General features: G+C 38.6%; 45 protein-coding genes (2 of these 45 only partly in view). 10 read left to right on the forward strand and 35 right to left on the reverse strand.

The genetic code is table 11. The features are described from left to right. Positions 1 to 1,942: the 5' portion of an alkaline phosphatase family protein gene (locus J0A69_RS18505; RefSeq protein WP_206588112.1), read on the reverse strand. It extends 212 nt beyond the left edge of the window; only the first 1,942 of its 2,154 coding nucleotides appear in the window; the start codon lies at positions 1,940 to 1,942; the stop codon falls past the left edge of the window. Positions 1,943 to 2,256: 314 nt separating this feature from the next. On the opposite strand from J0A69_RS18505, the gene J0A69_RS18510 reads away from it, so the two are divergent. The 8 genes from J0A69_RS18510 to J0A69_RS18545 all read left to right on the forward strand — a co-directional run bounded on the left by J0A69_RS18510 (position 2,257) and on the right by J0A69_RS18545 (position 14,906). Further along, the gene (locus J0A69_RS18510; protein ID WP_206588113.1) at positions 2,257 to 3,042 is read left to right on the forward strand and encodes a gamma-glutamylcyclotransferase family protein; all 786 of its coding nucleotides are present in this window, start codon (positions 2,257 to 2,259) and stop codon (positions 3,040 to 3,042) included. A 78-nt stretch (positions 3,043 to 3,120) separates the two neighbouring features. Continuing rightward, positions 3,121 to 3,837 carry a hypothetical protein gene (locus tag J0A69_RS18515; RefSeq protein ID WP_206588114.1) on the forward strand — a complete coding sequence of 239 codons (717 nt, stop codon included), beginning with the start codon at positions 3,121 to 3,123 and terminating at the stop codon, positions 3,835 to 3,837. A 2-nt stretch (positions 3,838 to 3,839) separates the two neighbouring features. After that, positions 3,840 to 9,248 carry an AAA family ATPase gene (locus tag J0A69_RS18520; RefSeq protein ID WP_206588115.1) on the forward strand — a complete coding sequence of 1,803 codons (5,409 nt, stop codon included), beginning with the start codon at positions 3,840 to 3,842 and terminating at the stop codon, positions 9,246 to 9,248. An 88-nt stretch (positions 9,249 to 9,336) separates the two neighbouring features. After that, the gene (gene gshB / locus J0A69_RS18525; RefSeq protein ID WP_206588116.1) at positions 9,337 to 10,326 is read left to right on the forward strand and encodes a glutathione synthase; all 990 of its coding nucleotides are present in this window, start codon (positions 9,337 to 9,339) and stop codon (positions 10,324 to 10,326) included. Then, the gene (locus J0A69_RS18530) at positions 10,310 to 11,380 is read left to right on the forward strand and encodes a deoxyribonuclease II family protein (protein ID WP_206588117.1); all 1,071 of its coding nucleotides are present in this window, start codon (positions 10,310 to 10,312) and stop codon (positions 11,378 to 11,380) included. The genes gshB and J0A69_RS18530 overlap by 17 nt, the downstream gene beginning before the upstream one ends. A 21-nt stretch (positions 11,381 to 11,401) precedes the next feature. After that, on the forward strand, positions 11,402 to 12,745 hold the full coding sequence (locus J0A69_RS18535) for a glutamate-cysteine ligase family protein (protein WP_206588118.1): 1,344 nt from the start codon (positions 11,402 to 11,404) through the stop codon (positions 12,743 to 12,745). 65 nt (positions 12,746 to 12,810) lie between these two features. Further along, positions 12,811 to 13,578, forward strand: a complete 768-nt coding sequence (locus J0A69_RS18540) for a hypothetical protein (RefSeq protein ID WP_206588119.1) — start codon at positions 12,811 to 12,813, stop codon at positions 13,576 to 13,578. After that, complete coding sequence (locus J0A69_RS18545) at positions 13,578 to 14,906, forward strand: hypothetical protein (RefSeq protein ID WP_206588120.1); 1,329 nt, start codon at positions 13,578 to 13,580, stop codon at positions 14,904 to 14,906. Before J0A69_RS18540 ends, J0A69_RS18545 begins: the two co-directional genes overlap by 1 nt. Before the next feature lie 90 nt (positions 14,907 to 14,996). Here the strand turns inward: J0A69_RS18545 and J0A69_RS18550 are convergent, their stop codons facing one another. The 34 genes from J0A69_RS18550 to J0A69_RS18715 form a co-directional block, all read right to left on the reverse strand. Further along, positions 14,997 to 16,901 (reverse strand): c-type cytochrome, encoded by a 1,905-nt coding sequence (locus J0A69_RS18550; RefSeq protein ID WP_206588164.1) that lies wholly within the window; start codon positions 16,899 to 16,901, stop codon positions 14,997 to 14,999. A gap of 25 nt (positions 16,902 to 16,926) precedes the next feature. Then, positions 16,927 to 18,720 (reverse strand): 3-keto-disaccharide hydrolase, encoded by a 1,794-nt coding sequence (locus J0A69_RS18555; protein WP_206588121.1) that lies wholly within the window; start codon positions 18,718 to 18,720, stop codon positions 16,927 to 16,929. A gap of 78 nt (positions 18,721 to 18,798) precedes the next feature. After that, entirely contained in the window at positions 18,799 to 20,418 is a 1,620-nt protein-coding gene (locus tag J0A69_RS18560) for a RagB/SusD family nutrient uptake outer membrane protein (RefSeq protein WP_206588122.1), read from the reverse strand. A 12-nt stretch (positions 20,419 to 20,430) separates the two neighbouring features. Beyond that, positions 20,431 to 23,712, reverse strand: coding sequence for a SusC/RagA family TonB-linked outer membrane protein (locus tag J0A69_RS18565; RefSeq protein WP_236032997.1), 3,282 nt, complete (start codon positions 23,710 to 23,712; stop codon positions 20,431 to 20,433). 154 nt (positions 23,713 to 23,866) lie between these two features. Next, positions 23,867 to 24,958: a FecR family protein gene (locus J0A69_RS18570; RefSeq protein ID WP_206588123.1), complete on the reverse strand. Its 1,092-nt coding sequence runs from the start codon at positions 24,956 to 24,958 to the stop codon at positions 23,867 to 23,869. A gap of 130 nt (positions 24,959 to 25,088) precedes the next feature. Next, the gene (locus tag J0A69_RS18575; RefSeq protein WP_206588124.1) at positions 25,089 to 25,655 is read right to left on the reverse strand and encodes an RNA polymerase sigma factor; all 567 of its coding nucleotides are present in this window, start codon (positions 25,653 to 25,655) and stop codon (positions 25,089 to 25,091) included. 530 nt (positions 25,656 to 26,185) lie between these two features. Beyond that, entirely contained in the window at positions 26,186 to 26,290 is a 105-nt protein-coding gene (locus tag J0A69_RS18580) for a hypothetical protein (protein ID WP_206588125.1), read from the reverse strand. 437 nt (positions 26,291 to 26,727) lie between these two features. Beyond that, positions 26,728 to 28,128 (reverse strand): hypothetical protein, encoded by a 1,401-nt coding sequence (locus J0A69_RS18585; protein ID WP_206588126.1) that lies wholly within the window; start codon positions 28,126 to 28,128, stop codon positions 26,728 to 26,730. A 4-nt stretch (positions 28,129 to 28,132) separates the two neighbouring features. Beyond that, positions 28,133 to 28,744, reverse strand: a complete 612-nt coding sequence (locus J0A69_RS18590; RefSeq protein WP_206588127.1) for a hypothetical protein — start codon at positions 28,742 to 28,744, stop codon at positions 28,133 to 28,135. Positions 28,745 to 28,782: 38 nt separating this feature from the next. Next, complete coding sequence (locus tag J0A69_RS18595) at positions 28,783 to 29,139, reverse strand: hypothetical protein (RefSeq protein WP_206588128.1); 357 nt, start codon at positions 29,137 to 29,139, stop codon at positions 28,783 to 28,785. Further along, positions 29,132 to 29,446, reverse strand: coding sequence for a DUF1493 family protein (locus J0A69_RS18600; RefSeq protein ID WP_206588129.1), 315 nt, complete (start codon positions 29,444 to 29,446; stop codon positions 29,132 to 29,134). The genes J0A69_RS18595 and J0A69_RS18600 overlap by 8 nt, the downstream gene beginning before the upstream one ends. Before the next feature lie 148 nt (positions 29,447 to 29,594). Beyond that, positions 29,595 to 29,957: a hypothetical protein gene (locus J0A69_RS18605; RefSeq protein WP_206588130.1), complete on the reverse strand. Its 363-nt coding sequence runs from the start codon at positions 29,955 to 29,957 to the stop codon at positions 29,595 to 29,597. Between the two features lie 14 nt (positions 29,958 to 29,971). Further along, entirely contained in the window at positions 29,972 to 30,679 is a 708-nt protein-coding gene (locus J0A69_RS18610; protein WP_206588131.1) for a hypothetical protein, read from the reverse strand. 479 nt (positions 30,680 to 31,158) lie between these two features. Next, on the reverse strand, positions 31,159 to 35,796 hold the full coding sequence (locus J0A69_RS18615) for a DUF6443 domain-containing protein (RefSeq protein WP_206588132.1): 4,638 nt from the start codon (positions 35,794 to 35,796) through the stop codon (positions 31,159 to 31,161). 8 nt (positions 35,797 to 35,804) lie between these two features. Beyond that, positions 35,805 to 36,245 (reverse strand): hypothetical protein, encoded by a 441-nt coding sequence (locus tag J0A69_RS18620; protein WP_206588133.1) that lies wholly within the window; start codon positions 36,243 to 36,245, stop codon positions 35,805 to 35,807. Between the two features lie 11 nt (positions 36,246 to 36,256). Further along, positions 36,257 to 39,274 (reverse strand): hypothetical protein, encoded by a 3,018-nt coding sequence (locus J0A69_RS18625; RefSeq protein WP_206588134.1) that lies wholly within the window; start codon positions 39,272 to 39,274, stop codon positions 36,257 to 36,259. A gap of 1 nt (position 39,275) precedes the next feature. Further along, entirely contained in the window at positions 39,276 to 40,001 is a 726-nt protein-coding gene (locus tag J0A69_RS18630) for a hypothetical protein (RefSeq protein ID WP_206588135.1), read from the reverse strand. A 29-nt stretch (positions 40,002 to 40,030) separates the two neighbouring features. Next, positions 40,031 to 40,921, reverse strand: coding sequence for a hypothetical protein (locus J0A69_RS18635; protein WP_206588136.1), 891 nt, complete (start codon positions 40,919 to 40,921; stop codon positions 40,031 to 40,033). A 247-nt stretch (positions 40,922 to 41,168) separates the two neighbouring features. Further along, positions 41,169 to 41,639 (reverse strand): JAB domain-containing protein, encoded by a 471-nt coding sequence (locus J0A69_RS18640; RefSeq protein ID WP_206588137.1) that lies wholly within the window; start codon positions 41,637 to 41,639, stop codon positions 41,169 to 41,171. Between the two features lie 292 nt (positions 41,640 to 41,931). Continuing rightward, positions 41,932 to 43,026: a DUF932 domain-containing protein gene (locus J0A69_RS18645; protein ID WP_206588138.1), complete on the reverse strand. Its 1,095-nt coding sequence runs from the start codon at positions 43,024 to 43,026 to the stop codon at positions 41,932 to 41,934. Between the two features lie 454 nt (positions 43,027 to 43,480). Continuing rightward, positions 43,481 to 44,209 (reverse strand): hypothetical protein, encoded by a 729-nt coding sequence (locus J0A69_RS18650; protein WP_206588139.1) that lies wholly within the window; start codon positions 44,207 to 44,209, stop codon positions 43,481 to 43,483. A gap of 7 nt (positions 44,210 to 44,216) precedes the next feature. Then, positions 44,217 to 45,056: a DUF4138 domain-containing protein gene (locus J0A69_RS18655; RefSeq protein ID WP_206588140.1), complete on the reverse strand. Its 840-nt coding sequence runs from the start codon at positions 45,054 to 45,056 to the stop codon at positions 44,217 to 44,219. A gap of 16 nt (positions 45,057 to 45,072) precedes the next feature. Next, entirely contained in the window at positions 45,073 to 46,278 is a 1,206-nt protein-coding gene (gene traM, locus J0A69_RS18660; protein ID WP_206588141.1) for a conjugative transposon protein TraM, read from the reverse strand. 226 nt (positions 46,279 to 46,504) lie between these two features. Continuing rightward, positions 46,505 to 47,122 carry a conjugative transposon protein TraK gene (traK, locus tag J0A69_RS18665; protein ID WP_206588142.1) on the reverse strand — a complete coding sequence of 206 codons (618 nt, stop codon included), beginning with the start codon at positions 47,120 to 47,122 and terminating at the stop codon, positions 46,505 to 46,507. A gap of 11 nt (positions 47,123 to 47,133) precedes the next feature. Then, positions 47,134 to 48,114 carry a conjugative transposon protein TraJ gene (gene traJ / locus J0A69_RS18670; protein WP_206588143.1) on the reverse strand — a complete coding sequence of 327 codons (981 nt, stop codon included), beginning with the start codon at positions 48,112 to 48,114 and terminating at the stop codon, positions 47,134 to 47,136. Next, entirely contained in the window at positions 48,107 to 48,757 is a 651-nt protein-coding gene (locus tag J0A69_RS18675; RefSeq protein ID WP_206588144.1) for a TerB family tellurite resistance protein, read from the reverse strand. Before J0A69_RS18675 ends, traJ begins: the two co-directional genes overlap by 8 nt. After that, on the reverse strand, positions 48,750 to 49,400 hold the full coding sequence (locus tag J0A69_RS18680) for a hypothetical protein (protein WP_206588145.1): 651 nt from the start codon (positions 49,398 to 49,400) through the stop codon (positions 48,750 to 48,752). Before J0A69_RS18680 ends, J0A69_RS18675 begins: the two co-directional genes overlap by 8 nt. Further along, complete coding sequence (locus J0A69_RS18685; protein WP_206588146.1) at positions 49,384 to 50,073, reverse strand: conjugal transfer protein TraI; 690 nt, start codon at positions 50,071 to 50,073, stop codon at positions 49,384 to 49,386. Before J0A69_RS18685 ends, J0A69_RS18680 begins: the two co-directional genes overlap by 17 nt. Then, positions 50,070 to 52,514, reverse strand: a complete 2,445-nt coding sequence (locus J0A69_RS18690; protein WP_206588147.1) for a TraG family conjugative transposon ATPase — start codon at positions 52,512 to 52,514, stop codon at positions 50,070 to 50,072. Before J0A69_RS18690 ends, J0A69_RS18685 begins: the two co-directional genes overlap by 4 nt. After that, positions 52,505 to 52,834: a DUF4133 domain-containing protein gene (locus J0A69_RS18695; RefSeq protein WP_206588148.1), complete on the reverse strand. Its 330-nt coding sequence runs from the start codon at positions 52,832 to 52,834 to the stop codon at positions 52,505 to 52,507. Before J0A69_RS18695 ends, J0A69_RS18690 begins: the two co-directional genes overlap by 10 nt. A 20-nt stretch (positions 52,835 to 52,854) precedes the next feature. Next, positions 52,855 to 53,307, reverse strand: a complete 453-nt coding sequence (locus J0A69_RS18700; protein ID WP_206588149.1) for a hypothetical protein — start codon at positions 53,305 to 53,307, stop codon at positions 52,855 to 52,857. Positions 53,308 to 53,318: 11 nt separating this feature from the next. Next, on the reverse strand, positions 53,319 to 53,621 hold the full coding sequence (locus tag J0A69_RS18705) for a DUF4134 domain-containing protein (RefSeq protein ID WP_205639951.1): 303 nt from the start codon (positions 53,619 to 53,621) through the stop codon (positions 53,319 to 53,321). A gap of 13 nt (positions 53,622 to 53,634) precedes the next feature. Next, a complete protein-coding gene (locus tag J0A69_RS18710) occupies positions 53,635 to 54,060 on the reverse strand; it encodes a hypothetical protein (protein WP_206588150.1) in 426 nt (141 codons plus the stop codon). A gap of 147 nt (positions 54,061 to 54,207) precedes the next feature. Further along, positions 54,208 to 55,041, reverse strand: coding sequence for an RteC domain-containing protein (locus J0A69_RS18715; RefSeq protein ID WP_206588151.1), 834 nt, complete (start codon positions 55,039 to 55,041; stop codon positions 54,208 to 54,210). A 278-nt stretch (positions 55,042 to 55,319) separates the two neighbouring features. Between J0A69_RS18715 and J0A69_RS18720 the strand changes: the two genes are divergently transcribed. Continuing rightward, complete coding sequence (locus J0A69_RS18720) at positions 55,320 to 56,126, forward strand: LytTR family transcriptional regulator DNA-binding domain-containing protein (RefSeq protein WP_205639954.1); 807 nt, start codon at positions 55,320 to 55,322, stop codon at positions 56,124 to 56,126. 286 nt (positions 56,127 to 56,412) lie between these two features. Continuing rightward, on the forward strand, positions 56,413 to 57,671 hold the start of the coding sequence (locus tag J0A69_RS18725) for a thiopeptide-type bacteriocin biosynthesis protein (protein WP_206588152.1). It continues 1,312 nt past the right edge of the window; the window shows 1,259 of its 2,571 coding nt (coding positions 1-1,259); the start codon lies at positions 56,413 to 56,415; the stop codon falls past the right edge of the window.

Here is a 57,671-nt window from a genome sequence, read left to right on the forward strand (position 1 = left end):
CTGATCTGATAACCGTGTTTTTCTTGATCCAAGGAGAGACAAAAATGGTTGGTACTCTTGGACCCATCAAATCAAATTTAAATCCATCCACATTATCATTTGGCCATGGTTTCGCAGCATAAGGTGGTTTCACATGATCATATATTCCTCCATTTTTAGAGAAAGTAATCACAAATAAGGTTTCTTCCCATTGAGGCCCATCTTTAATGGCGTTGTAAATATCCCGAAGGGCTAATTCAGCTGGAACCATATCTCCACCGGGATGGTAGGAAGTCGTACCGATAGGAGCAATCCAAATAGGCTCTAGAAAACTAAAAGTTGGTAAAATTCCTTGTCTCGCCTGAAGCTTAAAAGTTTCAAGACTATTGATGTAAGGAGCTGGCTTTGCGTCAATGCTTGGAACCTGTCCTTGCAGATACAAGTGATAGGTAAAAGGATAACCTAACCAATCAATGACATTGTAGATTTTCCAATCCTTGAAACCATTGTTATATAAAACTTTCCAGAGAGATTGGCGGTGAGGAAAGTTAGGCCAGTATTCATAAATACTACCTCCCTCCCAGGTATCCAATCGGTTCATTCCTGAACCCGTGACTGAAAATGCACGATTGATATCGGTTCCACCTGGTACTGAACAAAACCATTCATCGCTGATTGCAAAATTTTCCGCTAGTCCATTCAAAACAGGAAGTTGCTCTGGAGTTAAGCTGAGCATCACATCGGTATTGGAATTGTTTCTTACAAAACCTCCCATATCCGGGGTGGCATGTCCTTTATATCCGGGGTGGGTTTCATAAAACATCTGTTGCAAACCGTCAGAATTATCATGAAAAGGATCCTGACCTTGATCAGACAGATCATAATCTTCGCTGAGTTTCCCGTCTTTAAATTTGCTGGCATAGACCTTCTTCCCTTCTTGGAGATTGTAATTCTCTGTGCTTGCACCGTCGAAAGGCCTATCTGATCCAATGAAATTGATCGAAGATTGGTTGTTTTCATACAACCAGCCACAGACATTGTCAAAGGATCTACTTTCCAACATGTAATAGACTACACGCTTGATTTTAGTTCGCATAAAGTCAATAGTGCCAGGTTCCGTTGATGCACCAACATTCACTTTTTCTAAAGTTTGGATTCCTAGTATTGAACCTACTCCACTAAAATCACTAGGCAAATCACCATCACAAATCAGATTACGGAAAGGATGTTTTGCGGCAGGATCAAAAGCCCAAAGACTAAATTTCAGTTCACCTGGAACCCAGGTTAATATCTGCTCACCAACAACCACTATTTGATGCTTGGCTTCTATCCCCTCAAAAGTTCCTGATTTGACCTCTGGAATTGACAAAGGCATCGTACTCTGAGGATCAAAACTCCAAATCCTATAAGTATTGGTTGCAGCATGTCTATCAAGAACATAATTACCAATGTTGATGAGTTCATTTCCTTCCAAAATAGTAGGAAATCCACCTTGTGGGGTATAAGTACTCGGTATTGGATCACTGGTGTTTGGAGCTGTTAGATTAGGGTCAAAATTATAGAGCATGTAGGTTCCTCTCCCCTTTCCTCCCACAAAAAACAACATAAAGTTGCCCATCGAAATAAGTGGCAGCGTTTTCTTTTCATCTGGGTTGTCCGAATACCTCGGGCGATATCCCCAAAATTTTGTAATTGGCCAATGTCCATTCTGAATGGTTTCACCAGCCAATGGGTCTGAAGAGGATTCATCAAATGAAATCAGTCTATACGGAAAAGAATTCTTTGAATCCGCCGGACCCCAATCCAATAAATACCCTCCAATAGGTGCTAATTGGTGAGTAGAATCAAACTTGGCTGTTGGAGAAATTGGGAGTTTCGTAAAAATGTTTTTTGAGTCAGGAGTGAATGTCCAAGCTCCATATCCATCATCAGACTTGTTTCTTGTGATTAAAATAGTGCTCATAGAAAATAATTTAAAGGAGGAAAATTTTTAAAAATAAATCGGTATTGATTTTCCTAATCTACTTAGAAAATGAATAATTATATCTAAATTATCTAAATAAATTCTAAAAAAAATACAAGTTATGAGGTTTAATAGTCCAATATTTTCTAAGTATAAGTCACTTTGAAAATGCTTTTACTGAAAATTTTAAATTTAATATTCGCATCAGCTTGAATTTGGATTTTCTACACTGGAAGGAGCGAATCTCCTCTGAGTATTAAAAATTTGAATTGTTGATTTTAGCTTGTTTGAAAGTAAAAATTATTAAAAACAGCATGTTCTATTATTTTGGCTACGGTTCAAATATTAACCTGATTTCATTGAAAGCTAAAGGTGTGATACCCGTCAGCTCAGAGAAAGCTGTGCTGAAAGACTGGAAGCTTCGATTCAATGTTCAACACTGGTTCACACATGAAGGAGGGATGGGTAATATCGAACCAAGCACTGATTCTGGAAATTGGGTAGAGGGAATGATTCATTTATGTCCTGAAGAGCATTTGCCTTCCCTCGACGCAATGGAATCTGAGGGAGTAGCTTATAAAAGAATAGAAATCGAGGTTGAAACTGATAATGGACCAAAAAAGGCTCTCACTTATGTAGGAATGCCTGCGTTTTTAAATGAAGAATGCCTGCCAACGAGACGCTATTTGAATATTATCCTGAAGGGAGCTATTCAGGCTGGATTATCGGAAAATTACCTTTTCAAATTACAAAACCAAGTTTTGAAACCAGAGGAGACCTATCCTGACTTTGAACCTCAAAAAGATGTAAACAAGGAATTTAATTCAGAATCAATATCGCCTTACAAGAACCTGACAGCATTGGCAGGGCATGTTTTTGATATGTCAAAGGCTCGAAGGAATCTTCAGGTTATTACTCCCCTTTTTGGAGGAAAAGATATGACTCTGTTTCATATCAAAAGACATGACTCCAGTACTGGAAACGAACAGATTGAGGATTTCTTAAATGACAGAATATCACCTGCGGTAAAGAATTACCTCAATGGTTATTTGGATGCCTACCAAAAGGAATTTGAATATGTTGGCAAATACAAGTATTAAAAACTGATAACTGCCAAAAAAATGAGATATTTAGAAAGATTGGACATTTGAAAAAACATAAATTTTAAACCACCAAAAATGACTAATTACTTAGAATCGATGCCTCATGGAGATATCCAGGAAGTATTCAAAGATGTGTTTTTCGTTACAGGAACTATGAAAAATGAGTTTTTCGGTTCTATGTGGCAGTTCAGTCGAAACATGACAGTTGTCAAAGAGGGTAATAATCTTACCATCATCAATTCGGTCAGGTTGAATGATGAAAGTTTAAAAGAACTTGAAAAGCTTGGGAAAATAGTAAATGTCGTCCGGATCGGTGATATGCACGGAGTAGATGACCCATTTTATGTCCATAAATATGGAGCAACATTTTGGGCACTTCCGGATATGAAAGTCCAAGACAGCATTAAGATCGATAAAGCTTTGGTAGAAGGAGGCGAAATGCCATTTTCTGACTGCTCTCTTTTCGTATTTAAAACAGTCAAAAGGCCAGAATGTATTCTGAGACTTGACAGAGAAGGAGGCATAATGATCGCTTGTGACTCTTTACAAAACTGGATCGAACCTGATCAGTTTTTTGATGAGGAAACAATTCCAACAATGCAAAACATGAACTTTTTCAAACCTGCAAATCTTGGTTTGGCTTGGTTACATGAGAGTCAACCGCAAGCGGATGATTTTGTGAGACTCAAAGAAATCCCTTTCAAGCATGCACTTTGTGGACATGGTTACCCATTAAAGGACAATGCGCAGGAAGAATATCACAAGACTTTTAATGAAATTTTTAAGGTATAATATTGAAAGCAAATCGAAGCATTAGAATAGCTGAAACTATACCCGGCTATACTATTGTCGAGATTGTATACGAATCAGCACCCCATATCATCTTCCTTGCCAAGCGTGAGGAAGATGGCAAGGAGGTCGTGCTTAAAACTTTGCAAGACAAATACCCTAAAAAAGAAAATCTAGCCAGTATTCAGAGGGAATACAACATCATTCAAAAGCTTCAATTTGAAGGAATTATCCAAAGCAATAAGCTCATTGAGTTTGGAAATGGCAGCTTAGCCATCGAAATGGAGCACTTTGGGATTTCTGTAGAAGAATATCTCTCGATTTTTGAAAAGAAAATCTTACCCCTTCAGGATTTTTACACGCTGGCAATCAAACTGGTCAAAATATTGGATCAGCTTCATGAGCATGATGTTGTCCATAAAGATTTAGTTCCAAGGAATATTCTGATTGATCCAGAAAGTGGTGATCTCAGAATCATTGACTTCAGCAATTCTTCAGAATTATCCCGAGAGCATCAAGAGTCAACTTTAGCAAAAAACATTGAAGGTTCTCTTCCTTACATGGCTCCGGAGCAAACGGGCCGTATGAACAGGGACATCGATTACAGAACTGATTACTATACTTTGGGCATTACCTTTTATCAGATGCTAACAGGAAAACTCCCTTTTCAGGCCAATGATGCCTTGGAGTGGGTTCATTGTCATATCAGTAGGCAACCATCACCTGCGATTGAAATCAATCCTAAGCTTCCGATTTCTCTTTCTTTGATTGTGGAAAAAATGATGTCTAAAAATGCAGAAGATAGATATCAGAGTGGTTATGGATTGATTGCGGATCTCAAAAAATCTCAAGAAGCCTACTTAAAAGGAAGCCTGGAAGAGACATTTCAGTTGGCAACTTTGGATAATTCCAGTCATTTTCAAATTCCGCAAAAGCTGTATGGTAGGATAAACGAGTTAAAAAAGCTGGTAGCTTATTTTGAAAAAACCACTCAAGGGAATGTAGAATTTGTCCTGGTTTCCGGCTATTCAGGAGTTGGGAAATCAGTATTGGTTCAGGAATTAGGTAGATCCATTGTCAAAAAGCGGGGCTATTTAATCCAAGGAAAATTCGAGCAGTTCAGGCAAAACTCCGCCTACATTGCTTTGTCTAAAGCCTTCCGGGATCTAATCCGCCAATTACTAGGCGAACCTGCTGAACGATTGGAGTTTTGGAACAAAAAGCTGACGAAAGCACTCGAAACCAATGCTCAGTTAATTATTGAGCTCGTTCCTGAACTAGAATTGATTATAGGCACGCAGCCTCCTGTACTTGAATTATCACCAAATGAAACCCAAAACAGGTTTCTAATAGTATTCATCAACTTTGTTAAGGTTTTCACAGCAGAGCAACATCCTTTAGTCATTTTTCTGGATGATCTACAATGGAGTGATATTCCCACACTCAATTTGATCCAACGTTTGGTAACTAGCCAAGAATTGAATCATTTGATGATTATCGGAGCTTTTCGAGACAATGCAGTGGATGATGCACATCCTTTGACGCTGACTCTTGAGGAGATTCATAAAAAAAGACCAGTAGAAAATCTAGCCCTTCAACCACTTACAAAAGAGACTGTAGATCAGATAATCATGGACACCATGAATATAAGCCATGAGCAATCTACCGAATTGAGTGAATTACTATTTGAAAAAACTGGTGGAAATCCATTTTTCACCATTGAGATACTAAAGAACCTTCATGATCAATCAGTTATTTATTTTGATCAACATTCAGGTATCTGGACTTGGGACATCGAAAAAGTCAAAAATGTAGAACACTGTGATAATGTGGTGGATTTTTTGGTAGCCAGTCAGCATAGGCTTCCCGAGTCCACTCAGTATGTGTTGCAGTTGGCAGCATGTATCGGGGCAACTTTCGACCTTAAAAACCTTTCTATAATTCGGGAAGGATCGATGGAGGAGACAGCCAGCGAACTTTATGAAGCACTCAAATCCAACATTATCATTCCTCTGAATGAAAATTATAGGTTAGTTGGCTTGACCAATAGTTTGCTCAAAAATCAAAAAAACAACCTGGCAGAAACGAGTGAAAATCTGGTTAACCCAACCTATAAATTCCAACATGATCGGGTACAGCAAGCGGCTTATTCGCTGATTGAACCATGTAAAAGAAAAGCACTTCATCTTTCTATTGGAAGGTTAATCCTCAGCCATTTGGACCCAGACGAGTTTGATGAAAAACTAATGGACATTGTTGGACATTTAAATGAGGGTAGATCCTTGGTAAATGACCCAAAAGAGCAAGAGGAAATTGCTGAATTAAATCTTCACGCAGGTATTAAAGCCAAGCAGTCTTCGGCTTATTTGGCGGCTTTGGAATATTTAAAAATAAGCTTTGAAATCGTCAAAGAGCAGGCATGGGAAAGCAATTACCCTTTCATGTGGAAGCTCAGTGAAGAAATACAAAACTGCTTTTACTTGACCGGGGATTGGGAAAATGCCAACACCTGGACAGAGATTATGCTTTCGCATGCCAAAACTCCAATTGAAAAGGGTTTGGTACTTTCTGCAAGAACCAGACAGTATGCCACAATCGGCAAAATGCAGGAATCAATTCAAGCTGCTTATGAAGGGCTTTCCATTTTGGGATTTGACTTTAAAAAGGTGCCTTCGGAGACAGATGTAGCAGAAGAGATCAAGTTAGTAGCAGTTCATCTTCAAGAAAGAGAAATTGCAGATTTGATTAATATGCCTGCTCTGAGCGACCCAAAGGCCAGAATTGCAAGCAATCTCTTGATGGAAATTTTTCCAGCGGCCTTCCTATCAGGTTCAGGAATGACATTTCCATACCTGGTTTTGAAGTCTGTAAACATCTCTCTTGAGTTTGGTAATTCTCCCGAAACTGCATTTTCCTACGCAGCCTATGGCATGTTGCTTTGCGGATATTTCGATGATCAGGCCAAAGGCTTTCAGTTCGGAAAACTTGGAGTAGATCTGATAGAAAAATATGAGGACATATCTCTGAAATCCAGAATCCTCTATGTCTATACCATGTTTGTGCACCACTGGAGCAATCACTGGTCATCCATGACACCATGGTTCAGAAAGGGAATTGAAACAGGGTATCAATCCGGTGATTTATTATACTTGGCATATAGTGCCCAGGATTGTGTGATTTGGGATCCACAACTGGATTTGGAGACTGCTTCAAATGAACAGAGAAAGCTGCTCAAAATTGTAAAGGAATGTGATTATCAGGATTCTTACGATTCAGGCACGTTGTTTCTTCAGATGCAACTCAATTTCCAAGGCCTTACTAAAGATCTTTATTCTTTGACGGATGAATCTTTTGATGAGTCTCTCTGTGTTCAAGGGATGTTTGATCGGCATTTCATGACTGGAATTGCCAATTATCATATTTACAAAGCAGAAATCCATCTCTTATACAATGATTTCCAAGGAGCACTTTCTCATGTTTTAGAACAGGAAAAACTCATGGCATCAGTCATGTCTTTGCCTCAATTGGTCAGATTTCATATCACTTCTTTTTTGGTTAAATCAAGTTTACTGGAAGGACTAAAAACTGATCATCAGGCAGCATTCCAAAAAAGCATGGAGGAAAGTCTGGAGAGAATAACTCATTGGGCTCAAAACTGTCCTGAGAATTTTCTACATCTACAATACCTGATGGAGGCAGAACTTACCGGATTGACCGGTAACCTGGAAAAAGCTATCAAGTTGTATGAAAAATCCATCTCCTCAGCCAATAAAAATAATTTTGTGAGGGATGAAGCTGTGGCAAATGAGAGAGCTGCTCTTTTTCTAATCAAAAACGGTCTCTCAAAAGCTGCTGATGGTTACTTACAAGCCTCGCACTATTTATACTACCGCTGGGGGGCATATAGAAAAACCGAAGAACTCGAAAAAGCCCATCAAATATTCAGTGGGGCGAATAAATACTCTTCAAATAGAACTGTCAAAGAAACTCTAGGCTCTGCAAATTCTGATACTTTCTCAATGGATTTTCTGGACTTAAGTTCAGTTTTCAGAGCTTCTCAGACCATTTCTGGGGAATTGGTTTTAGATAAACTTCTGAAAGCAACACTTCAGATTTTAATAGAAAATGCTGGAGCACAAGATGGTTTTTTGGTTGAGCAAAAAGATGGTCAAATCATCATTCAGGCACAGAATGGAAATGAAATATCTTCGAAAAAGAAAAATCAGGTTTTGGATCAATCAAATTTCTCAAAACTTCCTTTAAGCCTGATCAATACTGCTTTACGAACCAATCAATCCATAGTAATTGATAATGCCAAAGAGGAAAACTCTTTCTCTTCAGATCCTTATTTTCAGATCAATCAGCCTCTTTCTATTATGTGTGTACCACTTTCTAACCATAGTCAATGGAAAGTTGCGGTATACTTGGAGAATAACCTGACCCATAGTGCTTTCACTGAAGAACGAGTCAAAATCATCAAACTGTTGGCTGGTCAGGCGGCTATTTCGATCGAAAATGCCAGAATTTATGAGGAGCAAGACAAGCTTCTAAAAGCACAACAGCGCTTTGTTCCAATTCAGTTTTTGAAGCATTTGGGACACAATGACATTGCAAAGGTCAAACTTGGAGAATCAGTCTCTATGGAAATGAGCGTCTTGTTTTCTGATATTAGAGAATTCACACCTTTGGTAGAATTGCTTTCTCCTCAGGCTGTAATTGAACTCCTAAATCAATATTACAGCAAATTGGGTCAGCATATTTCGGAAAGCGGTGGGTTCATAGATTCCTATGCAGGAGATGAGATTTTAGCGCTTTTCGCAGTACCTGCCACTCAGGCAGTGGAAGCAGGAATCAAGATGGGCCAATCACTTTGGAAATTCAATCATGAATCAGGAGTCAAGGGAAGGCCGATTTTAAAAATGGGCATTGGAGTAAATACGGGGCCTCTTGTATTAGGAACTATGGGTGGCCAGGACAGAATGCAATGCACAGTTTTAGGTGACACCGTTAATTTGGCTTCGCGGATTGAGCAGTTGACAAAAGTCTATAATTCCCAGTTTATCATTGGAGAGAACACGTACGAAGCCCTGGAAAATCCTGAAAAATACACGATTCGAATGATCGATCGGGTAGCTGTCAAAGGGAAAATGAAAGCTGTAAAACTATATGAAGTGTTGGATGCGGAGAGTGATGAAAGAAGATTTGCCAAAGAGTCAACCTTAAAGCTTTTGCGAGAAGGAATGGAGGTTTACTATCAGCAGAATTTCTCTCTAGCTCACCAATTATTTCGACAGGCATTTGCTATTGATCCTTTCGATCCTGTTTTGTCTTCATTTATTTCCAGATCAAAAAGGTATATTGAAAATCCTCCTCCCAAGGATTGGGCGGGATATGAAAACTTGAATACCAAATAAAACAGCGAATTCTCTGCCTATTTTTGATTATTGGGGAGATCGCTGGCATTTTTAAATTATTCTAACCTCACTTGAAAAAGCGGTACCCATGAAGCCCATTCGAATCGGTTTTGTGATGGATCCCATAGCATCCATCAATCCAAAAAAAGACAGTACGCTTGCCCTGATGCTAGAGGCTCAAAAAAGGGGCTGGGAAGTATCTTATTTGGAGCTAGGTGACTTGTTTATTTCAAATGGAATTCCAGAAGGAAGAATCCATCACGTGGAAGTTTTCAACAATCTTGAAATCTGGTATAAAGATCTTAAAACCACTTTTGAACCCTTGTATAAGCTTGATGTATTGGTTATGCGAAAAGACCCTCCATTTGATATCGAATTCATTATGGCAACCTACATCTTGGAAAAAGCCGCAGATGAGGGTGTTCTTATCTTAAATCAGGCTAACTCCCTTAGAGATGTAAATGAAAAGGTTTATACAGCTTGGTTTCCCCAATGCTGCCCACCTAGCCTATTGACTCGTTCCAAAAGTACGCTATTGGATTTTCTACAAACTCACCACAAAATTGTAGTGAAACCAACCCACAAAATGGGAGGTCAATCAATTTTTGTCTTGTCCGAAGGAGATCCTAATACCCAGGTGATTTTAGAGGAAATCACGAAAAAGGAAACTTGCTTCATTCAGGCCCAGGCATACATTCCTGAGATAGAAACTATTGGCGACAAGAGAATTCTCCTTATTGATGGAACTCCTATTCCATACGGGATCGCAAGAAAACCCAGACCGGGAGATCATCGAGGAAATCTCGCTGTCGGCGCTTCTGCTGAAGGATTCACATTGACTGAAAGGGATCTTTGGATCTGCGAACAGCTGAAACCTATGCTTTTGGAAAAAGGTCTCTTTTTCGTTGGAATCGATGTAATTGGGGATTATCTAACAGAAATCAATGTAACCAGCCCAACTGGAATTAAAGAAATTAACCATCATTTCAATCTGGATATTGCAGCAACATTTTTCGACTCCTTGCATCAAAAATTAATCGATCATCAAACTTTTAAAAATCATGATTTCTCCACTTAGCAATCAATCAGGAAAGCCAGTTGACTGGTGGTTTTTGTACAAACTTCCTATGAAAATCGGTCCTGAAAATAACACAACAGGCTTTGAATTTCTTTATATGGATTCGAGTTCTACGGAAGGATTGTCCTTATCTCCGATCCATTTAGATCATGATCAATCTGCCTTTGGATTGACCTTGAAACAAGTTTTTTCAGATGATCCAGACCATGGCTATGTGCTATGGAATGATGAAATCCCTCCCTCGACAACAGTACCTAATCCTGTCAATGTAGGGACAAAAGGACATTCCAAAGGAATCCTTGCTTTCTGTAAAAAAACCAATTCCGCATTTTATTTGCTTCACTCGACACCGAGATTCCCTCTAAAGGGCCAGCTGGATCTACCGGAAGACGAAAAAAAGTTTGGGCAAACCTTTTTATGTGTTTCCCTAAAAGATATGGATACAGCAAACAAACTTGCTGAATCTATACAAATGCAGGTTGAAGCCCAAGTGTATGATAGTCTCTTGCCAGGAATTGAAAGCACAGACGCAATTTATAAGTTGGCAAAAAACGAAGGGTTTGTGGCACCAAGCTCTACCGCCAAAATTGATTTTTTATCTGCCAAAGGAGAGAAATTCACCTACATCGCCAAAAATAAAAGATGGAGCGAACCGCCACATGGAGTCCAGTATGGAAAGGATTTTTGGAAAGATTTAGTTGCTCCAGGACTTAACTGTAAACTGGATGTAGAAACATGGAGAAGAGGCTTAGTCTTTGGAGATTCCACCGGTAGAGTTGCAGGAGAAACAGAAGATATTGTTGACTTGGATTTTGGTAAAATTGGCCTCACTGGATATACATGGCCATTCTCAAAAGATCATGCGAAATGGGGGATTTCAATAAAAAGCGATCCTGGATATATCATCATTGCAGATATCAACAGGCAAGTCAGCCAAGAGAAAAGAGGTGGAGGAGGTATTGCATTTCAAAACACTAGCCTTTGGAAAAATCTAGATGCAGTGGAAATAATTGAAAAAACAATAGAAGACGATCCCCATCATGACGTCAGCTAATTTTCTTGTATCTTCCAATCCATGAGCGCAGATTTTTTGAGTCAGGACACCGTAAATGAGTGGATAAAAAGGGAACTTTTTCAGCCCAAAAAATCAATTTATCCTACCGGTGAAGTAGGCAAAATTGGAATTGAACTTGAAGCTTTTCCCTATACTTTTTCAAAAGAAAACAAGCCTATTCCTGTTCCGCTTAATGATCAGAACTTTTCTCTTATGGATAGATTGGCTAGCCTTTCTCAAGAAAAAAGAGCAGAACTCATTTATGGCGGATCACAATTGGATAAAATCCTTTTTCCAAACGGCACGAGCATCCAATTTGAACCAGGAGGACAAGTAGAAATTGCTACTACCCCTCATCCAAGCTTAAGTGAATTGGAGGCTGATTTGGAATCAAAACAGCAAATCTTTGATCAACTCACTGCTGAAAATCAAATTCATTTTGGCCAATATGGAACAAATCCCTGGTTTCAAAACTCTGAAATTGGCCTCCAATTACAGAAACCCAGATACCAGGCTTTAGAGTCTTATCTAGACAAAATCTCACCTTTTGGAAGACAAATGATGAGACAAACTTGCTCTCTGCATGTCAATTTAGATTTGGGTGAGAATGAAGAAATCCAAGTAAAACGGATACTTGTATCGAATCTGCTGGTCCCATTTATAGCTGCTATTTTTGCCAATTCAGCTCATTTAGGAGGAAAAGCAACAGGTAAGCTTTCTTATAGAAGAATGCTTTGGCAGCAGTTAGATCCATTAAGAACAGGGCTTTTTCCAAAACTTGAAAATATCAAATCAATCCAAATAGAAGACTTGGTTCAGGCTTATGAAAAATTGATTTGGAACGCGCCATTGGTCTTTGTGCCTGATTTTGGTAGTCAGGAATTTTCACACCCTTTTACCTTTCAAAACTGGGTGGAAAACCCAATTCAATCGACATCTCCAAATTTCAATCACCTAAAAAATCATTGTTCTCTACTTTTTCCGGAGGTGAGAATGAAAGGATTTTTGGAAATAAGAACAGCTGATTCGCTTCCTCGAAAATGGCAACTTACTCCTGCTTATTTTCTGGCAGGAATTCTCTATTCAAACAGACATTTGGATGAAGCATTTGAACTTTTGGCTAACCTATCCCCAAAAATCCAGCAACAATTAGATCTGTGTACAGACGGGCTCAAATCAGAACTTCTATTTCAACCCGCAAAAGAACTGATGGGAATTGCAATCCATGGGCTCAAAGAATTGCCTGAATCTTTTGTGGGAAAAAAAAGTATTCCGGTACTCACAGAATTTTCAGAAAGATTCACTCAAAAAAGACTGACAGTTGCCGAAGAAATGATATATGATTTTTTTAATGGTAAAACATGATTTTTTCTATATATTGAATCATTAACGATTATTTTTCTAATATCTCAACTTTATAAATCTCAATAATGAGTGATTTTTCTCAACTCCAACAGGTCCTTTCCAAAATCAAATCCGAAAAGAATTTACCGATAGTAGTTTTTGATTTGGATGACACTCTGTTTTCCACCGCACGAAGAAACCTGGTAATTATCCAGAACTTCGCAGCTATTCAAGGGGACGACTTCCCTGATTTTGTCGCAGTTGCCAATAAGCTGAAACTCTCAGATATGAATTGGAGTGTGACCTACGCCCTGACCAATTCAGGACTTGATCCCAACAGTCAATCCTTAGATCCTTTTATCAAGTATTGGGGATCAACCTTTTTTACTGATACTTATGTTTCTCTCGATTTACCTAATCCTGGAGCTGTGGATTTTGCCAATGCCTGTCATGAGGCTGGCGCCTTAATCTACTATCTAACTGGAAGGCATATCGGTGATCGAGGCTTGGATAATGGAATGGGCCAAGGAACTACGCTTTCCCTGACTAACAATGGATTCCCCTTTTGGAAAGGGAGATGTGAGCTTAATTTAAAAGCTGACAAATCCGAAAAAGATGTGGATTATAAAAACCAGGCTCTGGCAGCAATAAAATCCCTGAAAGGAACTGTGGTAGCTACTTTTGACAATGAACCTGGAAATGCAAATCTATTCCATCAAAACTTTCCAGATGCCTCCAATTTTTGGGTAAAAACCACTTGGAATCCCAACGACAAAGCTCCAACCGATGGACTATATGTAATTCCTGATTTTTCAGAATGGAAAAATGATAAAACCACTAAAGCATCCTACTGATGAATAACTCTTTTGAATATTGCCTGGGTCCGGCAAGAAAAATAGCACAACTGTACCCACCTGCAAAATATGCCAATGCAGATTTAAAATTTAAAAAATTGACTGATGTCATCGAGCACTACACAAAACATTCTTTAAAGGCCGATGGGATAAAAGGAATTGAAAATGTAAGCGCAAGACTCCAAAAAGGTGAATACCATATCAAAATAGAGGGTAGTACAGACAAAAAGATTTTAAAATCATTTGCAAAAAGACATGTAAAAGTTTTTGGGCCAGAGTATGCTCAAAAAGCAATCAAAGGCATGAAATTGATGAAGAAATTGGGAGTTTGGAATCCCATGAAAGACTATCATGTCAACCTCAATCCAAACGATGGTACTTCCAAGTGGCAGCTTTTCCCTCCCTTAGGTCTGAATATGATTGGACAAAGAGGATTGCTATTGATGCATTATCCACCTTGGGCAGTATTGCAAGCAGGATCATTTGACAATGCCATGACTATGCAACGCTGGTCAAGGATGTTGACTTCTTCCGGTGTAGCTGAAGAAGATGTGGATTATTATAAGACTTTTATCGACGTGAATCCAGTGGCAGCCCCAGGTTCAGGTGAAAGCGAATATCCAAATGATTACATGCCTATCATGATGGCTTCTGCTTTTTTTGATAGGCCAAAAGACCGAGACTATATCAAGTCCATGCTGGAACTCTTTTTAAATCCTCCTGGAATGGATAAAGACAGTAAATACACTTTGCCACTTTTGATTTGTGGCTCTCCCCTATACGATCCACAGGCTCCAGGATGGTTTAGAACGGCCTATCCTGATATTCTTCCTCAGGTAGATAATATCCCTCAGGTGAATGTACTGCAAGCTGGAAAATTCAAGATTTTCCCAGATTCAAAAAAAGAAACCCCTTACCTCATTGGCAATCATATGATCGCAGCTGGAGTAACAGGAAAATGTACTCCTGATTCAAGCAAAATGCCAGATATAAGATTGTATGAAGCACAGGATTTGGTAGCAGCTACTTTCTTACAACTCTATTCACAAAACCCTGATATCGATCCGGAAGTAGCCAAAGCCCAAGCCTGCAAAAGATGGTTTGGGAATGAGGAAGGAACAGGTAGTCCTGAACCAGAAAGTGAAGATGATAAACTAGCAATTTGTGCCCTTGCACAAATGGATCTGTTTTTTGCGTCAAAACCCACTTCTCACCCTTTGTATTCCTATGAAGAAGCCTGCGAAAGATGCAAGCAAAAAGGTGTTATGGATAATCCATGCTTTGATTCCATCAAACCTACGGATCCCAGAAAAATTTCGAATTGTTAAACCACTAACTTTTATAAAAGGAAAAACCCGAGACCTAATAGGTTTCGGGTTTTTTATTCCAAATCAGACCTGATTTGACTTAACGCTCTATTATTTACTATCCAGTGAATTGATCCATCGAGCAATTTTCAATGCATCTTCTCTTTTCACCTGTGGCATTGGAGCCATTGGAGTTGCATATCCTGGCCAGTTTTCAGGCTTTGGATTATAGATCAACTCAACAATTTTTTCTGGAGTATATTTTCTTTTCGCAATCTCATTAAATCCTGGTCCTACCACTTTTTTATTTGGAGCATGACATGCCACACAAGTGTTTTTGGCAAGCAAAGTCTTGATCTCAGCTTCTGAAGGAATTGCATTGGAAGCTACTGCCTTAGAAGTTGTTGCCTTTGGCTCTGGCTTTTTCTCCTCCACAACTGGAACCGGCTTTGGCTTGATCACCATTTTAGCACCAGTAGGAATATTATTCAAAGTATAATAAGCATCCATATGTACCAATTCATGAGAATCCTGCGCTTCACGGATTCCCGGAAGACTGATTTTATGAACATGGTATTGCTTGATATCTTTTACTGCAATTCTTACGGTCATTCCATCTTCAGATACTTCCACACCCAAGATTTCATGGCTCATGTTTCTAACCGGAGGGCTACCGTAAACTGGATGATATTTATAGGTATAGCTATCAACTGCATAAGAAGCTAGATCTTCTGCTGAGTTTTTGTCTACCGGTTTGGTGAATTCAATTTCAAATCCATCAGGTTTTGCCTTGACTGTTCTCATTTCAAATGGAAGCTCACGGTTCCAAACCAATCGCTGCAAACCTTCATTCGCATCTCCTGCAGAACCCCATCCTCTATTTGTTTCACCTACGAAAAGTGATTGATCTTCCGCAAATACCATTCTAAGAACACCAGACTGGAATCCACTTCTGAAGTCGATAGAAGCACCTTGATACTCACCATTTACTTTTTCAAGGAAAACACGCATGATTTTACTCTGACCTTGATCACCTACCAGAATCTGACCTGCGAATGGACCATAGAAATTATCTGGAATAACGATTGGCTCAGAAGTGGAAATCCCATGAACACCATAAGGGAACCAAACAGCAGGAAGTTTAATTTGAGGAAGAGATTTCTTTGCTTCGTAAAGCGTTATGAAATTATCATCTACCACATTTTCCGGCTTGATATATCGTCCATTCTCATCCTTTACTCGCTGAGGATCAACAATCTTATCAAACTGTTCTGTTGTCATCTTGATTGGAGAATTAGGAATCCCAGACCATTTCAACCCTGCCGGATGGCCAGTGAAATCACCTTTTTCCACATGCCAAAGACCACCTGATCCTTGGTAATCTCCTTGATTTTCTGTGTAAAACACTTCACCATACAACATTCCTACCCCAGCTGGAGATCGCATACCAGTAGCAAAAGGCTCGATCGTTCCATCTCTATGGATTTTCATAGTCCAACCTCTGAAAGGTACTCGACTCTCTCCTCTCCACCATTCTTGGTCACCAAAAGCCACATTGCCAGTCACGATGAAATTACCATCACTCGCTACTTTTGGACCAAAGCTGTACTCATGATAATGAGAAGATAATGGCCATGCAGCAACTGTTTCATACAAATCAGCTTGACCATCTCCATTGGTATCTACCATTTTGGTCAATTCTCCTCTTTGCGCAGCATAAAATGCTCCGTCTTCGAAATAAAGACCTAAGGCCTCATGAAGACCGGAAGCAAATTTCTTGAAATATGGTCGAGTCGAAGTTGGGTTTTCAACCACAAACACGTCTCCTCTACGGGTAGAAACACCCAAATTACCATTTGGCAACATGGTAAGTCCTCCCACTTCCAAAAGCAAACCTTCTGGAGCAGGAACTCTTGCTATTTTAAAGTAATCTTCCTCTTTTGGAGATTCCTGAGCTAGGGTGGCATGTACTAATCCGAAACAAAGTGCCCCTAGTAATATTTGTTTAATAGTCATCTTTTTCATCTTCTTCAGGCCAGGATTAAAACAATAAAACATAGCTCAACTTCGATTTAAGCGGCAAGTAAATACCTTCCGATCCCACTTGAGGCGTAGCATCCTCTGTCAACACTTCCAGATATGCCCCTGTATCTTCCACGAGATATAATGTTTTTGACACCTTTTTCAAGGATTTACCAGGCATGATTTTTACTTGATATCCTTGAGAAGTTCCTGAAATTTCCATTTCTCTAACAACTCCTTTTCCGTCTTCCATCAGCTTAATATGATCTTTCAGAGTCAGTCCTGATGCGGATTTTGCTCCAAATTCCATATCACCATTTCCTAAGATTTGGTAACCTGTACCTTTCAAAGCGATGTCAGATGGTTGAAAAGATGGAGTCAATAATAATGGAGTATCCAAGCTTAATTCGGTAACTACTCCCAAAGGTCTTGAAACACCATTTCCTCTGCTATGCCACATAGGCGTGGCATCTATAAATGCACCTCTCCAGACTCTGATCAATTGATTTGTTTCAAGGTCATAAGTGAAATGAGTTCCAAATTCACTGGATACAGAAACTGCATGTGAAAGCTTGGTTCTATTTGGTAGCTCAACAAAACTTCGCAAAACAGGAGTTTCATTGCTTTCCACCCAAATTGGATCCACTGAATTGTCAAAAGACAAAACAGGAGCGCTCAGTTCGGTTGGCCACATACCATCTGCAAAAGCAGAAAGGTTAAATCCTTGTGCTGTCCAATCTCTTGGTTTGGAAACCCAAAGTACATAAGGAACGTCTCCTTGCGGAAGTGATTTTTCGACTCTGGTTCTTCCACCTTTTAAATCAACTGCAGTGCTTCCTGCACCGATTTGCAATGCACCTAAACCTCTTGGCACATCAAGATCGAATGTGTAATTACCAGCTTCTTTAATTTGGATTGTTCCTTCAAATTTGGTCATCGAAGCTCCTGAAACTCCGGATTTAAAATCATCAAATGAATTGATTTTCCCAGAATTATCGGCTTTCAAAGCACTTGCTTCCGGAAACTCATTAAATGATCCAGGATAAACAGTATAAGAGATGGATTTAAAATCAGGTGCACTGATATCCATTCTTTTTACCTCTAATGATTGGATGGCAACTGGGCCATGGTCACCTTGAATACGGATTGGTCCTTCAGCAACTTCACCTCCTGCCAAGGCTCCTCTTGTAGGGCCAAAAAGTTCTAAATTTTCATGAATTGTTACGCCATTAAGTCTTACATAGCGAAGTATTGCATTCTGGGTTTTCTCTCCATTTGAAGCAAATCTTGGAGCTTGAAATCCAACTTCCAGAGTCTGCCAAATCCCAGGTGCTTTGCTTACGTTTTGTCTTGGAGCATAACCTTGAAACCCATTTTGTCCAGCTGGCTTTGATTCATCCCAACGCTCATAGACTCCACCATTACTGCCTGACTTTGGATTGGTTTCCTGCCAGCTGTCAAGTAATTGGATTTCATATTGGCCCTGTAGGTACAATCCTGAGTTGGATCCTTCAGCCATCATGTAAACCAGTTTGAGCTCTACATCTCCAAATTTCTCTTCAGAGATCAGATCAGCTCCAGGTTTTTTCTTAGCTGGGGCATTCAATAAAATGGTCCCATCTCCTTCAGCATACAAGGTATGTTCTTTAGCAGATAGGTCTGTCCAAACCTTTCCCACTTCTTTCCAGCTTCCTTTATTATTTGTGAAGGAATCCAGCGTCAGTTTAGATACGGTTTGAGCCTGCGAATTGAAAGTTGGAGCTGCAATAGTCAAAGCTATTCCTAGCCCAAGCAATCTAGGGTTCAAAAGCATAGGTGAATAAATTGATTGATTTTACTAGATATAAAATGAGAAGGTTCGGCAACTGAATGCCAAACCTTCTCAAGCTTTTTAATAACCTGGATTCTGTACCAGGTTAGGGTTTGAGTTCACTTGAATTTCTGGAATAGGGAATAATTCTAAGTTCGGATCAGAACTTGGCTCATGATCCCACCATTCTCCGGTCGTAAACTTACCAAATCTTATTAAGTCTGTTCTACGTTTTCCTTCAAAGATAAATTCTCTTCCACGTTCGGCCAATAACTCATCTAAAGTCAAAGTAGCTGTTGTATAGGCTTCTGAAGCCCAATCTTCGTCCGAAAAAGCTCTTTTCTTAGATTCATTAATCAAAGCAACTGCTTCAGCTGTAGCTTGACCTCCATTTTTACGCATCAAAGCTTCTGCTTTGTTGAAATACAGTTCAGTAAGTCGATAGATGATATAATCATTTTCTTGATAATCAGGATCATCTTTCGTTCCGGACTTATACTTGTTGAATCTAGCACCAGAGTTTTCTTCACCTTCAGTCATGGAACCTTCACCTGTTGCGCCTTCACTGTTTCTTCTGATAGTGTTGACATATACAAGTGGTTCTCCGTCATACTCCTCAGTTCCGATTACCGGCTCATTTGACTGATATTTATATTGAGGACCAAATAGGAACCATTCCTTCTTTCTCACGTCATTTTCTTTGTATGCATCAAAAGCTGAAGGGATAACAACAAACGCATTCCATCCACTGTAAGTCACATTTAAAGCCTCCGACATATTGGAGTATCCCATAAAGAAACCACCCCATCCAAAAGAGAATCCACCTTGTCGGCTAAAAGCAAATTGGAAGATGTTTTCAGGAGAGTTGTGATTGTCATTTCTGAATGGACCGTTAATATCTGGATCCAATCCCATAGCTCCGGTCAATGATCCACCTTCTCCATTGATCACTTTATCTGCATAGGCAATTGATTCATCCCACATAGGAGTACCATTCCATTTTTCAGCATTCAAGTATAGCTCAGATAGCATTGTATAACCAGCTGCTTTGGAAACTCTACCTACCAATTCTTGAGAAAGAGGCTCAAGGTTTTCTACATTCTCCTCAAGTTCATTTTTCACAAATTCAAAAACCTCAGATCTTGGAGCTGTAGGAGGGCTCAATGGCTCACCAACTTTAGTAACAATCGGCACATTACCCCACATATCCATCAGTCTCATGTAGTGATAAGCTCTCATTACTTTGACCTCGGAAATGATGCTTTGTCTTTCTTCTTCAGTCATACCAGCTTTCTCAATGTCTAGGCTCTCTACATCTTCTAGGATAGCATTTACATACCCAACTCCACTCCACATTAAGCTCCAGGCAGAACGCATTCTTGGCTCATTAGCTGTCCAAGTATGGTAGTGAAGACGAATATGATCACCACCATCGTATCCATGACGTCCTTTCTGTGGCCAAGCAATTTGGTCAGCTGCAGACTCACTATGATAGTAAAAACCATTTTGACCTGTAGGCGCCAACCATGCTTGCATGTGAGTAAAAGGCCTTAAGACCCCTTGCATCACCTCCAATTTATTATTGTAAAAATTATCTTTGGACAACTCACTGTAGAAAGTCTCAGAAAGGTCCATACATCCTGCAAATCCCAAAACGAGAAGTGCGATGGCTATGCTATATATTCTTTTGATATTTTTCATTTTTCAGAGTCTTTAGAATGTAACTTTCAAACCTAGCGTATACGAATTGGTGCGGGGATAGAACCCACGATTGTCGATACCAGTCGTAAATCCAGTGTCTTGAAGTTCAGGATCTAGCCCTGAATAGCTGGTGAAAGTCGCCAGATTTCTACCTGTTGCGTACAATCTCAGGTTCTTAACTGTGTTACCTTTCAAATTGAAGTTGTAACCCAAAGTGACATTGTCAAGCTTCACAAAGCTTCCACTTTCTAAGTAATAGTCAGAGAATTGAGGATTATCGTTCAGCTCATTATGTTTGGTAATAGCACTTTCTAAAAGGTTGTTTGGCAACCATGCTTTGTTTCCAAAATAAAGATCTTGGGTGTTCAGGATGTCATATCCAAACTTACCTCTGAAGAAGACAGTCAAGTCAAAGTTTTTATAACGGAAAGAGTTATTCAAACTCGCCATGTATTTAGGCACCCCGTTTCCAATGATTGAAAGATCTTCTGGAGCAATTTGATCAGCAGTAACAGCAGATCCATCAGCTTTTAAGAATAACCACTTTCCATCTTCATTGAATCCTGCGAATTTTTTACCATAGAAGTTACCTACTTTTCCACCTTCAGTCACTCGGATAGCTGCACCTAGGTTTCCTGGAGATGGCAAGAATCCAAATTCTAAATAATCAGCAGAATAAAACTCATTGGAAAGTTGAGTAATCTCATTTCCAATCACGTTTCCTGTGAAATCAATGGAGTAGGTAAAGTCATCTTTGCTAACTAACATAGCATTTAAATACAATTCAACCCCTCTATTTCTGATACTACCTACGTTTGTATAAATGTTATCTCTTACGAAAGGAGGTTGCTGTGCTGTATATCTATTCAACAAGTCAACAGTCTCTCTTTGATAAACATCCAATGAACCTGATAACTTATTGTTGAAGAAGGCAAAATCAACCCCGAAGTTCCACTCTTGCTTTTTCTCCCACTTCAAGTTTGGATTTGGGTTTCTAGCTGGACCATAAGTCTGATAGTACACTCCATTTTGTGGATATACACCACCTGTACTTAAAGTAACCAAAGACTGATAGTTTGGAATACCTTGGTTACCAGTCACACCATAACCCAATCTCAACTTTAGGTTTTCAACAGAACTTGAGTTTTGAAGGAAAGATTCTTTAGAAAGATCCCATCCAACGGATGCTGCAGGGAAGTTACCCCACTTGTGATTCTCACCGAATTTGGAAGAACCTTCACGTCTCATGATCAATTGACCGAAGATTTTCTCTTTGTAGCTATAGCTTACTCTACCAAATAAGGCAATCAAAGTATTATCTTCTTTGAATGATCCCATTCCTGGTCTTGGCAATTGTGTATTGTTGATAGCAGTACCAGCACCTAAGTTCCAATCCTGAAAAGCATCAGTTGTAAAACCTGAGTTATTGACTGCAAAATCCTCAAAAGTATTGTACTGATAACTATATCCTCCCAAGACATCAAATGAATGATCTCCAACAACTCTCTTGTAGTTCAAAGTAGACTCAAATACATCTGACCAAGTCAAGGCATTATATTTTCTGGCATAACCTGTTCCTTGGAATTCAGCATTTGGTCTCTGAGCAAAATCTTTCAAAGATCTATATTGTCTATCATTATAAGTATTCTGGGTATGAGCACCAAAAGCACTGATATTCAAGCCTTCTAGAATCTCAAAAGTCAATCTTAAATCACCAGAAAAAGTCTGCTGGTTTCTTTCGTCAGTTCTGTATTCGTATCTCGAAAGTGGATTGTAATTGTTATATGCTTGAGTTTCTACAAAAGTCCCATCAGGGTTTCTGATCGGAGCAGTAGGGTTTCTCTGGATAGCTTGCTCGAAGTCTCCTCCTCCACCACCAAGTAGATTTGCTTTGTTGAAGTTAGTAGCAAGGTTTGCTGCCAATTGTAATCTTCCGTTTACACCGGTTTGATTCAAGTTGATACGAGCACCATACTGTCTTCTTGAATTTTCTTTCGCGATACCTTCCATATCATTGATATAAAAAGATGCACGGTAATTCGAATTCAAAGATCCCCCAGAAGCTGAGAAATTATGATATTGACTGAGGTTTTGTTTGTTGATCAATTCATCATACAAATCTGTAGATGCTCCTAAGTCATTTACTTCTCCAATTAATCCATCAGCAATCAAGCCACGGTATTGAGCTGGAGTCAAGAAGTCAGGCTTTCTTGCTACTGCATCTTTTGAGAAGTAAGTATTGTAATTGAAAGTTGGCTCACCAGCTTTTCCTTTTTTAGTAGTGATCAAAATTACACCGTTGTTACCACGGGTACCATAGATAGCTGCTGCAGATCCATCTTTCAAGACTTCAAAAGAAGCAATATCATCTTGCTGCAACAGGTCCAGATTACCACCTGGGATCCCGTCAATAACGATCAAAGGAGCTAAATTACCAGTGATGGAAGTCACACCTCTCATCTGAATCGCAACGCCAGAGTTAGGATTGTTACCTTCAGTACGAGTAATGCTTAGACCAGCCACTTTACCTTGGATCAGATCCAATGGGCTTCTAACATTGCCCTGAACAAAGCTTTCTTGATCTACTTTGGCTACAGAAGAAGTAATTTCTCTTCTTTTCTGAGTACCATAACCTACTACGACTACCTCATCCAGAGATTTGGTATCGTCTTCCAAAGTCAGGTTAAACATTCTTCTGGAACCGACTTCTAACTCAATGGTTTTCATTCCTATGAAGCTGAAAACAACAACAGACTGCTCAGAGTCAACCGTTAGAGTAAATTTCCCGTCGAGGTCAGTTACTACACCATTGGTAGTGCCTTTTTCAATAACTGATACTCCCGGTAGAGGAGTATTTGTCTCATCTACAATGACACCGGAAATAGTCTCCTTTTTAGCCTCTTGAATCATCACAGAGTTTTGAAGAGGGGAATTACCTCCATTACTCACATGGATGTTGTTGTTTATTTGTTTGAACTTCAATCCGGTCTGGAGTGAGAATTCAACCAACATATCATAAAGAGAACCGTTTGTCTGAATTGATACCTCTGGGATATCTTTCAGCACTTTGTTGGTATATACAAAGTTGAAACCGGTCTCCGCTTCGATCCTTGCAAACGCCTGGAGTACACTTGAATTGGTGAACTCAAGTGAAATAGGTACTTCATCTATTTTTTTTACCTGCGCATTGCCATTATTGGCAAATAACAGGCTCATAGACAAGCACTGAATAAAGAAAATATAGAGTATTCTTTTGGACATAGCCAATACATGTAAGAGTATGACTTTTTTCATAACTTTACGAAGTGTTTATACTGTGAAGAATAGTGTAATCATCTGGATCTGAAAGAAAAGTAGTCTTATGACTTTCAGTCCGTAATCTGCTGGAGGTGTTGCCGCACCTTCAGCTTTTTTTTTAAAAATGAGTTTCGTTCATAGGCTAATAGAATTAGGGTTTAAATTTTAAGTTGACTTTTTTACCATCGATGGTATAGCTAAACCGAGAAGAATAGCTCATCCCATCCAATATATTTTTAAGTGATTCATCTTTGAATTCACCCGTTACAAATAGGTTCTTTGGAATATCATTTTCAAAAGTAAAAGTGACTCCAAACCATTTTTCAAGTGAGTGGACAGTCGTAATGAATGGGGTTTTATCAAAAATCAAAGTTTTGTTCATCCAAGCCAATGCTTGTTTAAGATCAAATTGCCCCTTTATCCAAGTAGAGTTATCCAAGGTGGCGAACATTTCTTCGCCGGGAACAAGCTTCTCTTTAAAATCAGAAACTTCACTATTTGTCACCAAAACAGAACCTCTGATCAATGAGACAGAAATGGGTTCCTCTGGATAAGCTTTAATATTAAATGCAGTTCCTAATGCTTGCGTGGAAACTTGTTGGGTTTTGACGATGAAAGGCCTTAAAGAATCTTCAGCTACATCAAAAAATCCCTCACCAACTAATTCAATTTCTCTGATGTCTCCTGAAAAGTTTTTTTCAAAAGTTATTTTACTCTGGGAGTTCAAGGTAACTTCAGTACCATCAGGAAGAAGATAATTTGATTTCACTCCTGCAGGCACTTCCATTGTTTCATAGGACAATTCTACCTCTTGAGTATCATCAAATTTTTGAGATTGGAACCAAACTGCAAAAATGAAACAACCTAAAGCAGAAAAAGCAAATACGGCTGTTCTTATAAAGTTCCTTTTTCTTTTTTGTCGAGATTGTTCTTTATGGTGTTGAATGGCTGACCAACTATCCAGAGAGACTACTTTGGTTTGTCTTTTCAGACCTTCCATATGATCAATCTTATCATTGATCATATTCCACTGTAAATCAATTTCAGAATCAGGCAAAGCAAACCTTTCCTGAGACAAATGAATCAGGATTTTTCTGGCCTTCTCAACCTCTTGAATTTTACTCTTATTGGTAGAAAGAAATTCTTCCCAATACCGCTTGGCTTCAGGATCATTTGTCAAAACCCATTTTCTAAATTCTGGGTCTAAAACAAAATCTTCGGTATTGTATTCTGATTTACTCATAAAGTCCGCATTCTTTAGATAAGTACAGACTTGGCAAAAGTTATCCTTCCAAAAAGATGTTTTTTTTACAAAAATTTAAATTCAATAGAATATTCCGTAAAACCTTAAAAAATAAAATTTACCACTGAGGTTAAAGCGTTTTCTTAAGGCTAGACAAAGCCTTCCAGGCCAGGGTATAAACTGATTTTAGATTGATCTCCATCAATTTCGACGTTTGTTCGTACGAAAGCTGATCAAAAAATAAATGGTTGATTACTTCCTTTTGGCGCAAAGGTAATTCTACCACAGCTGCATGAAGTTTCTTGCGTAAATTCTCATCCCTATTCAGATTAATCAGCTCATTTTCAGGACTGTCAAAAACATATTCTAATTCTGAAACATGTTCCTGAACAATTCCCTTCCGCTTCGTCTCATCCTTTACACCCTTATAGATTTTATTGGATAAGCATTTGAAGAGATAATTTTTGACATTATCCGTTTTTTGAAGATTGGAATGATATTTCCATAAGTCTATAAAGACCTCTTGGATATAATCCTTGACCTGATCTGGCTCATGCAACAAGGAGCAACCAAATCGAAATAAATCATTGATATAGGCTCTATAGATCTTTTCAAGAGCTATTCTATCGCCCTTAATAAAAGAATTCCAGCACGCTACTTCATCAAAAAAATCCTGACTGAGATCAAGGTTTTTCATTCACAAATTTTTCAGGGTCTATCTTTAAAATCCAATTTTTTAAAATAATTTTTAAAAATCAAAACGAATCTGCGGTAATCGGAATAATTAATCCTTCAATAGAAATTTTTCTGATTAGAGGGAAAACTCGGTTTCAACATAAAACAAAGTCCTGTAAATCAAGTGGTTTACAGGACTTTGGTATAAATAAACTTTTTAGTTTTGTCGGGGTGGCGGGATTTGAACCCAAACTTATTAAACCTTTATTTTCAGATAGTTACAAATATTAATTTTTATCAGGTCACCTTAATGGTCTCATTTCTTTTGAGCTTATTTGATCTTTTTTGGAATTTGAATCTACAGTTTTTTCTCAATTAATTGTGCAAAAACCAATAATATATTGATGCTCAATAGGATTTACTAATTCCTTGACAAGGAGATCCTTATACTTAAAAGATTAATTTAAAATATTTTTCGATACCACGTTTTTGCAGATAAACGACCAAAATTTCGTCAAACTCCTTCCTCCTCAATTTCCTTAAGAAATTATTCTAACTTCTTACTTCCTTTTTCTTTACATCCACCACAGTACCAGCAGCTCCTCCGGTTGAAATGGTCACCATTCCCAATACCCTATTGGTACGGTTCAGTAGCATCACTTTGAAGTGCTCAACAAAGTCCAAGCTCTTTATCCCAGGATTCAACCAACACTTCTTAAACCTGTCTGGAACAGGTCACCTTGGGTCTTTGACTTGCTTTAACGTTGTTACTGTAACTCAACTGTATTTCAGCTACAATACCTAAATCAATTTTTCTTTCGGAAGTCTCCATAATCTTTTTCGTTTTTGTGGAACAATGAATTATGAAGCATCTCCAGATCTTGGGCGACAAAGACCTGAAGGAAAAGGAATAAAAAGTGAAGTGAAGCAAACGGCTTTATACCAGAAGCTTCAGGTTGCCCAGAGCCCTCGATCTAATTTTCTGAGGAATTCAAAGGACCAGAAAAGGAATAAATTTTCTTAAAATTAAACAGGTGTTAAAGTGTATTCGGTTTTATTTAAAAAGAATCATTGGATATCACTATTTCAAAAAATCAATTGAAATCAAACTCCGGCAGGAAACCAGCTTTCGAGTCAACTTTATCCGTAATGGATTCCAGGGAAGCCTTTTCTTTGATTTCCTTTTTAAGAAACTTGAAGGACCCTATTTCAAAACCGATCTTGAGCTGAACCCTACTTTTGTAAAAAGAGCTTTGTTCATTAAAAAAAGGATCGATTGATCCGATCACCACTGAACGGATAAACTTACCCATGGGAATCGTTCTTCCAATGGCCATACTAGAAGCCCAGGCTTTTCCTGCATAGTCTCTGGATTCATAGCCTGCCGGGTTGGTAACTGTCACCTGGTTTCTATTGACTGTCCCTTGGGCAAACCAGTTTCCCTTTGCAAACCGGATTCCGGAATAGTAACCAAAGCCTTCCCGGATCAAAGGCTCCTCCTCATCAAACTGCTTTTTCCAGGTAATTCCTCCAAGAAGTGAAAACTGATGCCTCAATCCATAAAAGACTCCACCATCCAACAAAAGACCCTCCCCAAAGGAAGTCAATGGATCATACCAGAGGTTTAAACCAATCCTATGGATAAACTTCTCACCCTTGAGTTCATTGGGTTCGATGAATGCCTTTCGTTTCTTTTCCAATGAAGCAGGAATGGTTTTGATGTTACCCAGAGAATCCACTTTGATTTTGCTGAAGTCCTTTCCAGATTTTTGGATGAATTCATCACTGATATGTGCAGCTTTCTCTGAAGCCAATGCCTTTGCCTGATCATAAGGCATTTCAGATGGTAGTCCGTTTTTGGTCAGCTCTTCCAAGGCTCCCTTTCCATAAAAATCAGGGATTTGCATATTCCTTGGATCTATCTCACCACTTATTTTCCCTGTCAACTGCTCTTCTATTTTGGGCATGATCCACTCATTGGTCAGGGCCTTCAGGTTTTCATTGTTCTGGTCCACCAAGGTTTCCAGATCAGAAACATTCGTCAACTCATCAAGTCTGTTTTGGGATTCCTCTACCCTATTCAATATATTCTGAGAGGCATTTTTGATTTCCTCTCCGGGAATATCCTCACTTTGAACTAAACTCTCCAAAGTCTTCTTTTCATTATCCAACAACACTTTGGTCCTCTCCTTTGCTACTTTCAATAAGCTATCACGCTGGACAGAGTCAGCGGAAACCTCCTTTAATTCTTTGATCTCTTTTTGAAGGGAATCATAGGACTTCTTCAGATCCCGGATCTGCTTGAGTTCTTCCAGGTAGGGGATTTCAGGTTTGTCTGGTAAATTCAGGTCACTTAAACCCGAAGGAAGTCCTTTGGAAAATTGAGAATGAGGAGATTTAATCCCAAAACCTTTTTTTGGGATATTCTGAGCTATTATTGAGGAATTACTCAATAAATAAAGAACAAAAAGTATGTAAACCCTCAATCTCACCATAATACTACATTTCAGGTTCTTGGCTCTTTCTTAGAGATTCAATCAATTTTTCCTGCTCAAGCAATTTCTTATTTAGGTCAATGACATATAAGGTCAACTCCTCTATCTTCTGTAGTAATTTAGCATCCATTGCCCCTAACTCAATCCCGTTTGTTAAAACCTCTTTTTCGTCTGGAACTTCAGGCAAATGCCCATTTTCAAGAATATAGGATTCAAGTTGATTTAGGGGTAGCAAATTATAAGCAGGTTTAAATACAAAATCTGACCAACCGCTTAATTCCACCTTAACTTCTTTTGCTTTAATGTCACCATTCACAGACAGCCTACTGGTAGGATTTACAGTTCCAACACCTAGATTCCCATTAACAATTACTTTTCCAGGCTGAGGAGGTGTACCACCTTGTACATATTGCCAAATCTCTAATGCAGCATCACCTTGATGACCATAATCAGTACCCACTCTCATATGGGATTCGGAAGTATTGTTACCATATGCCCAAAGAAAAAAAGGATTACCTCCACTATTATTTGGGACCGTAACGGCCTGGGCTTGAGCCCATGTAGGACCAACCATTAGTAAAAGAAAAAATATTATTTTAAAAGTATTTTTTTTCATATCGTGAAGATTTAATCATTATAAATTATAAGAATAAATTAGTGTGTATTTTTCATCTTTTTTATAGCCTCACAATCAGTAAGCAATAAAGGAGCGATTTTTTGTTGAAAATAAAGCTTACCAGATTCATAGCCTGATTTATAACTTGAATCTTTAACACTTTCAAAATATAATTGCAACTCTTCTTTATACTTTATAGCCGTATGCTTGCTACAACCCTCTAAGAAGTCTCTTGTTTGTGTATTCCATACGGTAAAACCATTGCCATCAAAGCACTCACAAATATCATTAGCTATTCGAACCTCAAGTGTTATTTTTTTCTGAGAAAAAACAAAATTTGGTAAAACAAACACAATAAGACCAATAAAACACCTTATAATAACTGAACTATTCATGCCATTTCTTATTCTGTATTACTCTTAATAAATGCCTTACAGTTAATTTTTTCTTTCCTTTCATTGATGTTCCAAACAGTATTCGAAAGATTGAAAGAAGAATAAATTGATCCTCTTCATAATATTTATAATAAGGAAATGAGCTCATATCTATATTAAACTCTAATTCAAAAGATCGTATAAAATAATCGTTATCTTCTGAAATAGTCTTAAATTCATTTATCACTGTATCAAATTCTATATTTTCAATCCCATAAATTTCTTTAATTAGTAATCTAAGTCTTGTAAAATCTTGGCTTTTTTTCATTTTGTTAATCTTGTAAATATTGAGCTAGCCAATTACTATTCCACTTTATTTTTAAAAGCTATGACAATCCATTCAAACTAAATAACAATAAAAGAATTTTAAAATTTACAATATGAGAGCAGCTTCTCCTTTAATGACCTAGATCAATTTATATAGATTCTATAATATTAGTAATTATATCATCAATTTCAGAAAGTTGGACTTGTTTATGAAAATCTATTCTACTTCTTGCAACTTTTAATTGATTTATATTGAAATTAGACTTTAATATTTTATAATCAATAACTAAGATTCTATAAACTACAGAATTCCTAAACTGGCTCTTACTTAGCTCTTTCAAAGGAAGAAATGAAAGATGTTCAACTGCGCTTTCAATGTCATCATATATATTCTCAAAAAACTCATCATCACTCAAGGATTCTGGCCATAAAAAATAAAGCTCATTCAATGAAATCTCTCTTTTAAATAGTACCATTTCAATTATCCCTAAAATTTCTTTTATTTCATTCATCATCTTAATTTTTATTATACTCCTCTCTTCCACTTATCTATTTGATGCCATGGCCAATGTTTAACCTTTCCGGGAATATCAATATGGGGTCTCCAAACATTATACCCTGTTTTCCTCCCTCCTAATCTAAAAGTATGCACATCAAACCTAATTGAACCAAAATCAAATCCAAATCCATTTGCTCTTGGATAAGTTTTAAAACTGCCAACCAATTTTCTTGTTGCTAATATTTCTAAAGCTTTTTCACTTCCAAACCCAAAGTCATAACCCATTTGATAGGCTGTCATATTTGGAATATTCTGAATATACGAATATGTATTATTAGCAAGCTGAGATCTCATTAACATTCCTTGAGGACATGTTTGACAACCTAGCATTGCAAAATCAACCATCCCAATTCCCAAATCTTTCCAACCTTGTTCTGTTGTTAGACTTTTGAAGAAATCTACAGTACTATCAACCCCACCTCCAAAGCCATCGACAAACCCACTTCCAAATTCACTTACAATTCCTCCTTTAGTTAATCCTGCTCCTTCTGAACTACTCCCACTACTATCTCCTGAATCAGAAACTGTGAATTCATCCAACGTGCCACCTTCAGCTGTCCATTTTCCGTCGCTACAGGTATATTCCCTCTCCCCATGTGGATTTGCTGTATCTACTTCTTTCCCAGTAGAAAAAGAAAATTTTGAAAAATTTCTACTTATATCTAAAGAAGCCAATCAACTGCAAATTTATCAATAACAATATATTCACCAGTATCTCAATAATTTAGACATCCATTTTTCTTAATAATCTTAGTATTGCAGTAAACCGAAAACTATTACCATTTATCAAATCAAATAACCAAATTTAAGATATCACAAATAACAACATAGTAAATGTCAATAATATATAAAGTAATCCAAAATAATAATATTTATTATTAGCAGGAGTTAATTTAACAAAACTATTCACTACAGACCTTTTAACAAAATAGTAAAAATTAAATATCGCAACTGGCGCACCGGCTAATCCGACAGACCAATATTGAGTTGACCATCCTAAATCGTTCAACGGCAAAAAATAAAATAATATTGTAAAAATGTTCAACATCAATAAGAAAGAAAAAAGCATTGCAGTTTTAAAAACAATATCATAATTCCCCATTCTAATTAAAACTTTGTATATACACATATACAATTTTTCATATAGGTTCATATTATTTAATCTTAATAATTGTATTTCCTCCAGTTATTGGAATTGGGACAACGATAAAGCCTCTATTCTCAATTTTATCTGCATAATCATATAATTGTTGGAATTGATTACCTGCCTCAAGTAAACCTAATCCTATTCCGATACCAGTTGATATAGGCTCTGGCGTAACTGTTAAGCCAAATATTAAAGAATTCATCCCCAATTTTGTATAATCCCCGTAACTTTTATCCGAATTGGCAAATTGTCCAATTGCCATCAATCCTCCAACATAGGTCATACCAGTGCCAATCCTAGAGAGATTTCTAAGTACTTTTGCGCTCCTAGAAATTTCATCTGAATAATTTAGTCCAAGATCGTAGACTTCTGACTCTTTTTGTAATGAATTGAAATTGTTTAAAACTTCTCTTAAAAGTCCTTTAGTCTCTTCCGTTGCGGTCCCTGCCAAGGTTGAAACAATACCACCAATAGTCAATAACTTGCTACTTGCTCCAGATGAACTTTCAGGATCATCCTTTTCTGGCGTAAAGACAAATTCATCCAATGTGCCACCTTCAGCTGTCCATTTTCCGTCGCTAAATGTATATTCCCTCTCCCCATGCGGATTTGCTGTATCTCCTTCCTTCGCAGTGGAAGGATCGGGACAATCAGGACATTTTCCATCAGGATCCGTAAATATTATTGGATTGTTCCACATAGCTGAATAGGGAGACATTCCTAGCTGATTTGGATGCTCTGCCATTGGATCTACCACGCCCCATCTACCAATAGTTGGATCATACATCCGTGCCCCATAATCATAATACTGAAGATTATTATCCTCAATCAGTTCTTTGCCGTTAAATAGGTACTTGTTTGTTTTGATGCTAGCATATTGAAAGCCCAACCCTTTAAGTTCTACTCCCCATGGGTCATAATGTGTTTCCTGAACTACAGCCGGACTTATACTCATCACCATCATATTGTCAAACCAGACATCCATTGAGGTTTCATTCACAACAAAAGTTTCCAAATACCCATCTTTGGAAATATACATCTCTTCTTCCAGGATCTCATGCTGGTTTGATGCGTTTTTGCTCAGAACTTTCTTGCCTACTTCATATCGATTACTGTCCTGATCGTACAGCGCATACATTAAATATGCTTCAGGAACTTCTTTCTTCTGTATATCCTTTGCAAGGATATCTACAAGATTCAGTAAAGCTATCGGGTTTGCTCCGCCTGCCCGCTGATTATTTAATGTAAGTTCGTTTAAGTCAGCCAAAAGCCTTTCCTTTCCCCCGGCTGCCATAAAGCTGGCAGCTTTACTTTTCTGCTTTTTGACTTCAAGATATTTTCCATATACTTGAAGTTTCAGACTGTCCCCTGCATAGATTTCCTGAGTTCTTCCGGGTCCTACCATTCTTCCCCTTTTTGCATTCAGCCAAGCAACTTGATTTCCGTCTTTAGTTACATTATGTGCCGGTTCAGTTTGTCTGGATTCTGATACCATCGAAAATTCCATCTCCTCCGATGCTAAGCGACCGGACTCCATTGTCGCAATATAGCTCTGGCTCACCGGACTCCGAAGCACTTGACGTACATTTCCTAAGTGGTCTTTTACAAAGAACTCACTCCAAAGTTCGCTGTTTTCGGCCACTATTCTGCCCTCTTCGTGATTTATGTAGTCCAATGCACCATCTAAAAGCACCACCTCTCCCAAATAATCCTGGGTCTTTGTTAGAGTTCCGCTACTATTATAAACTTTCTGAGTCAGCTTGCTTCCTTCTGCATCATAAGTAAATTTTACTTTCCCCCCTGTAGTTAAACTGATCTCTTCTGGAAGATTTAAATGATTATATGTAATTAAACTGATCTTTTTGTCCAGATTACTTTTTAGATTTCCATTTAAATCATATCCATAAACAGTTGCACTCTGCTCTTTAAAATCATTGGACAGATAGCCCAAATTAGTAATACCATCGCTTACCTGTGAAAGTCTGTTGCTATTTGAAAAATAAGAATAAGTCAAATTATCAACCTCTCCCCAAGTAGAGCTTGTCCTTTGATTATTCCTTTTCATGGTAAGTATATTCCCGTTTCCATCATAGCCAATAGAACTTAAACTGTAATTTTCACCACTGGCACCAGTATATGCAGCAGCTTTGATTCTATTTGCATTATCATAACTATAGGTATAAGTTCTTGTGGTGGTATTTTGACCACCAACCCAAGATACCTGGGCAATGTTCCCGTTGTTTATAGTGGTACTATTGTAACCTATCGATTGTGTAAAAATGCCGTTATAGTCAGTACCTATATCTTTAATCCAATCCCTTATATTGAAAGAAAAGGTTTGATTTGCATTTGAGGCCACAAATGGAAACGTTTTTTGCTTTGGTCTCCCTAAATCATCATAAGTATATTGTGCTAGAGTCTTGGATGATCCATTTCCTAAAGTGTGGGTAATCGATTCCAACAATCCAGCTACATTATAGGCATAGATACGAAGAACAGTATAATTAGATGATAAGGAATTCGTCGTAAGATTTCGTGTAGGCAAACCTTCAAAATTATAGGCTGTGGAAGAACGAATTGTCGCCCCACGTTGGTGCTGCGATAATGTTTGAATAACTCTCTCTTGATCATCGTAATAAATAGCAGTTGCGTAAAACTCACCTGTTTCTAAATTTTTTACTTTTTTCCCAGTCAAAAGTCCGTGAACTTTAGTGCTAGCCACTGGTACAAACGGTGAACCTGGATTTTGGAAATCCATCCCAGGTAAAAAATTATAAGAATCGTAATAATTTACAGTCAATATTTCTCCTTCTTCCATTGGCCAAGCTCCTGTCTCTCCTGAGGCTGGAAGTGTTCCGATTCTCGCAGTAAAACTCTGGTTACTTGTTGCTTTTATATTAAATCCATTCTGGAGAGTAATTGAGCTTGAAGCTACATATTCTTGGTAACCATCATATTTCGAAGAGGAGATGGTAGTGCCAGTTTTTATCTTTGCCGTATTTTGCTTTACCTCTGCATTATTTCCTGAGAGGTTATTAATAATACCCTGAAGAGTTACCCTATTAGAATTTTCTATAATCTTCCCTGTAAGAACAATCCGCCCTAACCCATCGTATTTATTGTAAAGCCATTCTTTGTTTCCTGAGACGGGAGCCATATTTGCATCCTGAAAACCTACCAGCCTATCCTGGTTATCATATAGCATAGATTCCAACCCTTTTCCGGGAATATATTTTTCAACCAATCTTCCCTTTATATCATAGGTATATCTAAAATATTGTTCATTTGCTAGATTAGCATTTGTACTTGTTGCTGATGACCAATTAGCTGTTATCAAGATCTCGACTGCCTTAGGGGGTATCACGACTCTAAGTTGTCCTAAATCATCATAAACATAATAGGTGCATAACCAACCATTATGACCATCAGCACCAGATAAAGCAGTATTCTGGACTTTTTTCAATACTATCCTCCCTTGTTTATCAAGATACTGTATTGTTCGTTTATTGTCTTCATCATCAACTATAGTAGTCCATAATGAATTTTCAGCATAGGCCGAGGAAGTAATAGGAAGTCCATTTGTGTCAATTGTAAATATCCTTACCTGATCGTTGGTTGTATTTGGTCTTCTAAAAAACTTTAGTTCTTTTCCTGAGCCCATTTTCCAAGAATTTCCAGGAGCAGCTTGTTTGTCAATATTATTAAGAGGTGTTGGCTCAAATTGCTTCTCCGAATAGCCAAAAGTATCTCCATAAATCGCATTTGTCTGGCTAGCATGCATAGCTATGCCATTAGTTCTGAATCGACCATCCTGTGTCCCTGAACCTTCATAATAGGGAAGGAACTCTAAAACCTGTCTACCAAACTGATCGTAATCCATTGGATAAATAAGATCTTTACCATTCACTGTCTGTTGCTTCAATACAGTTTGAATTGGTCTACCTATTCCATCTGAATAATTGAATGTTTTGTAAGATATACTTGGACCACCTGTTATTATTGAATTTTTATTTGAAGTGGCAGTTCTCGCCGAATATTTCTTTACCGAATTATAATCATTAATTTGGGCTTTAACTGGAACTAAAGCTGAAATACAATTTGTCGCCGTATGTTTATAACCTAAATAATACGTTTTAGTGTTTGAAAGAGTAGGAGTCGGAAAATCCTTACTAGTATACACAAGTGTAGTTTGGTTTGTGTCATACCAAACGTAACTAAAGCCTGCAGGTGCAGGGTCTGCGCTTAAGAGGACACTTCCTGTCCCTAACCTACTCCCATCAGGTGCGGATGCTGTAACATTAGAACAATAATCCCCAACAATTGAAATAGAAAAAGAATCGAAATAATAATTTCCCGCATTTGAATATTCATATCCTACAATATAATTGCCTGCCTGGGTAAACTGCCCAATAAGAGAATTCATAGAACTAGTTGAATTAGACATTCCACTATTTTCCCAGAAATACCCCCCACTTGAAGGGGGGGAAATTTGATTACCGTTACTATAATACCAAACTTCAAATTGAACTGTTTCTCCCACATTGGCTTGAGTTGGCCCTTGGATAACAACATCTGTTACGCCTTGTCCAAAGGATTTTGAACAAATGATAGCCATAAGTCCCAAAAAACATATAAAGTCTTTCATGGTAAAAATTATTGTTTAATCAATTCAAACTTTTTTATCTGCCCTTTCTCCTGCCCTTCGGGAACCATTAATAAGCGATTCTTACCTATGAAAGTAAATGAGTATGTTAGATGGGTATCATGCGTAATCAAATGAAGCTTATATTTATCATCAAGACTCCATTTTCCCTCCTCAAAAAAATTGTCTTTTTCATACTTCCATCCAACACTTACTTTTCCATCAATAAAAAAAGAATACTCTCTTGAACTCATAGATGCCTGAAGCCTTTTAAACTTATTGGAAGACAAAGACTGTTCTTTATCAAAATTTGAATATTTATCTTCCATTGAAAGAAATTGATCATCATTACTTACCTTCCAATCTCCAATAAACCTTTCATCAAGTTTTTGAGAAAAAGATATATTTGTAGAAAAAAGTATCAACCAAAAAACACTTAAAATTATTCTCATATTATTTTTTTTTAATTGCCAAACATATACTCGTATTCCACAACATCTATTAAATAGCCCAGGTCATCTTTGACAGATATCAATCTACCCCAACTATCATACTCATAATAAAAAGTTTTATTCTTGCTATCAGTATAACTTAGGACTCCCAATAATGGCTGGTATGTATAGGTATTAAAGCTAGAGCCTTTAGGATGAAGCCTGAGCTCATCTATCAACACTCCACTGCCACTAAGAGTAAATGAATTAGTGGTTATATCTCTTTGAACAAGTCTCCACTCTGTGTCACTAAGAGCTACAGAACTGCCAAGAATATTCCAAGATGTTGGCCCAGATGCAGTCCTCTTAGCCCAAAAAGTAAGCTTAAAAACGTTGGTACTACTTCCTCCATAACCTGACTTGGTTAAAGCTGCACTACCTAAATTATAATGTTTCTTTCCTGTTTTAGAAGGACCTGTGATTGTATTTGATTCTGAATAACTCCAATTTAGATTGTCGCTTGCTGATTCAAAAGAAGTATATCCTACATTTGAGAGATTTGCATTTGCTACAAAAAGGATTGGATATTCATTATTATACCCCCAGTGCAAACTTGAAACTTCAAATCCATTCTTTATATAATTTACAAGGCGATTATTTGTATAAGTATTATAAACTAACTTAGATTTAAACCTCGAGTCTCTGGAATAATTACCGACTGGACCAGCAGGAAAAACACTACCAGTGGCTCTGCTTGAAAATTTAAAAGCAGAGCTAAGAATGGGGCTTGAAATTTCAAGCTGATACATTTTATCTTTAAGCCCTTTACCATCTGATTTAAACTCATAAGAGGTCCCCCCTATTATTCTATATGTAGAACCATTACTTATTGCTTTTACCTCTTCAACAACAAGATTTAGAATATGATTATTTTTCAATAGAGTTAAAGAAGTATTCCCTGTAGAATAATCAAAAGGATACTGATAAAAACTCCATTCCGTCTCATTATTACTTTTCGCTACAGACTTACGCGTTAATTGCATATGACTAGCATTATCATAATAAAATTTTTCAAGTTTTATAGTTTTTTGAACTCCATTTTCATCGAAATAATAGTGCTTACCCTCATCAATATATTTCCAGTTAGAATTAATGGGAAAAGTTTTCGATTCAAAACCTGATCCTACGTAATTTGGCAAGTTAACATTAGCTGTTACAACGGTGGGATTTGTTAAGTTTACATTATAATAATGTTCTTCCACAGACTTATAACCAGTTCCATTCTTTTTTAATAGTAACAGTATTTGGAGGTAACCATTTTTATTTTCAATGAACTTTGGTACACCGGGGATTTCAGCGGTAACATCAGCGACATTGTAAAAAACAAACTCCTTTTTACCATTATCACCCTGATTTTCATATACTTCAGAAACTGATCCATAGCCAATTTCATACCCCCCAGCACCTATTCCAGTGGCGAAATTCGATTCTGACATTTTCATAGTATAATTGTATGTTATTAGTTGACCACAAGTGGGATTATACACAAGATCACTTGCATTCTGATTATATCTACTTCCAGTCATTCTATATCCATTCAAATATTTATATTCCTTAAAACCTAGGCTATTATTAGAATGGTCAAAATTTTCTATTTTTGCAATTCTGCATCCAGGACCAATTTTTCCTCCATAAGAACTATTTGGGGGGTTTTCATCCATCAATGATGAATTAAAATTAACATAGTTATTCGACTCAAAAGTATATATAGTTTTTCCCCCAGTAGGATAACGAATAGACTTCAAAAGATTTGCTTTAGCATAAGATGGGTTTGGTTCCCTATTTCCGAAAATAGTAGTGTTAGGTTGCCCATTATAAAATCCCCAATAATCTTTTGAATTAGAATTTTTGTCAGGGAGATTAACATTATCATAATCAAAATCATAGCTGCTTACAATATCAGTGTTTGATTTTTCATAAATAGATTGAAGTTTTAATCTTTTAGACAGTTTATCAGCCGATCCTGAACCACTATTAAAATAAAATTGTTTAAACTCAATTTCTTTATAATATTCAAGAGCATTTGAGCTAATAATAATCTTTGAATATTTTAAAGGAAGATTTGATCCTTCATAATTTAAATCGACTCTGGTGCTAGTTTGAAAAGTAATTGATCCGTTAGGTAAAGTAATCAGAGATAACAACAACTGATCAGTAACAGTCTTTACTATTGTATTATAAATTTGGTCGTTTGGAATTGTATTACAAGGATATGGACCGGAAACACTTGTATATTGAATAGCAGTACTACTAACATACTCATTGACTATCTTCCTTGGATTACTAGCATATTGAAATGAAATTTGATCTCCAATTGGACTTATCATACTCGTCAAAAACCAACTAGAAATATAATTTGTAATTTGAGGATTACCACTATTGAGTTTTATTTCTCTTCTAGTATTCTCTTTAGTGTTAAAATTAAAAATTAACCCAGATTCATCGGTCACTTTAAAATTTGAATTAATTAGTTCAATTTTAAAAGGGGCTTTATTAAGAATTACTACTTTATAGTTACCAGGCGAAGCAGGATCATAGTCTAAAACAAAACGTCCGGAACTGCCCAGAATATTATACTTGAAAATATCAGGAGCAGCATCCAAACCTTCACCAGGATCATAATTTGCTGGATTATTCTTGTAAAAACCTTGAGTGGATAAATCGTCTAGACTTCTTAGTTCACGTGTAATGACTGCTGTTGCATCTAAACTCCACCCCAATCCTATAGCTGACGCTTCTTCTTGAACCTTAAATCCTTGAGCAAAATAGGATAACCCTAAATTATAATTTAAAGACGGTCCAGAATAACCATATAAAGGAATTGAAATATCAGGGATTCCTGAATACGTTGCATTGGGGAAATCCGAGTATTTTGTTAAAGAAGCCGCATCGGGAGATGCCGGTGCAACTATTGGAGCAAAGGATTGGGCTATTAACCATTTTGAATTAAGAAAAGCAACCACCAAAAAAACATAAAATTTAAACTTCATATTAAAACTTTTTAGACTCAATTTTCTTTTCTAACTCTATCACATACAAGGTCAATTCTTCTACCTTCTCCAATAATTTTATATTCATCTCTAATAAGTTGACCCCATTTTCAATGACTTCTCTCTCAGAAGGTATATTTGGTAGATGACCTCTTTCAGAAATATATCTTTCCACTTCATTCAAAGGCATCAAATCATAATCTGCCTTAAACACATAATCCGCCCAGCCTGAGGTTGTAATATTCACTTCATGGGCTTTTATTTTCCCATTCACAGATAGCTTTTCCGAAGGTGCAACAGTCCCGATTCCCAAATTACCTGTGGGACTCAACACCATCAGGTTGTTAGTATAATTCCTCCACAAAAAAACATTCCTGTTGGATACAAAGGATCCACTTGATCTTGCATCAAAGACTACAACTGCAGAACTACCATTATCATTAGTTGAAGTTATTTCCCCTCCAAAAAATATTGCAGACCTATTATCTCCTGTGTAATACGCTTTTATTGATGGGATGAAAATATTTCCCAAACTTGTAGCATTTGAAAACTCTAAGTAATCATTTGGGGAATCTGTTACACTTAAACGTAGGACTTTTTCAATACCCGAAACTGCTGTGGAAACAATATCTAATTTATAACTTGCTGGGTTAACACCTAACCCTACATTCCCAGATGGAGGGTAGTTATTTGCCTGCCCTAGGACATTATTTGCTAATGAGATCATTAGCGAAACACATAAAAGTAAACTTGCTCTCATTTATCGTTTTTATTAGATTCAATTTTTTCCACTCTTTTTAAAAGGGTGTTTAGAAGCTTTTCCTGGCTCTCAATTATAGACCTCTGAGAAAGTATATACAGAGTTAGCTCCTCCACTTTCTCCAAAAGCTTCACGTTCATTTCAGACAGGTTAATCCCATTTTCCAACACTTCTGCCTCAGAAGGGACATTGGGCAAGTGACCGTTCTTTTCTACAAATTCCTCGAGCTCGCTCAGGGGCATTAGTTTATACCCAAACTTAAATACATAATCAGGCCATTCCGAAGCAGTCACATTGACTTCTCTTGCCTTTACTGTACCATTAACATTTATACCTCCATTATCAAAAAATGCCTGGACCCCGTCGGTATGGGAATATCCCCTGATTAACCAGCTTTGTGTCAAACCATCATTGCCATATTGCCGCATGTATTGACCCGAAGAATTTGAATTGACTTCGGTATAACTTGAGGCATTTCCTGTCCATTTTGAATTCCCAGCAACCTGAAGTTTATAGGTAGGACTTGAGGTTCCAATTCCAACATTTCCATTGTTTTGAATCCTCATTTTTTCTGTAGTGGATGAATTGTTTGTCCAAAAAGAAATATAGCCTGTGCCTCTTGTGGCTCGGATTTTAATGCCATTATAGGACCCCGCTTCACCTGAGGTTTCTATATTCCCAGCATCATTTCCATCTGGGCTTTGTAATCTTATATTCCCTTGAGACCTTATTTCTCCAACGACATGAAGCTTTGAACTAGGCCCAGTCGTCCCAATCCCAACGTTTCCTGAGGTGGGAAACGTGTTGTTTTGAGCAATTGTATAAATTGGAATTAAGAGAAGTAACCCTATTAAAGAGCCTAAAAACTGTCGTCTGATTGAAAGCATATGAATAAATTTCTGTGAAAAAACGACAGATTTATAAATCAAAAAATACCCTATATAGGGTATTGAAAACGAAAAGTTTTTAACACTAAAAATGAAATACTAATTTCTTAAAATAAAACATCATAAGATGTATGCAAAAATAATTAGACAAACGAAAAATAATTTAAATTATTGTATCGGGTGGGATTTTATTTTCAATTCATTCCCATTTTCTACTTTCAGGAATTTAATTTTATTAAAAAGGAGCCTAAAGCTCCCCTTCATCAGCAAAGGAATAATATCCATCTGCAGTAACGATAACATGATCTAGGACTGGCAGGTCCAAAACCTTACCTATTTCCACCAATCTTCTGGTAATTCTTTTATCCTGTTCAGAAGGAATTAGATTCCCACTCGGATGGTTATGTGAAACCACTATTGACTGGGCAGCTCCTTTTAGCGCTGTAGCAAATACCAGTTTGGCATCTACCACTGTACCGGCAGTTCCGCCTTTTGAAATCGTACAAATTCCAAGTACCCTATTCGCCCTGTTTAACAACATCACCTGAAAATGTTCCGCCAGTTCCAGGGTATCCTTATCCCAAAAATTATACAATACTTCATACACCTGTCTTGAACATCCTACTTTTGGGCGTTGGGATGATTTTACTTTTGGAGAATAGCCCAGTGTAATTTCTGCTACCTGGTGAAGATTGATTACTTGATTTACAGCTTCCATAATGCATTCATTTAAGTTAGGATTTATTTAGGATGCCGTATCCAGGTGCACAGGGAGCAAGGAAGCAGGAAACGGAATAAATAGCGCAGCGGCTTTATGCCGAACGCTGCTGAACGTCCCCGACCGGAGCACCTATCTTTGTACCGAAATAATAAGAACTAAAAACCCACCTTATTTTTTGGGAGCTTAACCTGTCTTTTCAGATTCAATCCTTGAAAGCTTACCAGAAACAACTTTTACAAGCTACTGAAAGGCTAAATGATGGATTTCAGGGGTGAAAAAATACGGCGGGTCATACAATACGACCCACCTTATTTAAATCAATTGCATCCCAGTCCAGCCCATCAGTAGAAAAAGCCTGACAGAGATTAAATGCTTTCTGCCCTTTGGTTTGAGCAGTTCCTCCGAAGAGGATGGACTTCATTTTCTCCTCCTCTGTTTTGTAGTTTTTGACATTCTGAAAGTATCCTGTCACTGCATTATAAGCACCGAAGAGCGTGCCTTCTGTAGTTGGAAGCAATTGGGTATCGCTCATCATGGCGTAGGCGAACGCCTGTTCTGCCTGATTTTTGAAATTGGTACTTAATTCATCGTATGCGCCTAATTTCACTTTTTGTGCCGTTTCGGTATCAGGTGCAAGCGCCAGTTCGATCAGTTTTTTCACCTCCTTATCAGAAATCCTGATTTTGGACCAACGGTTAAAAGTAGTTTCTGCAATTTCTGCGGATCTGGAAACAATCCCCATCAGTTGGTGGGCTTGCTTGAGTCTTTCCTTGGCTCCTGAAGTATGCCTGATTCTCACCACGTTGGATAATTTACCCAAGGCCGCATTCAGAGTGTTTTGGCAGACCACACGAACTGGGGTAAATGCTGCGGTTATGCTGCCTGTACCATCGTGTGAAGTGGTAAGAAAAATATACTGGTCAATGCGATCATCCTTTCCCACGGTGATCCCTTCTGACAGCTTTGCTGTAATGAAAATCCGCTCCCCCTTACCCAAAGCTCCGGCGGTTTCATAGTTTATCCCTTTTCCGTCTGCTACAATAGCATCAAAAAATGCAAAAGCATCTGAATTCTGGATGATTTTATAGTCCTTTCCCACGACTCCTAGCGGAATGTTCAGATCAGTGCGGAGTGTAACAAAATGCGAAGGAACCGGAATTTCTTCAAGAGCCTTTAATTCTCGGGATTCCGTAACCTGTAATCCCTCCGGTTTGGTGTAAATGGGAGATTTGACCACCTGATAATCCAGCCCCGCAAAACGGAGCGCCTCTGCACTGTTTGGATAGTCAGTTACCACCTGACCGAGTTTGTGCCATGCGGCTTGTTTGACTGAAAAGAAGGCATGTTTTCCTGTACGTTCGTTGAAATGGATGTTGTGTCCCATGATTTTTGTGTTTTAGAGTTGAACTTTGATTCAATTCCTCTTTGCCCTTAAATCTGCTGGATGCTGCAAAACATTTTTTAAAAGAAAAAACGGCAAAAAAGAAAGCACGAAAGGCAGGGGCGAAACCTGGGACATAAAGGAAACGGAATAAAAAGCGCAGCGGAGCCAGCGGCTTTATGCCGTCCCTTTTGTCCCCCTTTTGAAAAAGTCAAAAAATACCGCCCCTATATTCGCTGCGCTTTTCTGCCGTTGATTTTAAAAATTACCAGTGGATGAAACCTCTCCACTTCCAGAAGCTCTACAACAGTAACAGAGAAAAAAAAAGTCTACATCAAAGATTTTAAACCTCATAAAAGAAACAATAAGCTGAAGCTTCAGGGCTTTTATCAAAACAAAACCCGGCTATTACACCGGGTTTTGAATAAAAAACCTCACTATCACACTATCCGAGATCCTACACCTTCATTCCCTTTGATCTGTTCTTCGTTTGGGAATCCTTTTTGGCTTCTCCTTTAACCTGCTCTTGCACTTCTTTCAAGACACTGGATTTGATACGCTTACCGGATAAATCATAAACATTCATAGTCTTATATTTGGGATTGGCTTCCAGCAGAAACCGAGAATCATTCCCTTCCAAGTCCACCTCATGGCGGTTACCTTTCTTCAAGCTGTAAAGCAACAGGTCAAGTTGTTCCGGTGAATTCATGTTTCTTAAAGGAAGTTCACTTACCGCCTTCTCCAGTTTAAATCCATAATTCTGGTGGTATTGGGTTACCGGATGCTGCCCTTTTTCATCCTTACTACCCAATTCCAGTTGTAACCAGGCATTATATCGTTCCCCCTCTTTGTTGAACAGGCTTTTAAACACTGCCCTGCCCTCCAATAGGTTTAAGGCCTCTTTGGCTGAAATCCCCTGGTTTTGGTAAAATCGATGAGTCTGTTCTTTTCCATCTGATAGCGTCAATTTGGCATCAAAACCATTGTAATAATACTTCCCCTCATCAGATCTTCTAAAATGTAAGCTGTAATCGAGTTTTTTATCCCCGACCTCTTTGCCCATGTCCAGGACAAAATCGTTTTTCTTGGCTTTGATCTGTTTTTCCAATTCCTTATTCATTGTCTCTCCGAACCCCGAATATTTCAGGCGGTCCTGCAGCTCGTATATATTTTCTTTGATTGTCATGATTGGGTTAGTTATGGTTTGAAATTAATATGGGATTAACCTGAAGCAGTTTCTTCCCTGAGAGTCTGACCATCGGGTTACGGTCTCCATTGGTTTCAAAAACCTGAATGGCAAACTCCTTTGCATCTGCTATCGTGAATCTGGAAAAAGCAAAGACTATCACACCCTTGGATTTCCCTTCTGCGCCAGGAAAAGGACTGAATGAAATTGGCTCTAATTCGACCCTCCTGATGGCGGTGCGTTTCGCCTGTCTTTTATCCTGAACTGTGAATTGCCATTTTTGAGCCAGATAATCCACCCAACTCTCATTCTCCACTACAAGCTGAAAGAACAGCAACCCGTCCTTCTCAACTATTTCACCTAAACCCAGGCGAATCCTACCACTTCTTTTCCCCCAGACCAACTTTTCCGGAGTCCGTTGCGTCAATTCATTGATGACTGATGAAACATCGGCTGCATTCATCGCTGTGCCTTTCAAACGGGTTGTCACATATTCTACCTCCTCTTGCTTCCCCATGTCTATGGGTCTTTCATCGGGATTTTCTGTAAACTCGACTGTAAAAGGGTATAACTTTCCCGCAGCTGTAATCACATACATGCTGGTGGGTACAAAGTGTCTGACTCCAGCCTTAAGCTTCAGTACATTTGGAGCAATCTTATCCTTTTCAGACAACACCGCCGGACTACCAAAATCCGCACTGACCACTTCATGGGGAAATACCAGCACGGTGGTTTTATCCCATCCGATCTGAATCGGATACGTTTCTAGCCTGGTACCGTTAAAATTTGATTGGGCATGCGTTGCCAGTGATAGTCCAAAGACTATCAACATGATTAAATGTTTCATAGCTGATTATAGTTGATTAATGATTGGATTGATCCACCAATAAAAGTGGATGACCTGCTTTGACCGTAACTTTTACAAGCCTTGCTTTTTTGGATAAAATCCCTTTCAGTGTTTCCATCCCTGACATAGATGCCTGGGCTTCCCAGGAAGAAGCAAGTGACAATTGCCCCATTGATTGAATTCCTCCGCTAGTCCCTTCTTTTACGGCATCTCTGGTAATTGTATCTGGTACCCTGATTCCTTCTATTGCATCCAGATCCATGGCTGTTAGACTGACCGGAAGAATAAAATTACCAGACCTGATAGCTGAAATCTCAATTTTAAGACGATCTCCTTGAAGCGTGCAAATTCCCGTAACAAGGGTTCCTTTTGGAAAAGACTTTCCTGCAACGTAAACCGGTTCTTTAAACTCCATTTCCAAAGTTGCTCCTGAAACAACCTCCTGATCCCTGGTAACTCTTGCAGGGATTCCGGGTGGAATGTCCGGAACATCCAATACCCTCTTTTCTTCCAGTCCATAAAATCTATTAACCGATTGGACATTGGGATTGGAATGCATTTTTGGCAATGTTTTGATGGGCTCTAAACTCACCGCATAGACATTTTCCTTTGCGGCAAGCTCAGAGGCCTCCATTCGTTCATGTACACGTTGGGGGTGTTGCACATCCAATAATTTCTCCAACATCTTATCAATCTGCTGCATTTCAGGATCTACTTGATCAGACGCATTCAAAGAATTCATCAAAGCTTCCAATTGCTGGATTTCTCCGGCATTTACCTTCGGCTCAAATTCAGGTATTTCTTCCGAAGGGCTGACAGGCTCAACAGTTGATTCCTGAATCAACTGTTGAAAACTTTCAAGTTTTTCCTGCAAAGCAATTTCTGTTTCCAGCAGATTCCCGGATTTCAGTGTATCCGAAAGGAAGGCATCACTCCTCTTTTCGTCATAATCAGCAAAAGGATCCAGTCTCAATTGTTCCTTAAGCTCCTTTTCTCTTAAATCAGCCTGTTGGTAGCTTTCCAGTTTATCCAATGATGTTTCATTAATATCCGGTGAAGGCAACTCCAGGTTGAGCCCGGACACTTCTATCCCGGTCTCAGTACCAGATCCTTTTCCTCCTCCCAATGCCCAAAATGCAAGGCAAAGAAACGGGAAGGTCAACAATGGCAATACCATCAGGAACTTTCGCTCTTTCATCTGTTTTTCAGTATTTACTTTCATGTTATGATTTGTTTAGGATGTTGTGTCAATCGAATAGCATTTCTAGATTCTGAAGGATATTATCAAAATCCAGAAGCACATTTTATATTTCTTATATCCAGAAATAACTGGATAATCTAAACCTCCCTATTAGAACTGAAGCTTTTATCATGCAGGGAATTATCAATAAGCCCCGTTCAGTGGCGTGGAAAACAAAATCCACAGTTTGGAACCAAAACCGAAATCCTTATCGCTTCTCTATTTTCAGGGTTTCATTGGCCAGTGTTTCCCATTGCTCAATCAGGAACCCATGAGGATTCTGATCCGTCCGGTCAATGTATCTCAATCTTCCAGTAGTGATCAGGTTTCTGGTTTCCCGGGAAGAAGACCTTGTAATATGTTGTTTGCCATAGTAGTGAAATCTAAAAGGGTACGTGTCCAATGAAACAGTAACACTGTCCATGTCAACTGTTTGGTTGATATTTGAAGACACCAGCTCTGAATAATATCCCTGCTCTCTGAGATTATCATAAACCCTTTTTGCTGAACCATCAGTCAGATAAAGACTTTGTCCGATTTGCTTTCTGATAAATTTCTCATCAGGACTCAGTGTGAAAAAGTAATGATGGAACATCTTCACATGGTCTTTAGCCTCTACTTGAATATTATCCCGCTTGTCGGAAGCGAATGCTTCCAGTGCTTTTCCTTCTGCCAAAATATAAATCCGGTTTTGAGCCTCTTCCATGGTTCGGAAAGTCATGAACCCCATGTATCCGGAAAAGGAAAGAGATAGGAAAACCACTGTAAAAGAAAGGTATTTGACATGCTGGAAAGCAGTATCAATATTTTGAAGATTTTGAAACATAGAATTTAAGTTCAGATCGATTTAGCAACTTTGGTAATGCCTGCACCGGCAATGTTGGTGGCCTTATTCAATAGCCCATCCCTCCCTCCTGGTTGTACAATAAACCCGGCAACGTTTGGCACTGTCAAATAGCCCAAGATGGCAATGACCATGAATACCAGGTAACCCAATGAACTGCTAAAATCACCATCCAAAACCATCATGTTCAATTGGATTTTAGAGATGATTGCACCGAAGATATTGGCTATCGGTAACCAGAGTGAAACATTGATATATCGGGCAAACCAGGCAGGAAGTGTATGATGAAATCCATCAAAAACAGATAGGCCCAAGACAATAGGACCGAGTATCGATAAGACAATCAGCTGAAATGTCCTGATGGTATTGATACAAAGTGCAGCTGCAAAAAACAGCACCTGTAGGAGGGTTGAAACCAGCTTATTGAAAATAGCAGTCAGATTGAATGCAAAGATCTCATTAGAAATCCGCTGAAAGACATTCAATTCCTCTGCATCCTGTGGAAACTGTTGTCCTACCTGCTCATCTATTTGCCCCACATAAGGCTCAACTCCGCCCTTTTCCAGTTCCTCAATATGTTTGGCAATTGCCAGATCACTTCCCTCCACCATTCCTGATGTTGCATCTACCAAGGGCTGCATTACCCCATTGAGAAAAGCTAAAAGCTGAGGAAACATAAGGATAGCCAATCCAATCGCAAAAGGTCTAAGCAAGGGATAAAAGTCAATGGGTTCTGCTCTCGCGATATGCCCCCACACTCTAAATCCTATGTACCAAATTGCAGCAAAACCTGCCAATGCTCTTGCGACTGAGATCAATTGATCAGCCAGAGGAATCATTTCATCGTAAAGTCCGGATAAAACCTGGTGTAGGTTTTCTACGCTTCCGGAAATCTCCTGTGCATAAACAGCAGGAGCCAAACTAATAACCAATCCCAAAGTCAGAAATACTACCAATCCTTTCCTTTTATTCATTGCTTCCCGTTAGCTCCAAAATGGATTTAAATCCTCTATCAACTCTTTGCTGCTGTCTCAGCCAACCATTGACTTGGTTGTTGAGCCTTCTAATCGGTACCAATAAACCGATCATTTCGGCATGTAGTCGGTCAATGGCCTCCAGCCTCTCAAAATCAGACATCCTCAACTCACCCGATGTCAACACGAGGAACAATTCCTCCAAATTCATTAAAGACCTGGAAATCGCTTCTTTATAAATACCTTCCAGGAAATCATGCTGTTCTTTTTTCAACCCACCGGACAATCTGAATTTCTTCATCGTCCCCGAATACTCCCGAAGAAGATATTGTTGGTACTTGATGATCTCTCCTACCCGGTAATAATTTCTAATCTCAGGGTTAACAAGGAGTAAACTGTTCAAAAAGACTTCGTGGAGTTTAAAATTTCCCTCCGCAACATTTTTGACTTGATTATACCCTTTACTCAAAACCTCATACCCTTCATACATCCGATTCAGTACCTGTTTCATCTGTACCAGTTTTTCATAATTCAGAACCAACTGTGTGGCCTCAAAATCCTGTGATTTAAGAGGAAAAGACAGGAAAAAAGCCATTCCAGCGCCAATGAAACAGGAAGTCCATTTCAAGCAGCCTTTATTCATATAATGATCTGATTATTTGTTGTTCCTTTAGCGTATTGCTTCTACCCTTTTCTAAAACCAACAGCGTATTAAAAGCTGACTTGATTTCTGAATTCAAAGATCCCATTTGAAGAAAACAGGCATCAATCACTTCCAGCCTTTCATTTTCAGAGAGCTGGTGCCTTCCTGTTTTTAGCACCATTTCGAGGTTCTCCAAAACTGCGTGGGAAGTGTTCAATAAGGCATCGGAAAGTTGAAGAGCACTTTCCTTTTCATCACTTTTCAATCTTTGGCTATCTTGAACCATGGTTTTGATCCAATCATTTACCAAATGAACCTGGGTATAATTATGATGGATAGCCTGAACTTTTGGGTTTTCCGCCAGCTCAGGGGAAACCACCTCCAGGGATTTGAAATAGTCCGAATGAGCTATCAAGGCTTCATTTTGTATCTCTTTGATTCCGGAAAGCCCTATGGAAACAATATCAAATCCTTCTTTCAGATACTTTTCAAAGTTCTTCATGAATAACAAGTGCTTGGTCTTATATGAAGTCTGTAATTTTTTTTGCATAGTCCATTCTTCCCATGTCTGCCCTCGGACAGTTTGCCAGCCAAGACACAGCATCCAGACAAATCCAATAATCACCTTAGTTTTCCAGTCCATACATTTTCTTTAGAGCGTTCGGAAACAGATCTGTTCTGGAATGGATCAGCTTGAAGTTCTTCCGATTGACTATTCTGAGATCCAAAAGATTACTCCTGATACGCCCCTCCGTTTCATGCAAGGCCTTAAGCCTATCAGCATCATTCATCTGCACCGAAAACGAAGTCATCACTTCAGTCACATGTTGAAGATTGTCCAGGGATTCCTCCAGCAATTCAAGGTATACTTTCTCAGAAACAGCCTTTTCGGAATCACTCAGAAAAGAGGAGTTTGATATGACTGTCCAAGCCTGATGGTATTCCTTTACTATTTGCTGTTGGAGCTTTGCTATATCCCTTACCCGCTGAATCTGGGAAATAACAGATTTGACTTTCCATAATTCCTGAAACAGATGTTCATACTGTTTTCTTTGAAGCTCATCCCAGCTGGCTATTTCCGCAAGCTTCAGTCTATTCAGTTTATTTTCCAGAAGCTTCTGGGCATTTTGCAACACGATCGTTTCATTCTGTAAGCGCTGGATCTTTAAGTCTATGGCCTGAATTACTTTCTTGACCCCTGCTGCGATAACTTCCAGAATCACCGCTATGGGAACAGCTTTTGCCCGGGACAAGGGAACAACCGTCAAGGCCAAAAAAAGAGGCAATACGAGTACAATGATTTTTTTCCTGATCATCCTTTTTGATTTGTTCTGATTTCATTGGCCAGCATCTGGATTCCTTCCTTATACCCTCCATATTTTCTGGCATATTCCTCCACCCTAATCTTTTCCATTTCCTCGGTGGTGTAAGTCAGATATTCCTCCAAACTGACTTCAACCCGGTACACCTTTTTATAAGGACTGAGATAGACTTCTTTGTAATTTCTTCCAGGCTCTCTCGCCTTGTTCATACTGAGCACAATGGACTTTTCCTGTTCAGTCAAGCCCAAAAGAGACTGGACCTCATCAAACTTGTTCTGGTATTTGGATTGATCCAATAAGATCTTCACATCTGCATTATTGATAATTGCCTGCTTGATAATGGGACTGGAAACTATATCCTCCACCTCTTGGGTAACCACAATGGCTTCTCCAAAAAACTTCCGTACTGTTTTAAACAGATAGCGTATATATTCTGCCATTCCTTCCTTCGCAATAGCTTTCCATGCTTCCTCAATCAGGATGATTTTCCTGATTCCTTTCAACTTCCTCATTTTGGAAATAAAAATCTCCATAATCATCAAGGTGACGACCGGAAAAAGAATGGGATGATCCTTGATTGTATCCAGTTCAAATACAATAAATCGCTGCTCTAAAAGATCGAGGTTCTTCCGGGCATTCAGCAGGTAATCAAATTCTCCACCTTTGTAATAAGGTCTTAATACATACATGAAATTGTCCACATCAAAATCACTGTCCTTGATTCTATCCTTTTCAAGCACCTCACGAAAATCCCTGTCAAGGAATTCATAAAAAGAATCAAAACAGGGAAATACTGTTTGATCTGACTCCAACCATTCAAAATATCCGCTCAGTGCATTGGACAAAGCCACATATTCTGACCGCTTATACGTTTCATCCTCTTTTTTCCAGAGTGCATAGAGTAAGGTTTTAAGACTCTCCTTTTTCTCGGTGTCTGGTCTTCTTCTGTCACTGATAAAAAATGGGTTGAAGCTGATCGGAGCCGATTCTTCATAGGTGAAATAATATCCATTTACCAGATTGCATAATCCCTTGTATGAATGCCCTACATCTACCAAGACAACATGTGCCCCTTGTTCATAATACGTACGCATCATGTGGTTTGTAAAAAATGATTTCCCTGAACCGGATGGACCCAACACAAATTTGTTCCGGTTGGTGATCAGCCCATTACTAATAGGTTCATCTGAAATATCCACATGAATCGGGTAACCCGTAATCCTTTCTCCCAACCGAATCCCAATGGGACTGGTAGAGGTTCGATAATTGGTTTCCAGGTTAAAAAAGCTAACAGCCTGACCAAGGAAGGTGTCAAAAGACTCATTCACCGGAAAGGAAGCCTGATTTCCAGGGAGGCCTGCCCAGAATAGTTGGGGAGCACCCATTGTTTCAAGCTTCGGAACCAGGTTCATTTTTGCAAAAGCACTGGCAGCAAGGTTTCCAAGATGCCCCAATTCGGCTCTGTTATCCGTCCACACCATCACATTGAAATGGGCTTTTACAGCTTTTTTACCATGTGAGAGCGCTTCGTTTAAGAATGACTCGGTAGCATCCCGGGAAATCGCATTCTCTCTGCTATAGGTTGAAAGAGATTCCAGGCGTCTCCTTTTGGACTCAAGCGTTTTCAGCTTTTTCCTGGAATCCTCCACAAAGACAAACTGATTGTAAAGATGATTGCAGGACAATAGACCTGAAATGGGAGCAGGAAAACCGATCGGAAAATCTTCCTTCTCCGAACTGTAAGGCTCATATCTGACAATTGGATTTACAGTACCTGGAAGTTGATCAACATCCCCAATGCCATACAACTGAACATACTTGCTACCAATTCTGAATTCTGGTTTAAACTGGACATCTTCGAGCAGTAGAGAATCCCCCAATGATAAATAAGACTCCAGTACTCCTTTCCTATGGCTAGTACCCGCAATCTCTACTCCACTCATAGCTTGTACACCCAAGCCTATATCCAGCAGTATTTGCTTTAACTGCCCCATTACATGTAGAAATCCCTCTCTCTCTTTGGTCTGTACAGTTACAGGGGAAAGCAAGGACTTTCTCAAAAGATTGGAGACTGCACTGGTTCCCAAAGGAATTCCCGACGGCCGTTTGGTCACAAATAAATGACAGGTATGTTCCAAATGGGGTCTTCCTGAAAAAAAACGCTCACTGGATACTGCATGAAAAGATTGCCCATCACGGCCAAAATCCCCCCTATAGAAATTGTTTACAAACCAATCTTGCTTATGGAGAATTGTCTGTTCAGGTAAAAGCCCGACAACCTTTACCCAGGCAGAATGGACTTTTTCGAAGCCTATTTTGCTCAGCGAATAGATTTCAGGAAGCTGGATTTTAAAACCTGCCGTAATATCCCCCTGACGGGAAAGAATCAGATTATTTTCCACTTTATAGATCGGAAAAACCTTGCTTAATTCCACTCTTCCCTCCTTGCCAATTGTTTGAACAAATTCCTGTTGGACACTCTGATACCCCGTGGCACCTGCTTTTCAGCCCATTTCTTCATCAGACCAAACTCCCCATACCTGGCATTTAATCTTGATACCACGACAGCCACCAAAATGGAAAGGAATACCAATAGGAGTAAGCAGGAATTCATCGCCACTCCCATTCCGTAAAGCATCCCAAAAACCAATAAATTGAAAAGCAATCCGGCTATCATATACCCGATGTATTGCCCTTTCAACCCCTTAAATTCAATGGGTTTATTAATCCCCTTGTTGATCTTATAACTTTCCAATTATTCTTTCTTACTCCGTTTTAAAGTGTTTTTGAAACAGTCTTTTGAGCCTGCCTTCTTTCGCTGTTTTTTTGGATAAATTCCTTGATTCCCGAATCCTCCAGAGCGGTTATTCGTGCCTTATGCCTACTCTGAAACGGATATATTTTCAGAAAATAATCATCACTTAAACCATACTTTCTAGCTACTCCTACAGGATCAAGCCCCAATTCATCGGGGATTTCCAGTAACACCACATTTTTTGGCATCTCCACCAAATTGTGTGTGGCCTGAAAAACCTGCTTTTCTGCCATGTTATAAAAGAACTTATAATGGCGATAGTCTTCTGTAGTAACCAGCTGGTCCAACTTCAGACTCAACCAAGGCTGTTCAACATTTCGTAGCTCTCCAAAACGGACATCAATCGTATAGGAATGCCCGGCTAAATCAATTATAGGCAGGACACCTTTCTTCCTTAATTCCAGTGATTCCATGGCCGGGGCAATTAAACTCCGAAGAAACTTTGTAGCACTGTGGCCACAACAACCAAAAAAACGCAAGATCCAAACCATGCCGCTGCTACTTTCCCGGTATCAGGTTCCCCATTATTCCATTTGTTAAATACTTTTACCGCTCCAACAAGACCGACAATAGCCCCAATTGCATACATCAGATTGGTTCCTGACTGGAAATAACCTCTTACTTTCTGGGCTGCTTCATTTATTCCGGCATTTCCGTCCTGGGCAAATAAAGTGTTGGTCAATAAAAACAGGTAGCCCATACAGAGCCAGTGGATGATTCTTTTCATAGTTTTTAGAAGTTTAGTCGGTATTGTTTTTAATTCCTGCAAGGAATTCTATGAGGGCATTTTCTGAAATACCCCAAGGCTTTCCTGCCACTGATTCCAAAATATGGGAGACCAAAGCTTTCTGGAAAATAGGTTCAGACCTATATTTAAAGCCTGCCAATAGCTTCTCTATTTCAGTCAAAAACTCCTGACTGTTGCTTACTTTGGGGAGGATCTCTAGGTGGATCTGCTCTGCAAAGCCATGTATCTCCCCGAAAATAAATCGATACTCTTCGTCTGTGAATTTCGGTTCGTTTGATGAAACATCACTGTTCTTAGAAAATTGCAGATAGCCCCAAACCTCTTTTCCATAATACCAAAGTATGAAACCCAGGTAATACAAAATCAGGAAGCCCGTTAGTCCTAAAAAGAAATCCAACCAAGAAATATTCTCCAGCATAACAATTCTGTTTTGAGGTTACAAACTTGGGAATGCCCGGAGTCAAAAGGTCACATCAAAACCCGAAGGGGGATTAAAAAAAGATTCAGGAATAGAGAAGATTTAAAATTCAAAACGCTGTACACACAGAATTCAGAAGTTGATCTTTTACAATTCTCCTTTCCCATCAAAGTCCGTATTATCCATCCATTTTTCCAGTTTGTCTTTTAGCCTATCCAAAAAGGTGGTTCGGCTGTTTTTGCGGATCCTGATTTCTTGGAAGGTGCGGTAAAACTGGGATAAGTCCCTCTGAAATACTTTCTCTAAATGATTGGCAATATCCCGGATAGTCACGTTCCCATGATTTACAGCTCCGGAAGCTTTCAAGGCATAAGCCAGTTCAACTAAAGCAGCTTTAGAAGCAGTCCATTTAATCGGACCACTCAATTGCTCGGTATTGCCCTCCAGCTCCGACATCATTTTCTGCAGGAAACATTCCAGTTCCTGCAAAGCCAAAAATCTGGCATTTACCTTTCCTGCAGGAGTTGCATTCCTATCCCCTAATGGCAGTGTTTTCGTCAACCATATCGGAGAGTTGAGTTTCGACTTTGTAAAAAATACCTCATCCTGATCTTTTTTATTCAACCTGAAATAGTCATATAGAACATGATTCCTTGTTCGAAACCGATGGATAGTTAAAAACTGTTGGTTCAAGAACTTAATTGCATCTTTTCTTCTGGGAGGAAAAAACGACAGTATAAAATAGACCTCGCCAAAATAAATCAGTTCCGCTTCAAACGAAGGTCTAATCTGTTTATAGAAATAAATTTCCTTCAAAGGTGAATCAAACTTTTCCGGTGCACTGACTTTTTCACAATACTCATTGGCAATCAAAAAGCTTTGCTCGGCAGCTGCTAACCTATTGGGCGAAGTTTCGACGAGTTCATTGATTTTCTGTTTCATTTCCAAAAACAAGATGTTAAATGCTTCATTTTCTATCATGGTTTCCAGTGTTTTGGTTATTACATATTTTGGTTTTCACTTTTCCAAACCTACTTGGACAAGCGTTGAATAGACCCATCCCAAACCCATCTAGATCCTGAATCAGGTGATATCTTGGATGAAACACCTGTTTTAAGGGTTGAAAAAAAGAGGACAAAATTCAAAAAGCATTTTTTACCCAAGACTTTCGTAAATTAACTATAATCAAAAAGCATCTTGGGATTAAAAAGTAAATCAAACTTACCCTGATTTTTATAAAACTTAGATAAATAAAGGTTTTGGGATATAAAAAGCAGCCAATAAAATATCAAAATCAAGGGGTTCGTATCGCGCTATGTATCCTAGCTGCAGTACTAGTTGCAATGTTCGGCTCAGGAGCAAAAGTTCTCGATTCCCTCTCCAATCAGGCCTTTTATATCAAGCTGATCGCAACCCTGATCATTTCAGGATTCTTTATAGAATTTGTACACACCGTTACGGTCCGACTTGATAAAATTTATGACTGGAAAGAAAAACCCTTAATCAGATTTTCACTGCAGTTCATGTTGGGTATCTTTTTACCGGGACTTATCGACTTCCTATTCTTATCTCTGTACAAATGGTATTTCAATTTGACCGTCAGGGCCGAAGAGAGTGCACAGGTTGGATATTCCGCCATGTTGGTCCCAATCTTTTTGTTCAATTTTTATTATTTGGTTCATTACCACTTGTTAAAAAACAAAGACAAGCCAGAAAATTCAGGGAACAAAAAAAGAATGTTCATGGTACAGCAAGGAAGCCGGGTCATTCCTGTAAAGCTGGAGGAAATCAGAATGATCTATCATGAAGACCGGCTGAATTACCTGATAACTGCAGCTGGTAAAAAATATTACCTGAATGAAAGCCTGGAAAAATTGGAGGAACTCCTACCCCAGGAAGATTTTTTCAGGATTAACAGAAAAATGATCATCCATTATTTAGCCTGTCAACACTTCCAGTCCAATGGCCATGGTAAATTCCAGTTGAAATTAATACCGGAATTTCATGAGGATGTCTTCGTCACCCAATCCAAATCAAGCCTGTTCAAAGAGTGGATAAAAAGATAAATTCCAGCTTCAACAGCTAATTATACCGAAAACCATTCTTTATCTACCCATTATTAACCAGTTAGCAGAAAATTACAGGTATTAAAAGAATGCTGGAAAACCAGGCAATCGTTGACGGGATTCATGAAATCCATCCGAATAAACCCTTAAAACCTTAAAAAATAAATTGATGTAATAAATTCAAACCCATTCACCTACACTTTATACCTCAAACACCATCGATTATGCCAATCCGGTATTTCTGCTCCCTACTTCAGGTAGGATTGGGGAAACAAACGGAAAAAAAATGGCATTTCTTTATCGCATCCCTTTATTTGATGTAGACCCAAATGATCCAATTGCAATTTCGGATCAAAAAGAAAAAATCATTGAGGCCATCCAGCTAGCTTCACCGGAATTTGCCAAGCTATTAGCCTCCAAAGACTTCATGAATTTGGAGGATAGGTTACGAATCAAGCTTAGGAAGTACCTGCTTAGGGCAAACTACAGACCCACCCCATTTGGAAAATTTGCAGGTGTCGGGATAGCTGATTGGGGGAACATGTTTCATTTAGAGCACCCTTTAAAGGCCACTGAACTTAAAAATACCCATTACCAGTCAAGGACATCAGATCCTCTTTCCAACCAATACAATTTAACAGAAGGCATTTATCTCAAACATGGTTTCTATCATGCCATGGTCTACGATAAGGCCAGTCAAAAATGGAGTCCAAGGAAAATACCCTACAACAATCTTTTAAAAGTCCTGTTCAAGAAATTCAAAAACAGGTGCTTTGACTTTAATCAGTTTAAGGAATTAACAGAAAAAGAAAATCAGGAAGCGTTCGATGATCTATTAAAAGAGCTGTGGTTACAATTGATCGATTCAGGAATCTTGGTACATCAAGACATCCAACTGGAGAATCAAAACGGAACCGACATGGTTTTGGAGAACCCTGTTACAGTGCCCTGCTCTATAAAACAAACACTCCAGGAATTTATCGAAACAGCCGGAAATCTGTTTTCCGAGGAAGAAACCCGCTACTTACATGAATATAAAAAATGGCAAATAGAACATTTTGATGATCGCTGGATAAGCCTGCAACAGCTGATGGAGAATGGAGATTTTTTCTCCGGCCAGTTCCTACTGGAATCCAGTGTCCCCAATGAAGAGACCATAGATTTCAGCTCAAAGATTTTTGAAAACAACGGTCCGAATTCAATCGATCTTAAAAAAAATGTAGCCCACAAAAATCTGGACAGGGGTATTTTCGACATCCAACTCCTCTATAGGATGGATGAGCAAGAAAATCCGGTCATTGAAAACATCGTCTGTAATCGACCTTTTGTATACACCGGGAGATTTAACAGAGATGCAGCAGTTAAAAACCTGACACTTGAAATCAAAAACAAAATATTTCAAAATGAACATGTCCTGTATGCACATCTCAATTTCATAGAAAACAAATCAATAGAACATATCTGTGCCGTTGAAAACATTTTCGATTATGAAATAGGCCCTTATCCTCCCAATTCACCAAAAGAACTCGCCTTTAGAGATTTGTT

This window comes from Algoriphagus pacificus (assembly GCF_017254845.1).
Taxonomy (GTDB): Bacteria; Bacteroidota; Bacteroidia; order Cytophagales; family Cyclobacteriaceae; genus Algoriphagus; species Algoriphagus pacificus.

Bases quoted from the DNA above. Each gene is read 5' to 3' on its own strand.
- J0A69_RS18685 (WP_206588146.1), bottom strand. From the start codon at position 50,073: ATGATCAGGAAAAAAATCATTGTACTCGTATTGCCTCTTTTTTTGGCC.
- J0A69_RS18530 (WP_206588117.1), top strand. From the start codon at position 10,310: ATGATTTCTCCACTTAGCAATCAATCAGGAAAGCCAGTTGACTGGTGG.
- J0A69_RS18615 (WP_206588132.1), bottom strand. From the start codon at position 35,796: ATGAAAGACTTTATATGTTTTTTGGGACTTATGGCTATCATTTGTTCA.
- J0A69_RS18580 (WP_206588125.1), bottom strand. From the start codon at position 26,290: ATGCTACTGAACCGTACCAATAGGGTATTGGGAATGGTGACCATTTCA.
- J0A69_RS18510 (WP_206588113.1), top strand. From the start codon at position 2,257: ATGTTCTATTATTTTGGCTACGGTTCAAATATTAACCTGATTTCATTG.
- J0A69_RS18590 (WP_206588127.1), bottom strand. From the start codon at position 28,744: ATGAAAAAAAATACTTTTAAAATAATATTTTTTCTTTTACTAATGGTT.
- traM (WP_206588141.1), bottom strand. From the start codon at position 46,278: ATGAAAGTAAATACTGAAAAACAGATGAAAGAGCGAAAGTTCCTGATG.
- J0A69_RS18545 (WP_206588120.1), top strand. From the start codon at position 13,578: ATGAATAACTCTTTTGAATATTGCCTGGGTCCGGCAAGAAAAATAGCA.
- J0A69_RS18605 (WP_206588130.1), bottom strand. From the start codon at position 29,957: ATGAATGAAATAAAAGAAATTTTAGGGATAATTGAAATGGTACTATTT.
- J0A69_RS18680 (WP_206588145.1), bottom strand. From the start codon at position 49,400: ATGGACTGGAAAACTAAGGTGATTATTGGATTTGTCTGGATGCTGTGT.
- J0A69_RS18625 (WP_206588134.1), bottom strand. From the start codon at position 39,274: ATGAAGTTTAAATTTTATGTTTTTTTGGTGGTTGCTTTTCTTAATTCA.
- J0A69_RS18635 (WP_206588136.1), bottom strand. From the start codon at position 40,921: ATGCTTTCAATCAGACGACAGTTTTTAGGCTCTTTAATAGGGTTACTT.
- traK (WP_206588142.1), bottom strand. From the start codon at position 47,122: ATGTTTCAAAATCTTCAAAATATTGATACTGCTTTCCAGCATGTCAAA.
- J0A69_RS18560 (WP_206588122.1), bottom strand. From the start codon at position 20,418: ATGAAAAATATCAAAAGAATATATAGCATAGCCATCGCACTTCTCGTT.
- J0A69_RS18515 (WP_206588114.1), top strand. From the start codon at position 3,121: ATGACTAATTACTTAGAATCGATGCCTCATGGAGATATCCAGGAAGTA.
- J0A69_RS18600 (WP_206588129.1), bottom strand. From the start codon at position 29,446: ATGAAAAAAAGCCAAGATTTTACAAGACTTAGATTACTAATTAAAGAA.
- traJ (WP_206588143.1), bottom strand. From the start codon at position 48,114: ATGAATAAAAGGAAAGGATTGGTAGTATTTCTGACTTTGGGATTGGTT.
- J0A69_RS18655 (WP_206588140.1), bottom strand. From the start codon at position 45,056: ATGAAACATTTAATCATGTTGATAGTCTTTGGACTATCACTGGCAACG.
- J0A69_RS18540 (WP_206588119.1), top strand. From the start codon at position 12,811: ATGAGTGATTTTTCTCAACTCCAACAGGTCCTTTCCAAAATCAAATCC.
- J0A69_RS18700 (WP_206588149.1), bottom strand. From the start codon at position 53,307: ATGGAATCACTGGAATTAAGGAAGAAAGGTGTCCTGCCTATAATTGAT.
- J0A69_RS18565 (WP_236032997.1), bottom strand. From the start codon at position 23,712: ATGAAAAAAGTCATACTCTTACATGTATTGGCTATGTCCAAAAGAATA.
- J0A69_RS18645 (WP_206588138.1), bottom strand. From the start codon at position 43,026: ATGGGACACAACATCCATTTCAACGAACGTACAGGAAAACATGCCTTC.
- J0A69_RS18595 (WP_206588128.1), bottom strand. From the start codon at position 29,139: ATGAATAGTTCAGTTATTATAAGGTGTTTTATTGGTCTTATTGTGTTT.
- J0A69_RS18570 (WP_206588123.1), bottom strand. From the start codon at position 24,958: ATGAGTAAATCAGAATACAATACCGAAGATTTTGTTTTAGACCCAGAA.
- J0A69_RS18710 (WP_206588150.1), bottom strand. From the start codon at position 54,060: ATGCTGGAGAATATTTCTTGGTTGGATTTCTTTTTAGGACTAACGGGC.
- J0A69_RS18575 (WP_206588124.1), bottom strand. From the start codon at position 25,655: ATGAAAAACCTTGATCTCAGTCAGGATTTTTTTGATGAAGTAGCGTGC.
- J0A69_RS18620 (WP_206588133.1), bottom strand. From the start codon at position 36,245: ATGAGAATAATTTTAAGTGTTTTTTGGTTGATACTTTTTTCTACAAAT.
- J0A69_RS18640 (WP_206588137.1), bottom strand. From the start codon at position 41,639: ATGGAAGCTGTAAATCAAGTAATCAATCTTCACCAGGTAGCAGAAATT.
- J0A69_RS18550 (WP_206588164.1), bottom strand. From the start codon at position 16,901: ATGACTATTAAACAAATATTACTAGGGGCACTTTGTTTCGGATTAGTA.
- J0A69_RS18555 (WP_206588121.1), bottom strand. From the start codon at position 18,720: ATGCTTTTGAACCCTAGATTGCTTGGGCTAGGAATAGCTTTGACTATT.
- J0A69_RS18630 (WP_206588135.1), bottom strand. From the start codon at position 40,001: ATGATCTCATTAGCAAATAATGTCCTAGGGCAGGCAAATAACTACCCT.
- J0A69_RS18715 (WP_206588151.1), bottom strand. From the start codon at position 55,041: ATGATAGAAAATGAAGCATTTAACATCTTGTTTTTGGAAATGAAACAG.
- gshB (WP_206588116.1), top strand. From the start codon at position 9,337: ATGAAGCCCATTCGAATCGGTTTTGTGATGGATCCCATAGCATCCATC.
- J0A69_RS18675 (WP_206588144.1), bottom strand. From the start codon at position 48,757: ATGAATAAAGGCTGCTTGAAATGGACTTCCTGTTTCATTGGCGCTGGA.
- J0A69_RS18535 (WP_206588118.1), top strand. From the start codon at position 11,402: ATGAGCGCAGATTTTTTGAGTCAGGACACCGTAAATGAGTGGATAAAA.
- J0A69_RS18650 (WP_206588139.1), bottom strand. From the start codon at position 44,209: ATGACAATCAAAGAAAATATATACGAGCTGCAGGACCGCCTGAAATAT.
- J0A69_RS18585 (WP_206588126.1), bottom strand. From the start codon at position 28,128: ATGGTGAGATTGAGGGTTTACATACTTTTTGTTCTTTATTTATTGAGT.
- J0A69_RS18705 (WP_205639951.1), bottom strand. From the start codon at position 53,621: ATGAAAAGAATCATCCACTGGCTCTGTATGGGCTACCTGTTTTTATTG.